Annotated in this window: 48 protein-coding genes and 1 pseudogene; 26 read left to right on the top strand and 23 right to left on the bottom strand. The window is 70.8% G+C overall.

Going from position 1 to position 43,135, the window contains the following annotated elements:
* Positions 1 to 241 precede the first annotated feature (241 nt).
* On the bottom strand, positions 242 to 475 hold the full coding sequence (locus tag F8271_RS07795) for a hypothetical protein (protein ID WP_151488970.1): 234 nt from the start codon (positions 473 to 475) through the stop codon (positions 242 to 244).
* Between the two features lie 145 nt (positions 476 to 620).
* On the opposite strand from F8271_RS07795, the gene F8271_RS07790 reads away from it, so the two are divergent.
* Positions 621 to 1,058, top strand: a complete 438-nt coding sequence (locus F8271_RS07790; protein ID WP_151488969.1) for a GNAT family N-acetyltransferase — start codon at positions 621 to 623, stop codon at positions 1,056 to 1,058.
* A gap of 5 nt (positions 1,059 to 1,063) precedes the next feature.
* Here the strand turns inward: F8271_RS07790 and F8271_RS07785 are convergent, their stop codons facing one another.
* A complete protein-coding gene (locus F8271_RS07785) occupies positions 1,064 to 1,975 on the bottom strand; it encodes an NAD(P)-dependent oxidoreductase (protein WP_151488968.1) in 912 nt (303 codons plus the stop codon).
* Positions 1,976 to 2,088: 113 nt separating this feature from the next.
* On the opposite strand from F8271_RS07785, the gene F8271_RS07780 reads away from it, so the two are divergent.
* The 3 genes from F8271_RS07780 to F8271_RS07770 all read left to right on the top strand — a co-directional run bounded on the left by F8271_RS07780 (position 2,089) and on the right by F8271_RS07770 (position 4,230).
* Positions 2,089 to 2,460 carry a hypothetical protein gene (locus F8271_RS07780; protein WP_225854233.1) on the top strand — a complete coding sequence of 124 codons (372 nt, stop codon included), beginning with the start codon at positions 2,089 to 2,091 and terminating at the stop codon, positions 2,458 to 2,460.
* A 190-nt stretch (positions 2,461 to 2,650) separates the two neighbouring features.
* Positions 2,651 to 3,235, top strand: coding sequence for a hypothetical protein (locus tag F8271_RS07775; RefSeq protein ID WP_225854231.1), 585 nt, complete (start codon positions 2,651 to 2,653; stop codon positions 3,233 to 3,235).
* 50 nt (positions 3,236 to 3,285) lie between these two features.
* Positions 3,286 to 4,230 (top strand): acyltransferase domain-containing protein, encoded by a 945-nt coding sequence (locus F8271_RS07770; RefSeq protein WP_151488966.1) that lies wholly within the window; start codon positions 3,286 to 3,288, stop codon positions 4,228 to 4,230.
* A 72-nt stretch (positions 4,231 to 4,302) separates the two neighbouring features.
* Here F8271_RS07770 and F8271_RS07765 read toward each other — a convergent pair whose 3' ends face one another.
* The 4 genes from F8271_RS07765 to F8271_RS07750 all read right to left on the bottom strand — a co-directional run bounded on the left by F8271_RS07765 (position 4,303) and on the right by F8271_RS07750 (position 9,828).
* On the bottom strand, positions 4,303 to 7,131 hold the full coding sequence (locus F8271_RS07765; protein ID WP_151488965.1) for a PQQ-dependent sugar dehydrogenase: 2,829 nt from the start codon (positions 7,129 to 7,131) through the stop codon (positions 4,303 to 4,305).
* 86 nt (positions 7,132 to 7,217) lie between these two features.
* Positions 7,218 to 8,402, bottom strand: coding sequence for a ThuA domain-containing protein (locus F8271_RS07760; RefSeq protein ID WP_151488964.1), 1,185 nt, complete (start codon positions 8,400 to 8,402; stop codon positions 7,218 to 7,220).
* A gap of 281 nt (positions 8,403 to 8,683) precedes the next feature.
* On the bottom strand, positions 8,684 to 9,007 hold the full coding sequence (locus F8271_RS33015; protein WP_225854229.1) for a hypothetical protein: 324 nt from the start codon (positions 9,005 to 9,007) through the stop codon (positions 8,684 to 8,686).
* A 77-nt stretch (positions 9,008 to 9,084) separates the two neighbouring features.
* Positions 9,085 to 9,828, bottom strand: a complete 744-nt coding sequence (locus tag F8271_RS07750) for a cyclopropane-fatty-acyl-phospholipid synthase family protein (RefSeq protein ID WP_151488963.1) — start codon at positions 9,826 to 9,828, stop codon at positions 9,085 to 9,087.
* 545 nt (positions 9,829 to 10,373) lie between these two features.
* On the opposite strand from F8271_RS07750, the gene F8271_RS07740 reads away from it, so the two are divergent.
* On the top strand, positions 10,374 to 10,577 hold the full coding sequence (locus tag F8271_RS07740) for a hypothetical protein (RefSeq protein WP_225854227.1): 204 nt from the start codon (positions 10,374 to 10,376) through the stop codon (positions 10,575 to 10,577).
* Between the two features lie 85 nt (positions 10,578 to 10,662).
* Positions 10,663 to 10,845 (top strand): hypothetical protein, encoded by a 183-nt coding sequence (locus tag F8271_RS07735; protein WP_151488961.1) that lies wholly within the window; start codon positions 10,663 to 10,665, stop codon positions 10,843 to 10,845.
* A 129-nt stretch (positions 10,846 to 10,974) separates the two neighbouring features.
* Here the strand turns inward: F8271_RS07735 and F8271_RS07730 are convergent, their stop codons facing one another.
* Positions 10,975 to 11,205, bottom strand: coding sequence for a hypothetical protein (locus F8271_RS07730; RefSeq protein WP_151488960.1), 231 nt, complete (start codon positions 11,203 to 11,205; stop codon positions 10,975 to 10,977).
* Positions 11,175 to 11,486, bottom strand: coding sequence for a flavin reductase (locus F8271_RS07725; protein ID WP_151488959.1), 312 nt, complete (start codon positions 11,484 to 11,486; stop codon positions 11,175 to 11,177). Before F8271_RS07725 ends, F8271_RS07730 begins: the two co-directional genes overlap by 31 nt.
* Positions 11,487 to 11,717: 231 nt before the next feature.
* Here F8271_RS07725 and cutA point away from each other — a divergent pair, with 231 nt between their 5' ends.
* Positions 11,718 to 12,041 carry a divalent-cation tolerance protein CutA gene (gene cutA, locus F8271_RS07720; RefSeq protein ID WP_192580186.1) on the top strand — a complete coding sequence of 108 codons (324 nt, stop codon included), beginning with the start codon at positions 11,718 to 11,720 and terminating at the stop codon, positions 12,039 to 12,041.
* On the opposite strand, the gene F8271_RS07715 is transcribed toward cutA, so the two are convergent.
* Positions 12,016 to 13,185: a helix-turn-helix transcriptional regulator gene (locus F8271_RS07715; protein WP_151488974.1), complete on the bottom strand. Its 1,170-nt coding sequence runs from the start codon at positions 13,183 to 13,185 to the stop codon at positions 12,016 to 12,018. The two genes, cutA and F8271_RS07715, sit on opposite strands and share 26 nt — an antisense overlap.
* A 147-nt stretch (positions 13,186 to 13,332) precedes the next feature.
* On the opposite strand from F8271_RS07715, the gene F8271_RS07710 reads away from it, so the two are divergent.
* Complete coding sequence (locus tag F8271_RS07710) at positions 13,333 to 13,692, top strand: hypothetical protein (RefSeq protein WP_151488958.1); 360 nt, start codon at positions 13,333 to 13,335, stop codon at positions 13,690 to 13,692.
* Positions 13,693 to 14,600: 908 nt separating this feature from the next.
* Here F8271_RS07710 and F8271_RS07700 read toward each other — a convergent pair.
* A complete protein-coding gene (locus F8271_RS07700; RefSeq protein ID WP_151488956.1) occupies positions 14,601 to 14,963 on the bottom strand; it encodes a hypothetical protein in 363 nt (120 codons plus the stop codon).
* 167 nt (positions 14,964 to 15,130) lie between these two features.
* On the opposite strand from F8271_RS07700, the gene F8271_RS07695 reads away from it, so the two are divergent.
* Complete coding sequence (locus tag F8271_RS07695) at positions 15,131 to 15,874, top strand: neutral zinc metallopeptidase (protein ID WP_151488955.1); 744 nt, start codon at positions 15,131 to 15,133, stop codon at positions 15,872 to 15,874.
* A gap of 122 nt (positions 15,875 to 15,996) precedes the next feature.
* Complete coding sequence (locus tag F8271_RS07690) at positions 15,997 to 16,647, top strand: HAD family phosphatase (RefSeq protein WP_151488972.1); 651 nt, start codon at positions 15,997 to 15,999, stop codon at positions 16,645 to 16,647.
* Between the two features lie 50 nt (positions 16,648 to 16,697).
* On the opposite strand, the gene F8271_RS07685 is transcribed toward F8271_RS07690, so the two are convergent.
* From F8271_RS07685 to F8271_RS07670, 4 genes are all read right to left on the bottom strand, one after another.
* Positions 16,698 to 19,253 (bottom strand): ABC transporter permease, encoded by a 2,556-nt coding sequence (locus F8271_RS07685; RefSeq protein WP_151488954.1) that lies wholly within the window; start codon positions 19,251 to 19,253, stop codon positions 16,698 to 16,700.
* Positions 19,253 to 20,020, bottom strand: a complete 768-nt coding sequence (locus F8271_RS07680; protein ID WP_151488953.1) for an ABC transporter ATP-binding protein — start codon at positions 20,018 to 20,020, stop codon at positions 19,253 to 19,255. The genes F8271_RS07685 and F8271_RS07680 overlap by 1 nt, the downstream gene beginning before the upstream one ends.
* A 333-nt stretch (positions 20,021 to 20,353) precedes the next feature.
* On the bottom strand, positions 20,354 to 21,040 hold the full coding sequence (locus F8271_RS07675) for a response regulator transcription factor (protein WP_151488952.1): 687 nt from the start codon (positions 21,038 to 21,040) through the stop codon (positions 20,354 to 20,356).
* 207 nt (positions 21,041 to 21,247) lie between these two features.
* On the bottom strand, positions 21,248 to 22,162 hold the full coding sequence (locus F8271_RS07670; protein WP_151488951.1) for a PD-(D/E)XK nuclease family protein: 915 nt from the start codon (positions 22,160 to 22,162) through the stop codon (positions 21,248 to 21,250).
* A gap of 77 nt (positions 22,163 to 22,239) precedes the next feature.
* Here F8271_RS07670 and F8271_RS07665 point away from each other — a divergent pair, with 77 nt between their 5' ends.
* The 4 genes from F8271_RS07665 to F8271_RS07655 are packed head-to-tail and all read left to right on the top strand — an operon-like array spanning position 22,240 to position 25,101.
* On the top strand, positions 22,240 to 23,394 hold the full coding sequence (locus F8271_RS07665; protein WP_151488950.1) for a M50 family metallopeptidase: 1,155 nt from the start codon (positions 22,240 to 22,242) through the stop codon (positions 23,392 to 23,394).
* On the top strand, positions 23,391 to 24,392 hold the full coding sequence (locus tag F8271_RS07660) for a tRNA (adenine-N1)-methyltransferase (RefSeq protein ID WP_370461882.1): 1,002 nt from the start codon (positions 23,391 to 23,393) through the stop codon (positions 24,390 to 24,392). The genes F8271_RS07665 and F8271_RS07660 overlap by 4 nt, the downstream gene beginning before the upstream one ends.
* Positions 24,389 to 24,532: a hypothetical protein gene (locus tag F8271_RS32235; protein WP_192580185.1), complete on the top strand. Its 144-nt coding sequence runs from the start codon at positions 24,389 to 24,391 to the stop codon at positions 24,530 to 24,532. The genes F8271_RS07660 and F8271_RS32235 overlap by 4 nt, the downstream gene beginning before the upstream one ends.
* On the top strand, positions 24,529 to 25,101 hold the full coding sequence (locus tag F8271_RS07655; protein ID WP_151488949.1) for a hypothetical protein: 573 nt from the start codon (positions 24,529 to 24,531) through the stop codon (positions 25,099 to 25,101). The genes F8271_RS32235 and F8271_RS07655 overlap by 4 nt, the downstream gene beginning before the upstream one ends.
* A gap of 51 nt (positions 25,102 to 25,152) precedes the next feature.
* Here F8271_RS07655 and F8271_RS07650 read toward each other — a convergent pair whose 3' ends face one another.
* Positions 25,153 to 25,443, bottom strand: a complete 291-nt coding sequence (locus F8271_RS07650; RefSeq protein WP_074309704.1) for a ferredoxin — start codon at positions 25,441 to 25,443, stop codon at positions 25,153 to 25,155.
* A 178-nt stretch (positions 25,444 to 25,621) separates the two neighbouring features.
* Here F8271_RS07650 and arc point away from each other — a divergent pair, with 178 nt between their 5' ends.
* The 7 genes from arc (at position 25,622) to prcA (ending at position 33,852) form a co-directional block, all read left to right on the top strand.
* A complete protein-coding gene (gene arc, locus F8271_RS07645) occupies positions 25,622 to 27,406 on the top strand; it encodes a proteasome ATPase (protein WP_151488948.1) in 1,785 nt (594 codons plus the stop codon).
* Positions 27,407 to 27,567: 161 nt separating this feature from the next.
* A complete protein-coding gene (locus tag F8271_RS07640; RefSeq protein WP_151488947.1) occupies positions 27,568 to 29,556 on the top strand; it encodes a hypothetical protein in 1,989 nt (662 codons plus the stop codon).
* Positions 29,557 to 29,666: 110 nt separating this feature from the next.
* Complete coding sequence (dop, locus tag F8271_RS07635; protein WP_151488946.1) at positions 29,667 to 31,184, top strand: depupylase/deamidase Dop; 1,518 nt, start codon at positions 29,667 to 29,669, stop codon at positions 31,182 to 31,184.
* Positions 31,185 to 31,288: 104 nt separating this feature from the next.
* The gene (locus F8271_RS07630) at positions 31,289 to 31,504 is read left to right on the top strand and encodes a ubiquitin-like protein Pup (protein WP_151488945.1); all 216 of its coding nucleotides are present in this window, start codon (positions 31,289 to 31,291) and stop codon (positions 31,502 to 31,504) included.
* A 20-nt stretch (positions 31,505 to 31,524) separates the two neighbouring features.
* Positions 31,525 to 32,211 (top strand): endonuclease VII domain-containing protein, encoded by a 687-nt coding sequence (locus F8271_RS07625; protein WP_151488944.1) that lies wholly within the window; start codon positions 31,525 to 31,527, stop codon positions 32,209 to 32,211.
* Positions 32,130 to 32,969: a proteasome subunit beta gene (gene prcB / locus F8271_RS07620; protein WP_192580184.1), complete on the top strand. Its 840-nt coding sequence runs from the start codon at positions 32,130 to 32,132 to the stop codon at positions 32,967 to 32,969. The genes F8271_RS07625 and prcB overlap by 82 nt, the downstream gene beginning before the upstream one ends.
* 61 nt (positions 32,970 to 33,030) lie before the next feature.
* Positions 33,031 to 33,852 (top strand): proteasome subunit alpha, encoded by an 822-nt coding sequence (gene prcA / locus F8271_RS07615; RefSeq protein ID WP_151488942.1) that lies wholly within the window; start codon positions 33,031 to 33,033, stop codon positions 33,850 to 33,852.
* A 70-nt stretch (positions 33,853 to 33,922) separates the two neighbouring features.
* Here the strand turns inward: prcA and F8271_RS07610 are convergent, their stop codons facing one another.
* From F8271_RS07610 to rfbB, 6 genes are read right to left on the bottom strand one after another with little or no spacing between them, the layout of a single operon-like run.
* The gene (locus F8271_RS07610; protein ID WP_151488941.1) at positions 33,923 to 34,951 is read right to left on the bottom strand and encodes a glycosyltransferase family 2 protein; all 1,029 of its coding nucleotides are present in this window, start codon (positions 34,949 to 34,951) and stop codon (positions 33,923 to 33,925) included.
* Positions 34,948 to 36,174, bottom strand: coding sequence for a lipopolysaccharide biosynthesis protein (locus F8271_RS07605; RefSeq protein WP_225854225.1), 1,227 nt, complete (start codon positions 36,172 to 36,174; stop codon positions 34,948 to 34,950). The genes F8271_RS07610 and F8271_RS07605 overlap by 4 nt, the downstream gene beginning before the upstream one ends.
* On the bottom strand, positions 36,171 to 36,872 hold the full coding sequence (locus F8271_RS07600; RefSeq protein ID WP_151488940.1) for a glycosyltransferase family 2 protein: 702 nt from the start codon (positions 36,870 to 36,872) through the stop codon (positions 36,171 to 36,173). Before F8271_RS07600 ends, F8271_RS07605 begins: the two co-directional genes overlap by 4 nt.
* Positions 36,865 to 37,236, bottom strand: a complete 372-nt coding sequence (locus tag F8271_RS07595) for a DUF2304 domain-containing protein (protein ID WP_139584287.1) — start codon at positions 37,234 to 37,236, stop codon at positions 36,865 to 36,867. Before F8271_RS07595 ends, F8271_RS07600 begins: the two co-directional genes overlap by 8 nt.
* Complete coding sequence (rfbD, locus tag F8271_RS07590) at positions 37,233 to 38,120, bottom strand: dTDP-4-dehydrorhamnose reductase (protein WP_151488939.1); 888 nt, start codon at positions 38,118 to 38,120, stop codon at positions 37,233 to 37,235. The genes F8271_RS07595 and rfbD overlap by 4 nt, the downstream gene beginning before the upstream one ends.
* Positions 38,117 to 39,118, bottom strand: a complete 1,002-nt coding sequence (rfbB, locus tag F8271_RS07585) for a dTDP-glucose 4,6-dehydratase (protein ID WP_151488938.1) — start codon at positions 39,116 to 39,118, stop codon at positions 38,117 to 38,119. The genes rfbD and rfbB overlap by 4 nt, the downstream gene beginning before the upstream one ends.
* An 87-nt stretch (positions 39,119 to 39,205) precedes the next feature.
* Here rfbB and rfbA point away from each other — a divergent pair, with 87 nt between their 5' ends.
* The 4 genes from rfbA to F8271_RS07565 all read left to right on the top strand — a co-directional run bounded on the left by rfbA (position 39,206) and on the right by F8271_RS07565 (position 42,405).
* The gene (gene rfbA / locus F8271_RS07580) at positions 39,206 to 40,096 is read left to right on the top strand and encodes a glucose-1-phosphate thymidylyltransferase RfbA (protein ID WP_151488937.1); all 891 of its coding nucleotides are present in this window, start codon (positions 39,206 to 39,208) and stop codon (positions 40,094 to 40,096) included.
* Entirely contained in the window at positions 40,093 to 40,716 is a 624-nt protein-coding gene (gene rfbC, locus F8271_RS07575) for a dTDP-4-dehydrorhamnose 3,5-epimerase (RefSeq protein WP_151488936.1), read from the top strand. The genes rfbA and rfbC overlap by 4 nt, the downstream gene beginning before the upstream one ends.
* A gap of 68 nt (positions 40,717 to 40,784) precedes the next feature.
* Positions 40,785 to 42,143 carry a Pup--protein ligase gene (pafA, locus tag F8271_RS07570; RefSeq protein WP_151488935.1) on the top strand — a complete coding sequence of 453 codons (1,359 nt, stop codon included), beginning with the start codon at positions 40,785 to 40,787 and terminating at the stop codon, positions 42,141 to 42,143.
* A gap of 67 nt (positions 42,144 to 42,210) precedes the next feature.
* Positions 42,211 to 42,405 (top strand): hypothetical protein, encoded by a 195-nt coding sequence (locus F8271_RS07565; protein ID WP_151488934.1) that lies wholly within the window; start codon positions 42,211 to 42,213, stop codon positions 42,403 to 42,405.
* A 101-nt stretch (positions 42,406 to 42,506) separates the two neighbouring features.
* On the opposite strand, the gene F8271_RS07560 is transcribed toward F8271_RS07565, so the two are convergent.
* Both F8271_RS07560 and F8271_RS33010 read right to left on the bottom strand, forming a co-directional pair.
* Complete coding sequence (locus F8271_RS07560; protein WP_151488933.1) at positions 42,507 to 42,692, bottom strand: hypothetical protein; 186 nt, start codon at positions 42,690 to 42,692, stop codon at positions 42,507 to 42,509.
* A gap of 116 nt (positions 42,693 to 42,808) precedes the next feature.
* Positions 42,809 to 43,054: pseudogene (locus tag F8271_RS33010) on the bottom strand (DUF3866 family protein); the annotation flags it as partial.
* Here F8271_RS33010 and F8271_RS07550 point away from each other — a divergent pair.
* On the top strand, positions 43,049 to 43,135 hold an 87-nt coding region (locus F8271_RS07550), incomplete at its 3' end, for a hypothetical protein (RefSeq protein ID WP_225854236.1). The pseudogene F8271_RS33010 and the gene F8271_RS07550 sit on opposite strands and share 6 nt — an antisense overlap.

The following is a 43,135-nucleotide window of genomic DNA, read 5'->3' as shown; positions in this document are numbered from 1 at the left end:
CGCGACCAGCGGCAACCCACACACCATCCCTCAACCCACACCCCTACAACTCCATCTCCTCGAACTCCTCGACATCGACCCACTCGAGTGGTGTTGACAATCAGCCACGTGCGGAATGCAGGGCTAGCCGGGCCACCCCGGCGCGTGCGGCGGCCTCAATGAGGCCCGGCAACTGCGTGTGCGTGTCGACCATGCCCACCCTCCACAGAGTAGGCATTAGGATACGCAACGTCCGCCAGCCTCATCGGGCAGAAGACAGGGCTGCTGCCGTTCGTAAGTCGACTTCTCGGCCGGCCGTCAAGCCGACGACCAGTAAACCCAAACCGAAGTCGACAACGGCAGCGCCGAAACCGAAGCCGGCCACCACCAAAACCAATCCGCCAACAGTCTCGACAGTGCATCCCGGATCGTTCTGCTCGAAGCAGGGCGCTCGCGGCGTGACGAAGACGGGCAAGCCGATGGTGTGTACGACCACCGCAAAGGATCCCAAGAAGCGGTGGCGGGCCGCCTGATGTCACAAACGACTGAGTCCGGCCATTCGAAATGGTTGTCGGGACGCCAGCCGCCCAGCCCACGCGCAAGGGTCCGCCGGCGTGCCGCGCCGTGGTTAGGCTCCTGACATGTTTCGTACGGCTCGGCCCGACGACTTCGCGCAGATCGTCCACCTCTACCGGCAGTTGAATCCCGACGATCCGGTTCTCGACGACGGATCTGACGCGGCGGCCTACCAGCAGATCTTGGATTCGCCGGCGCTGCACCTGTTCGTCCTCGACGTCGATGGGGTCGTCGTCGCCACGACGTACCTCAACGTGATCCCGAACCTCACCCGGTCGGCGTCGCCGTACGCGGTCATCGAGAACGTCGTCGTCGACGAGTCGCGGCGCGGCACCGGCCTGGGCCGGCAGATCATGGCCGGCACACTTCAGGCCGCGTGGGATGCGGGCTGCTACAAGGCGATGCTGATGACGGGCTCGCGGACGCCGGGAACCCACGCCTTCTACCGGGCCTGCGGGTTCTCCCCGGACGCCAAGACGGCGTACCTGGCCCGGCCGTCGTGACGGGGCTAGGTGGCGGGGAACGTCTCGCGCAGCGCGGAGTCCAGCGACCGCCCGGTCGTCGGCTCGACGAACAGGTCGGCGAGCAGGAGGTCGGGCAGGTGGCTCGGGTTGACGCCGGACTCCTTGCGGCCGAGGGCCTGTAGCGCGCCGCCCAGTCGCAGGGCGGCCCGCGCCGCGCCGGACGGCATCCGCGCCACCCGGCGGCGTCGGCCGACCGCCTCGGCGATGCGGCCGATCATGTCCGTCCAGGTGAGGTTCTCGTCGGCGACCGGGATGTCGTCACCGCGGGCCTGCTCCAGGGCGTCCACCGCGATCTCGGCCACGCTGCGCGCCGAGGTCGCGGCGGTCCCGCCGGTCGGGGCTACCAGGGGTGTACGGGAGCGGGCCCACCGGTCCAGCGGCCCGGCCCAGTTGGGGAGCCGGTCGCCGGCCCGACCGAAGACGAAGGGCAGTTCGAGTACGGCGATCGGCAGGTCCGGGCCCGCCGCCGCCCGCCCCTCCACGGCCTGCTCGACCCGGCAGCGGATGTACGTGTGGCGCTCCGCGAGCCGCCACTGCGGGTGCAGCCGGTCGAAATAGGTGTAGTACGAGCCCATGACGACGCCGCGGGTGAGACCTTCCTGGCGGGCGGCGGTGAACAGGCGTACCACCGGCTCGACGTTGTCCCGGCGGAACCGCGGATAGATCGGCTTGGGCAGCGGTCGCTGCTCGTCGGTGCGGGTGGCGTACACGACGCCGTCGTGGCCGGCGAGCAGCGCCCGCAGCTCGTCGATCGAGGCGGCGTCGACATCCACGAGATGGTCGACGCCCGGCTGGGCGGTACGCGCCACTGTGGTCGCGGCGTGGCCCCGCTCGCGCAGCACGTCCACGACATGCGCGCCGATCAGACCGCTGCCACCCACCACGAGAATTCGCACGCTGCATCGTCCACTCTGGACCCGGTCGTTTGTCAAGTCACGATCGGCACCGGGCGGGGCGGCTCTCGAATGTCGGTAGTGTCGAGACCGTTTGGGGTCTACCGTGGCCCGCCGTGCTCTCAAACGAACAGATAATCGGACAGGCCCTGGATCGGATCGAGGCAGGGTACGTCTTTGCTGACAAGGTCGAGGACATCGGCGCCGCGATTCGGCGCCGTCTCGCGGCGGGCGAGTACGACGACCTGGACGGGCCGGTGCTATCGCGTACGCCGATGAAGGCGCCGCCGCGATCGGCGCGGCCATGCAGTTGGTCGCCCTCAGCTCCGCGCTCATCCTGGACCTGCGCGGCCGCGCCGGTGGCGCGCCGGAGGGAGCCGCGATGTGGCACCAACTGGGAGGGCGTCGGGGTGGTCCCCGATGTGCCCGTGCCGGCGGACCAGGCACTCGACACGGCACGCACGGCCATCATGGCCTCCGGCGCGTAGACGCGGCCTCGTACGCGGGGCTCGGGTCGACCCGAGCCTGTGCACGAGACACCCGAACGGAACACCGCCGTCGCTCGGCATGAGTTGTTGATCCATAGTGGTGGAGTCGTATACGTTCAGTGACGGTTGCCCGACTGTGGGACGCACCGGCCGCATGAGAAGTCCTCACGCCGTGATGAACGGGGGAAGAATGCCGGAGACGCGCGCCTTCTGGCTGGACGAGCAGTTCGACCGCGAACACGGCACCGACGGGCGGGGTCGCTACGAGGTTGAGGTGCACGCCCGGATCGACGAGTTCGCCGACACGTGGGGTGACTTCGCGCCCGTCGCGTTCGCGGCGACGGCCTGGCGGGTGGCCAGCGAGCTGTCGCCCGGTTTCGTCCGCTGGCACCGGCGGATCATCTCGGCGGACTGCGCGCGCAGCCCGTGGGACGGCAGCATGGTCTGCGCGGTGACCGTGGCGTCCCGCTGGCCGGCGGAGCTCACCTGGACCAAGCAGTGGCAGCGCGACCGTGGTTGGCAGGACTGGCCGCGGCTGTTCGGCCAGTTCACGGACCCCACGGAGCAGGACCAGACGCGCCACCCCCATCTGCGCGCGCTGCTCCAGGTGCAGGCGCCGGTCCCGCTCGACGATCTGCCGCCGGCCCCCGGCGGCCCGGACGACGACGTCGCGTCCGCGGCGCGTCGGGCCGTCGTGGTGCTGGCTCGGGAACTCAACGACCTCCTCGCGCCGATGATCGGCCAGCTCGACGCCGGGGTACCCGCCGACTCCTGAGCCCTCGGGGCGGGCCACCGGGAGCCCTCCTCGCCGGTAGGGTCGCCCTCGTGGATCTGGACGACACCGCCGCGCGGCTCGGCGTACCCGTCGAGGACGTCGACCGCGTGCACCGGCTCGCCGGCGGCCGACCGTCGGCTCCGCTGCCCGCCCGGGCCGATGCGCCCGCGATCCTCGACCGGCTCGGCGTGCCACCGGACGACGCGGTCGAGATCATGGACGGCTGGCCCGACCCGGATTCCCCACTGTGGACCCCGGAGCTGCGCTGGCTGCTCGACCGCTCGATCGCCCTGGTCCGCGCCGATCTCGGTGGCCACGAGTGGCTGCCGCCCGGTCCGGAGCTGCCGCGTGAGCGTGGCCTCGCCTCGCGGCACCTCTACGTGTACGCGTACCTCGCCCTGGTCGACGTGGCGCGGGCGTACCACCGCGATCACGGCATCGCCGACGCGGTGTCGTGGCTGAGCCTCGCCGATCTGGGCCGCAACCTCGCGATCGACCGGCGGATGCGCGGTGAGGGTTGGCCGGTCATGCAGAGCTGGCTGACGCTGCACGTACGCGGCAGCGTCTACGAGCTGGGCCGGTTGCAGCACCACCGGGGCGGCGAGACCCTCGCCCTGCACGTCCCCGATGCGGGTCCGTTGACCCCCGACGCGGTCGACGCGTCGCTCGACGAGGCCCGCGCGTTCTTCCCGCGCCACTTTCCCGACGAGCACTACGAGGCGTTCTCCTGCGGCTCGTGGCTGCTCGACCCGCAGTTGCGGGAGTACCTGCCGGCGGAGTCGAACATCGTCCGATTCCAGCGGCGGTTCGAGCTGACCCCCTACGAGGAGCAGGAGGGGCCGGACGCCGACGTCGAGGTGCTGCGTTTCGTGTTCCGTACCCTGAGCACGCCGCTCGACGAGCTGCCCCGCCGCACCGCGCTGCAGCGCGCGGTCGTCGACCACCTGAGGGCCGGCCGCCACTGGCAGTGGCGGCACGGCCGCTTCCCGGTCTGAGGGCTCTGCGCAGCCGGTGGTTCGGTGGGTCCGGCCCGGCCGCCGACCAGGGCGGGCCGGACCCACCACCGGTCAACCGGTCAGCGTGAACCTCTCCCAGGCGCCGACCGTCGTGCGGTTGGCGATCAGGGATCCCGCACCGGCGTTCTCGGCGGCCACGATCTGGTTGTTGACCGTGGCGCGCAGGCTGACCGTCCCGTCGGAGTTCGTGATGACCTGGAACGTCTCCCACGCTCCGATCGTCGTGCGGTTCGCGATCAGCGGCTCGGCGCCCGCGTTCTCGGCGCAGACGTACAGGCCGTTGGCGCGCGACCGCAGGGCGATGGTGCCGTTGCCGGCGTCCACGCGGTCGAACTGCTCGGTCGTTCCGACGCTGGCCTTGTTGGCGATCAAGGCGGCGGTGCCGACCGCCGACACGTACTGGTTGTTGACCTGCGCCCGCAGACTGATCACCCCGCTGCCGCCGGTCGTGCCGGTGGTGAAGGTGAACGCGTCCACGTCGAACAGGTAGCCGGACCCGCCCTTGAACACCAGGTACAGCGTGGTCGTCGAGGCGGGCGGGTTGGTGATGGTCGCGGACACCTCGGTGAAGGTCTCCCAGTTGCCGGTCACCGGCACCGTGACAGTGCCCAGCAGGGTCCCGGTGGCCGAACCGGCCCGTACCTCGATGGTGCCGCCGGCGCCGGCCGACGACGCCCGCACGGTGATGCGATTCGCGTTGGACAGGTTGTACGGCTGGTACGAGATCCAGTCGTTGTTCTCGATGAACCCGGCGGTGTGACCACCCTCGGCGCTGGTGTGGTCGGTGGCCTGGACGCCCGACTGGGCGCCGAAGTGCTCACCCTGGCGGTGCTTCGGTTGCAGGGTCCGGATGCTGTGCGTGGTGAGCCCACCGTTGTCGGTGTACGCGGCGTCGAAGACGCCGTAGATGTTGGCCGCCGCGTCGTGCTCCCCGTCGGTCGGGACGGTGATCGAGCCACTGCACCCGGTCTTCGAGGTGATCTGGTGGGCGTGGCTGTCGTGGCCCAGCGCGTAGGTCAGGCTCACCTTGGAGCAGTCGATCGTGCCGTCCTGCGGGTCGCTCACCGAGATCGTGTACGGCACCGTGTCACCGAAGGTGAACAGCTGCCCGTCCGCCGGCGAGGTCAGCGTCACCGTCGGAGCGGTGTTGCCCACGGTCACGACCAGGCTCGCCGTGCCGGACAGGCCGGTCGGGTCGGTGACCTTCAACGTGGGGGAGTACGTGCCGTTCGTGGTGTACGTCTTGGTGGGGTTCGCCGCCGTCGAGGTGGTGCCGTCGCCGAACGTCCACAGGTAGCTCAGCGCCCCGCCCTCGGGGTCGGAGCTGCCGGCCGACGAGAAGGTGACCGTCAACGGGTTGGCCCCCGACGTGGGGTTCGCCGAGGCGACCGCGATGGGGCTGCGGTTGCCGCCGCCGATGTACTCGATCCGGAACAGCGCCTGGTTGTTCGAGCCGGTGCCGTAGTCCAGCACGTACAGGGCGCCGTCCGGGCCGAAGGCCATGTCCATGACCTGGGTGCCGCTCCACGGGAAGTTGGAGATCTCGCCGCGGCTGCCGTCGGCGTTGACCGCGATGGCCTTGATCCAGCGGCGGCCGTACTCGCCGGCGAAGAACTGGCCGTTCAGCGACGCCGGGAACTTGATGCTGGAGTTGAGCGAGGCGTCGTACCGGTACACCGGGCCGCCCATCGGCGACTCGGAGCCGCTGCCGAACTCCGACGGTGACCCGGAGTCGCCGGCGTACTTGATCCAGGCCGGCTTCGCCGCGGGCAGCGTGGTGAGCCCGGTGTTGCGGAACGAGTTGTTCGTCGGCCCGCCCGTGCAGTTGTACTTGGACTGCGACGGCCCGGACGGGAACGTGTATTCATTGTATGTTTCGGTGCTGGTGTTGCTGCCGGTGCAGTACGGCCAGCCGTAGTTGCCGGGTGCCGTGATGCGGTTGAACTCGACCTGACCGGAGGGGCCACGGCTGGAGTTCGTGGACCCGGCGTCGGGGCCGTAGTCGCCGAGGTAGACGACGCCGGTCGCCTTGTCGACGCTCATCCGGAACGGGTTGCGCATACCCATCGCGTAGATCTCCGGCCGGGTGATGGCCGTGCCGGGCGCGAACAGGTTGCCCGACGGGATCGTGTACGTGCCGTCCGCCTGCGGTTTGATCCGCAGCACCTTGCCCCGCAGGTCGTTGGTGTTGGCCGCCGAGCGCTGGGCGTCGAACTGCGGGTTGCGGTCGGTCCGTTCGTCGATGGGCGCGTAGCCGGACGACTCGAACGGGTTGGTGTCGTCGCCGGTGGTCAGGTACAGGTTGCCGGCGGCGTCGAAGTCGAGGTCACCGCCGACGTGGCAGCACTGTCCACGGTCGTTGGCGACCTGGAGCACGATCTTCTCGCTGCCCAGGTTGAGCGTGTCGTCGGAGTTGAGGGTGAACCGGGACAGCCGCAGGTGCCCCTTCCACCGGTCCCAGTCGGACTGCGTGCCGGTCGTCGGGGCGTCCCCGGACGGGGTGCTCAACGTGGGGGAGTAGTAGAGGTAGATCCACCGGTTGGTGGCGAAGTTGGGGTCGACGGCGACGCCCTGCAACCCCTCCTCGTCGTGGGTGTAGACCGACAGGGTGCCGGAGATCTTGGTGTTGCCGGCCACGTCGGTGACCCGCAGGACGCCGTTGCGGGCGGTGTGCAGCACCGACCGGTTCGGCAGGACGGCCAGGGACATCGCCTCACCCAGCTCGGCCGAGCCGGTGGCGAGTTTGACCTGCTGATAGTCGGAGGCGGGAATCACCGCCGCCTGGGCGGTGGATGGTGCGGCAACGGCCAGGGTCACGCTCGCGGCGGCGGTGAGCGCCGCGACGAGGACCCGGGACCAGCGCCGGGGGTACGAGAACATGATCGTCCTTCCTCGACGACCGGGGCCGGGCGTGCGGGGGCGCACCACGGCCAGATGGGGGTGGTGAGAGGTGTGCCAGCCCGAGGTCAGTTGGTGACGAGGTCGAACTTCTCCCACTGGCCGATCGAGGTCCGGTTGGCGATCAGCGCGGACGCGCCCGCGTTCTCGGCGGCGACGTAGCGGCTGTTCACGGTGGCCCGCAGGCTCACCGTGCCGTCGGAGTTGCGGATCAGCTGGAACGTCTCCCACGCGCCGGCGGTGGCCCGGTTGGCGATCAGCGCGGCGGCACCGGCGTTCTCGGCCGCGACGTACTGCCCGTTGCCCTTCGAGCGCAGCGCCACGTTGCCGTTGCCGAGGTCGACCAGGTCGAACCGCTCGGTGGTGCCGGCGGAGGTCTTGTTGGCGATCAGCGCGGTGGTGGCGTTGGGCGCGCTCACGTACTGGTTGTTGGCCCGGGCCCGCAGGGTGGAGCCGCTGGTGGTGGGCGGCGGGGTGGTGGTGCGGGGCGAGCAGTCGGCCGTCACGGCGCCCGCCGCGACGCGCAGGCCGCCGAGCAGCATCTGGGTGAACTTCGGGTCGGTGTACGACGCCTCGGTGTGCCCGAGACCCGTGTACCAGGCCCGCCCGCCGCCGTACGCCTTGCACCAGGTGATCGGGTGGTCCCCGCTCATGTTGCCGCCGCTGTACGACGACTCGTCGAGGCTGGCGAGCACCCGCGCGCCCGAGCGGGGGTTGGTGCGGTAGTTGTACCACTCGTCGGAGCGGACCCAGGTGGTGCCGAGGTGGGCGGTCGACGGGTTCGTCTGGTCCTCGATCCGCACGGTCGCGGTCTGGATCGCCGGGTGCGAGTCGAACCAGGCGCCGACCAGCCCGCCGTACCACGGCCAGCTGTACTCGGTGTCGGCGGCGGCGTGCACGCCGACGTACCCGCCGCCGGCGGCGATGTACGACTCGAAGGCCGTCTGCTGGGAGGCGTTGAGCACGTCGCCGGTCGTCGACAGGAAGACCACCGCCTGGTACTGCGCCAGGTTGGAGGTGGTGAACTGGGCGGCGTCCTCGGTGGCGGTCACGGTGAAGCCGTTGGCCGAGCCGAGTTGCTGGATCGCGGCGATGCCGTTGGGGATGGACGAGTGGCGGAAGCCCGCGGTCTTGCTGAAGACCAGAACCTTGGTCAGCGGGGCCGCCGAGGCGGGAGTCGGCAGGGCGACCAGGCCGGCCAGTAACACGGCCAGGCCGGTGACGAATGCCAGCACACGGGGACGGGAACGCATGGTGGTGCTCCTCTGCTGAGCGTCGGCCCGGGGCGGTGCACGAGGGCACGCCGGGGGCCAGGGTGGCGGTGGTGCGGAAGCCGGGCCGCCGATGCTCGGCTGAGGTGGTGCGAGGTGGTGGTGTCGTGGTGCGGTGGACCAGCCGGCGACTCCGACCACCCAGTGTGGACGGTCGGGAACATCGACTGACATCGTTGAGGCAGTAAACCTCCGATGTCTGGGCCCCGTCAAGCCCACGATCGGCCGCGTCCACAGGCTGGAACCGTGCCGCCGACGAATCCTCAGGAGGCGGGCTCCGGTTCGAGGGCCTGCCAGTTCAGGTGATGCCGGTGTCGTCGCTCGATGACGGTCCAGCCGAGGGCGAAGGGCAGGCCGCCCAGCGCCACGAGCCCCAGAACGTCGGACCCGGTCACGTCGAAGACCCCGCCGACATCTCCGAACAGTTGGGCGACGCTCTGGAAGGCGACGTGGAAGCCGATGCCCGCCCAGATGTCCCCGGTGGCCGCCCGGAAGCCGCCGAGCAGCAGCGCGAAGACGACGAACAGCGCGAGCCGGCCGGGGGATCGGGCTGCCCCGACGAGGAACCCGAACAGGGTGAACAGCACCGCCTGCCCGATGACCGCCTGCCAGGCCGGCAGTCGTTCACCACCCGCGGCGTATGCAGCGGCGTCAACGACGGTCGTCAGCGACCGAGGACGAGGTAGGCCAGGCCAAGGAGCCCTCGGTAGGTGCCGACGTACTGGCGCAGCCGGTCGTCGAGCTCCGCGCGGACCTCTGCGGCGCGGGGGTCTTCGGGGTACGTGAACAGCCACTCCTGCCGGCCCGCGAGCCAGGTGGACTCGAAGTCGTCCCATTCCCGCTGGTCGGCGGTGCTCAGGTGCAGCACCCGCCAGCCACGCTCCCGAGCTGCCTCGACGAGGCCCGCCAGTGCCGTGACCTCGGTGCCGAAGATCTGCTCGGCCGCCGGGGTTGGGGGTCGTTCCCAGTAGGCGTCGCCGAACAACAGCCGGCCTCCGGGCCGGACCACGGTGGCGAGCGCGTCCAGCGCGGCACCGGTGGCACCGAAGGCGTGTGCCGAACCGATGCACAGGACCCGGTCGGCGGGCTCCTGCCAGGCCGCCGCCTCGCCCATCACGAACGCGACATGCCGGTTCAGCGACCGACCTGCGGCGAGCCGCCGCCCTCGGGCGAGCGCGTCGTCGTCGGTGTCGACACCGACGCCCCGGGTGGCGAGCGGGCCGGACACGCCACCGGCCGCGACGGCCCGCAGCAGCAGCTCACCCCAGCCACAGCCGAGGTCGAGCACCCGCGCGCCGGGGCGTACGTCGAGCCGTTGCAGCAGCAGCGCGGCGTGCTCCTCGGACAGGGGCGTGTTCCAGCGCATCCGCGCGTAGCGGCTGGCGGCGAGGTGGTCGGTTGCCTGCATCCGTTGAGGGTGCCAAGTCGCGATTGACGGCGCACGCCGCGACAGGGTGTCGGCATCACCAGCCTGAGCAACCGGGCCACCGCCCGCGCCGCCGAGCTGACGGCGGCGGAGCTGGTGGCGGGCGTCACCGGCCTGGCGGTCAAGGCGGAGCGGTACCGGCCGCGCTGGGTGGCGATCCTCGGGGTGACCGCGTATCGGATCGCCCTTGTTGAAGGGACTGTGCGTGGTGACGAGAGCAGAACGCGTCAAACGGTCGAGCCTGGACTTCGGCTGCATCATGACTGGTCTGGGCGTGATCATCCATCAGACGGTGGTGGTGCCGCCGGGGCAGGCGTCCGAGGCGCTGCTGGTGGCGGCCGTGTCGGTGTTGGGGATCCCGGCTGGCGTGGGGCTGCTGTCGCTGGGAGCAGTGGCGCTACCGGTACAACGTTGCCGCCGTTGCCCTCTCCGGGTTCGGGCTCACCGCCGCCACCATCATCACCGTCGCCCGCGCCGTCAGGGGCGGGTGATTCGTCGTGACGTTCCGAGCCTGGCAAACCTTGGTGGTGGCGCTGCTGTTCGCGGTGCTGACCGGGGCGGCATCGATGGCGTACTCGAATCGTGCAGCGGCTGCGTTGGAGCGCAAGTGGTGCGATCTGCTGTCCACGTTCGATGACGCCTATCGGGAGACGCCGCCGCAGACTCCGACGGGCAAGAAGATCGCCGACCGGTTGCGCGAGCTGCGGGGGCAGCGGTTCAACTGCCCGTAGCGGACGAATCCTGTTGCCATCTGACCCACCTATCGTGCCCGCCCGGACCTGCCGGAGCGGGCTTCTTCATGCCCGGGAGGCATCCGTGAAGATCGGCAGTTACGCCAAGACCATCGTCGCCGCCGTCGTCGCTGGTGGGGTTGCCCTCACCGTGGCCATGGGTGACGACACCTTGACCGCCACCGAGGGCATCTCGGTGGCCCTGGCCGTGCTGGGGGCGCTCGGCGTGTACGTCGTGCCCAACTCCACCGACAGCCCCAAGCGGTAAGGCCGGTTTGGCCCAACCCGGAGCCCCCGTTTGGGGGTACCCCCGAGAATTACCGTTCCCGTCGGGAACGCCCATGAGCTGGTCTGCTACTCCCCAGCGGCAGGTCCAACGAGACGCCCCGCCGACCCTTCACCGGGTCGGCGGGGCGTTGTCGTCGTTTCGGGGCCGGCGCACATCCAAGCCCCGCTGGTGATCCTCCATGTGCGCCTTGAGCGCCGCCTGCCACGCGGCCTGCCCCGCTTCGTCGGCCGGGCCACCGGACCAGCGGTGCGACCAGTCCGAGTGGTGCAACCCTTCGTCGCCGCGGTGGATGCTCCCCACGCCGAGGGTCAGCGCACCCAGCTCACGAACCGTGCCCACGTCTCACCGTTGGTCGTGACCGGCAGGTCGTTGACGGCGGCGGCGTAGAGCGCGCCGCAGTACATGGCTAGGCCGATGCGGTCCCTGCCGTATGCCTCGCCGAGGCGGACCTGCGCCGGGGCGCACGGCCAGTCGGCACCGCAGCCGGCGCAGTCCCATTGCGGCCGGCGCGGCGTGTGCTGGCCGTCGAGCCGCCGGTCGAGGGCGTCGACGGCCTTGCGCCCGCGTTCGCGGTCGGCTCGCCGGGCGTCGTGGATGGTGGTTGGTGCCTCCGAGATCAACGCTGCCCCCTCCGTCAGTGGCTGGAGAGGCGCCCGGTCATCTCCGGCGCGGACGCCCCCCGCCTCTCGGCGGGACGGCCGTGGTCGCCGCACACATCGCATAGGTTCGGAATTCACCACGGCCGTCCCGTCAATCGGACGCTACGGACAACCAAGGGCGGTGAGGTGGGGTCGGCTGTCCGCCGACTGTCCGCAACCGTCCGCGGACACCCTCCCCGCTAGCCTGTACAGGTGAGCGACTACGTGCAGGTGTCGACGGCCGCACCCACCCGGGATGCGGCGGTGAAGCTGGCCGAAGGAGCAGCAGCGGCACGATTGGCGGCCGGCGCTCAAGTCGTCGGCCCGGTGACATCAGTCTTCTGGCACCTCGGCGAGCAAGGCACAGGCGAGGAGTGGCAGGTGCTGCTGTACACGACCGACGACCGGTATCCGCAGCTAGAGGCTTACCTGCTAGACGCTCATCCTTGGGACAACCCGCAGGTCACCGCCGTCCCGGTTGTTCGCGGCTCGGCCGCCTACCTGCAATGGATCACACGGACAGTCGAGGGCGTGTAGACGCCTCGGCGGCCAGGGATCGCAGTTCAACGACGCACGGCATTTCGGCGTGGGGCTCCAGCCGGTTGAGGAACGTGTTGAGGCGCTGGGCGGGCCGCACCGACCCGACCCCACCGGCGAGGCCGATCGCGGTCCCGGCAGTGGCGCACGCCTGCTCGACCTCGTTGGCGTCGAGGTAGGCGTCTGCCAGCCACGACAGGTAGAGGGCTTTGTCGCGGGAGTGAGTGTCGTCGAATCGGGCGAGGGCGCGTTCCAGCACGGGGATGGCGCGCATCGGCCTGCGCAGGACCGTCCAGCACCGCCCGGTCATGATTTCGCCTTCCACATGGTCGACCCAGTACACCCAGTCAGGCTCGGGCCGATCGTCGTGCTCGGTCAGGCACGTGGTGCCGTGCGCAAGCTGCTGGTCGGCCGCTGCGGCGTTGCCCTCGACGGCGTACGCCCAGGCGGCCCTCAGGTGCAGCAGCGCGCGAACGGTTGGCGTTGCGGTCGAGGCGGTCTCGCATCCGGCTGCGGCGGTGTCGGCGGCGGGCTGGCCGAGTGCAAGTTGCTGGTAGGCGAGGAACGCGAATGCGTTGCCGGTGAGGGCGTGGTCGTCGGCGTCGCGGGCAGCGGAAAGGCTGGTCCGGTACAGCCGTTCTGCGTCGGCGTGCCGTCCGGAGTCGAATGCCGCCCATCCCGCGAGTTGGGTTTGCTCGGCGAGGACGGCAAGGAGTTGCCGGCCGACGGTTTCGCTGTAGGAGCCTTCTTGGATGAGTCGGGTGGTGGAGTCCGCTTCGGCTTGGTACAGGCGGTGGGTGTCGGCGCCGCCGAGGAAGTTGTCGAGGCGGCGAAGTCGGGCGGTGCGTTCGGCGAGCCGTCCGGCGGTTCCGGGTCCGACGTGTCGGCCGTGGCCGAGCAGGGTGTGGGGTAGGGCGGCGGCGAGTCCGGCGGCGGCCACGAATTCGCGGCGCCGAATGGTGGGCTGGGTGGCGAGGGCGACGAGTTCACCGGCGGCGTTGAGTGCGTCGTCGATGCGCTGGGCGACCTGGCTGGTGGGCTTTTTCATGCCGGTCTCCAGCTCATGCAGGTACGTCTTACCGTGATAGGTGATCTTGGCGAGGTTGCGCAGGGAGATGCGCTGCGCGTCGCGGAGTTGTCGCATCCGTCCGGCGAACGACGGGTCAGTCACGGCGTGCCTGCCTTCGGGGTAGAGGGCCCGATGGCGGCACCGCCGGCCTCTACCCCGGCGGGCCGCCACCTGGCACGCTACTCCGGGCAGCTATCACCGTCACGTATTGCGAGGGCTATCATGGACGACTTCTTGTACCGGACCATTGACTTCCGGCCCGCGCAGGTCCATGGATGGCGCGCATGCTTCATTGACGACGACGGCAGCCTTCGAGTGGATCCGGTTGTCGGGTGGCTTGTGCAGGAGAGGTACGGGGTCTACCGCGACGGCCGCGAGCATGTTCACGAGGAACCCGTCGAGGGTTACGAGCGGAGGGTCATCGCCGCAACTCATTCGAGTGAATGGGAGGGGCGTGTCTTCGAAGTTGACTTCGGGGACGGCTTCTGGAAGATCCTGCCGCCCGGCGCCGCCGATCCGACGACTGAGGAAGTGGCGGCCGAGCGCAAGTATCAGGAGCAGCGGAAGAACGCCAGACGGTGACGCGGGAGGGACGCCCGACACAGGCGTCCCTCCGCCGCAACCTCTGCGTACGTGCTATTTGATCTTGCTGTCACTCTGAGATCATCTCTGTTGCCGAAGCTACGACGTGCCCCGATACAGGATCGACGACCCTCGGCTTCAGCAGTACATGGAGGAGCAGGCCAAGCAGACTGCCGCCGACTGGCCGGAGCTGGACGACGCTCAACGAGCGACGCTCGCCCGCCTTCTGGCTTCCGCCCCGCCGCCTCACGTACCCAGTCACATCATCGAAGCAACCGTGCGGGAAGCGCCACCGCTCAACTCGGAACAGATCGACCGTCTCCGCCTGGTCCTTCAGCGTTGGAGGGATTCGACGTAGCGCCGCATCATGGCCGTGTGCTCGTCGAGAGCGCGGGCCAAATTGAAGTTGGGCGTGTGGCTGTCGCTCAGCGCGTTCGTCAGACTGGCCATCGTCCTGTCGACGCCGCTCGCAGAGGTGACCGCCGCGTGGTGACGGAGTTCCTAGTACATAGCGAGCACAGCATGCACAGTGGCTGCTGCGGGGTTGAGTTCCGAACCGCCGGGGTGTTCCTCCTCGTAGTGATCCAGGATCGCTTTCGCTCGACTCGCGGCAAGCTCACCACGTGTCCGATGGCTCGGCTAGCCGGCCGGTCGGAAGCCCGCCCCGACAGCACGTCGTAGTCCTGCTGCGACCCGTAGAGCAGAATCATGTACTTCACGATGGTTCCTCCTGTCCCTGGTGCCGGCTGGCACCGTCCACCAGAAACGTCGAACCCGCCCCCCCCGTCCCCGGACACCCTCACCCAGCAACCTCGGTGATCAAGAAGTTCGCGTCACGACACGCCGGTCGGGCTGACGCCAACCTCGTGATCACCCAGGCGGAGGGAGCCGGAGCCCCGCGGGTGGGGTTACTGGCCGTAGGAACGGCGCAGCCGGTGGTTGATCAGGTAGTTGAGGCGGTGTCGCAGGTAGCCGAGGGTGCTCTCGCTCGGCAGGTCGCCGTCGGTGGTGAGCGTCCAGCGGAGCGCGCAGTCCCCGCCGGGTGGCCCGGACGTCAGGTCGAAGCGGATGCGGTCCAGCGGCCGGTGCGGCCACAGCGATGACCACACCAGCAGCACCGGCGCGTAGCCCGCCACCACCCGGGGCGGCACCTCGTCGTCGCGCAACTCCAGCCACGGCCTGCTGCCAGCCTCGTACGGATCGCGCAGCGAACGCCACACGATGGGCGCCGGCGCCGGCTGACGCCGCAGACGGCTGCCCAACTCGTGCATCGCGACCCTCCTCGGCGGACGGCCACACCCCGCCCCAGGCCATTGTGGCGGCCCGGCCCCGGCCAGGTGAACCGTCCGGCCGCACCCCGCGTGAATCCGGTGACGGGCGTGGCGGTCGTATCGTCGGGGTACTGCGCACCGTGAGTACCGATGTCTGGGGAGGCACAGTGGGGGCACGGTCAGGACACGACGCCCGAGGTCCGCTGGCGGGCCTGCTGATCGCCGCGCTGGTGTCGGTCGCCTGCGCCGGTGGCGGCCTGGCCGACCCCGAGGGCGACCGCCCAGGGGCGAACCCGCCCGCCGCCTCAGCGGAGCCGAGCACCACCCGGGCCGACAGCACCACCAGCGTCGCCGAGTTCGAGCAGGACGTCGCCGACGCGCAGGCGGTCGCCGAACGGTACTGGGCCGCCCAGTTCAAGGAATCCGGGCAGCGCTTCGAGCCCATCCGGCGGATCACCCCGTACCAGCGGGCCGGGGAGGTGTCCTGCGGCGGGCAGCCGCTGCCCCGCAACAACGCCGTCTACTGCTCCAAGGGCGACTTCATCGCGTACGACGTCGCCTGGTCGGTGGGCGCGTTCCGGCAGGTCGGCGACGCGTTCGTGTTCTACCTGCTCGGCCACGAGTACGCCCACGGCATCCAGGTGCGCCTCGGCATCAACTACAGCTTCACCATCCAGCAGGAACTGCAGGCCGACTGCATGGCCGGGGCGTACCTCGGCGACTCGGTGCGCTCCGGCGTGCTGACCCTGGCCGAGGGCGACCTGGACGAGTTCCGGGAGGGGGTGGCGGCGGTCGGCGACGACCCGGACCAGCCGTGGTTCGCCGAAGGCGCGCACGGCACCGCCGAGCAGCGCACCGACTCGTTCTTCCGCGGCTACGAGCGTTCGCTGGGGGCGTGCGACCTGGGCTGAGCGGGGTTGCCCGGATCACCCTGGCGCCGGTTGCCGCCACCGGTGGCGGGCGGTGCTGGCAGGATCGCCGATGTCGGCCCGTGACCCTGGAGGATCCGCTGAACAGCCACCACCCCGCCGCCGTGCTCTTCGACATGGACGGCACGCTGGTCGACAGCGAGAAGCTGTGGGACGTCGCGTTGCAGGAACTCGCGAAGGAGTACGGCGGGGAGCTCTCCGCCGACGCCCGCCAGTCGATCATCGGTACCGCCATGGCCGAGTCGATGCGCATCCTGCACGACGACCTGGGGCAACCCGAACGGGATCCGGACATCAGCGCCGCGTGGATCAACGCACGGATCCTGGAGTTGTTCCGCACCGGCCTGCGCTGGCGTCCCGGCGCGTTCGCCCTGCTGCGCGCGGTCCGCGCGGCGGAGATCCCCACCGCCCTGGTGACCTCCAGCCCTCGGGCGCTGGTCGAGATCGCCCTGGACACCCTGGGCCGGGACAACTTCGACACGGTGGTCGCCGGTGACGAGGTGATCGCGGCCAAACCACACCCCGAGCCGTACCTGACCGCGGCGCGGCTGCTCGGCGTGCCGATCGAGCGGTGCGTGGCGATCGAGGACTCGCCGACCGGGGTGGCCAGCGCGCTCGCCTCCGGCGCGGCGGTGCTGGCCGTACCGGCGGAGGTGGCGTTGCCGGACATCGCCGGCGTACACCAGGTGGAGAGCCTCACCGGCGTGGACCTGGAGTTGCTCGCGGCCCTGCTGGCCGACCGGGCCGCGGCCTAGCGGCAGGAAGGGGGCCCCGCGGATCGCGGGGCCCCCTTCCTGCCGGGCACTCAGTCGTGGGCGATGGCGCCCAGGACGTTGATCCGGGCGGCCCGCACGGCCGGGAGCACCGCGGCCACCACACCGATGACGGCGGCGAGACCGAGGAACACACCCATCTGCCCCCACGGCAGGATCAGATCGGTGATGCCCTCGTCCTTGAGCGCCTCGACCACCGCGGCGCCGAGTCCGGTGCCGACCGCCACGCCGAGCAGCGCGCCGAACACCGAGATCACCACCGCCTCCACGGTGATCATGCCCATCGTCTGACCACGGCGCAGGCCGATCGCCCGCAGCAGACCCAACTCGCGGGTCCGCTCCAGCACCGACAGCGCGAGGGTGTTGATGATGCCGAGCACGGCGATCACGATGGCCAACGCCAACAGGATCTGGATCATCGTGAGCAGCCCGTCGAGCTGACTGGTCTGCTGCTTGATGAACGCGTCCCGGTCGGCCACCGACACCTCGGGGCTGTCCGCGAGCAGCGTCTCCACCTGCGGCTGCACGTCGGCCACCCGGGCGCCGGGGGCCAGCTGGATGAAGGCCTGGATGGGCTGCGGGATGGCGAAGTCCTTCGCCGCCGTCGCCGGCAGCGTCACCGGGTTCGTCAACTGCGTCGACTCGTAGATGCCGCTGACCGTGTACGTGCGCGCCTCACCCCGGGTCAGCTGCACGTTCACCGTCGAGCCCACCGACCAGCCCCGCGACGTGGCCGTGTCCGAACTGGCCAGCATCTGGGTCGGCCCGAGCCGGTCGATGTCACCGGCGGTGGCCTTCGCGCCGAAGATCTGCCGCAGGGACGCGATGTCGCTGCTCGCCGTGACCCAGGTGCTCTCGCCGTCGATCCTCGCCATGTCGCCGTACTCGCCGTCGACCAGCTGCACACCGGGCAGGGCCTTGGTCCGGTCCAGTACGCCCGGGTCGAAGCTCGGCGGACGCGGACCGCCCTGCTGCCCGGAGATCACCAGCTCGGCCTTGATGGTGTCCTGGGCGAGCGCGCTGATGCTGCCCTTGGCCGAGTCGAGGATCACCGTGACGCCGGTGACCAGCGCGATGCCGACCATCAGCGCCGCCGCGGTGATCGCCGTACGGCGCGGGTTGCGCCCGGAGTTGAGCCGGCCCAACTTGCCCGGCACCGACCAGGAGAAGATCGCGCCGAGCAGACTCACCACCGGCCGGCTGATCAGCGGGGTCAGCAGCGCCACGCCGATGAAGGCGAACAGCACCCCACCCAGGATGGTCGCCAGGGTCTGCCCGCCCGCGTTGCCGCTGAGACCCAGGAAGAGCAGCACCGCGCCGATGCCAGTGACCAGCGACCCGGCCACCGTGACCTTGGTCAACGGCCGGTCCGGGGTGGCCACGTCCTGCATCGCTGCGATCGGCGGGATCCGCGACGCCCGCAGCGCCGGCAGCAACGCCGCCACCACCGTGATCACCAGACCGACGGCGAACGAGCCGATCACCGCCGCCGCCGGCACACCGATCCCGGCGAGGGTGAGCCCACCGGCCAGCTTGCCGAACAGGAACGCCAGCAGCGCGCCCACACCGATGCCGGCGGCCAGGCCGAGCACCGACGCGATCAACCCGACCGCGATGGCCTCCAGCACCACCGAGCCGATGATCTGCCGACCGCTGGCGCCGATGGCACGCATCAACGCCAACTCCCGGGTGCGCTGCGCCACGATGATGGAGAAGGTGTTGAGGATCAGGAAGGTGCCGACCAGCAGCGCCACCGCGGCGAAGCCGAGCAGGATCTTGTTGAAGAACGACAGACCCTCCTTCAGGCTGGCCGAGGCGTCCGCGGCCACCTGTTCGCCGGTCTTCACCTCGAAGTCGGCACCCAGGGTGCGGGCCACGTCGTCGCGCAGCGCCTCGTCCGACACGCCGTCCGCGGCGCGCACCGTGACGCTGCTGAACGTGTCCGGCTCGCCCAGCATCAGCCGCTGCGCCACCGGCGTGGTGAAGAAGACCTCGTTGACCCCGCCGATCGAGTCCCGGTCACCGCTGTAACCGGCGACGCCGACCAGGGTGAACTCGCGCTTCTTCGACTCGAACGCGGTCAGCACGCCGACCTTCTGGCCAACCTGCACCTTCGCCGTGGTGGCCAACGCCCGGTTGATGACGATCTCGTCCTCGGCCTGCGGAGCGCGTCCCTCCCGCAGTTGCAGCAGGTCGCTCTCGCCGGTCCAGTTCTCACCCAACTGGGGCGGACCGAACGAGGTCACCACCTTGCCGTTGCTGCCGATCACCCGGGCACCGTCGGCGTTGACGATGCCCGTCGCCGAGGCGACCCCCGGCACCTGCGTGACCCGGTCCACCACGGCGGCCGGCAGCGGGGAGGCGGTCTGCTCGCCCTCCAACTCGCTGATCTCGACCTTCGGCTTCGCCGCGACGTTCACGTCGATCTCGGAGAAGCCGTCGGCGAAGACCGAGTCGAAGGAGCGGCCCAGCGTGTCGGTGAGCACGAAGGCACCCGACACGAACATGACCCCGAGCACCACCGCCAACCCGGACAGGATCAGCCGGACCTTGCGGGCCAGCAAACTCTTCAGTGTCGCCCGGAACATCAGTTGCCCACCTCGGCCGGAGTGTCCAGCTTCTTCATGGTGTCCAGCACCGTGTCGGCCGTCGGCTCGATCAGCTCCGACACGATCTGCCCGTCGGCGAGGAAGACCACCCGGTCGGCGTACGCGGCGGCCGTCGGGTCGTGGGTGACCATGACGATGGTCTGGCCGTGCTCGCGTACCGAGTTGCGCAGGAAACCCAGCACCTCCGCGCCGGAACGCGAGTCCAGGTTGCCGGTCGGCTCGTCGGCGAAGATCACCTCGGGGCGGGAGACCAGCGCCCGCGCGCACGCCACCCGCTGCTGCTGCCCGCCGGAGAGCTGTGCCGGCCGGTGGTCCAACCGGTCCCGCAGACCCACCGTGTCGATCACCGTGTCGTACCAGGCCGGGTCCGGCTTGCGCCCGGCGATCGACAACGGCAGCAGGATGTTCTCCTTCGCGGTGAGCGTGGGCAGCAGGTTGAACTGCTGGAAGATGAACCCGACCTTGTCGCGGCGCAACTTCGTCAACCCGCCGTCGCCCAGCCCGGTGACCGTCGTCTCACCGATCGACACCGTCCCCCGGGTCACCGAGTCCAGGCCGGCCAGGCAGTGCATCAGCGTCGACTTGCCGGAACCCGACGGGCCCATGATCGCGGTGAAGCGGCCACGTTCGAACTCGGCGCTGACCCCCCGCAGCGCGATGACCTGAGCCTCGCCGCTGCCGTACACCTTCCACACGTCGTTCGCCCGGGCCGCGGCCTGCGCCTGCTGGCCTACCGTCGCGGTCACGTCATCTACCTCTTCCGTCTGTCCGAAAATGCACGCCGCCCCCGATGGTCCGGCGCGACTGTTCAATCATCGGTGCCGCACACGCCCGTCCCGTCCGCCCCTGGGGGGACTCGGCGCGGATTTCCCGCTGCGGGTGCACCCCCATGCCGGATCAGGGTTGCCCCTGACCCGATGGTCGGTCGAGCGTGTTTCGCGAGCCTGCCCCCTCACGTCACAGGAGGGTCAACCCCGCCAGACCGTCTCCGGTCACGGTAGGTGACGGCGGCAACGGCGGCCGTCACCCCACGGAGGGATCTTCGGGTACGCCGGGTGAGGTATTCCGGCCCGGCGCGGCTACGCCCGCGGGCGGACCAGCCCCGACTCGTACGCCAGCACCACCGCCTGCACCCGGTCCCGCAGCCGCAGCTTGGTCAACAGGTGCCCGACGTGGGTCTTGATGGTGGTCTCGCTGACCGACAGCACCGCGGCGATCTCGGCGTTGGACAACCCGCGCGCCATCTGCACCAGCACCTCGCGTTCCCGGTCGGTGAGCGCGTCGAGGGCCGCCGACGGTGTCCGCGCCGGATCGGGCAGCAGCTCGGCGAAACGGTCCAGCAGCCGCCGCAGGATCCGCGGTGTCACCACCGCGTCCCCACCGGCGACCGTCCGGATCGCCGCGATCAACTCCTCGGCCGGCACGTCCTTGGCCAGGAACCCGCTGGCACCGGCCCGCAACGCGCCCACCACGTACTCGTCCAGGTCGAACGTGGTCAGCACCAGCACCCGCACCGGCAGCCGGGCGTCGACGATCGCCCGGGTCGCGGCCACCCCGTCCATCCGCGGCATCCGGATGTCCATCAGCACGACGTCGGGCAGCAGCCGACGGGCCAGCTCCACCGCCTCCACGCCGTCGCCGGCCTCGGCCACCACGTCCAGGTCGCCCTCGGTGCCGAGCACCATCCGGAAGCCGGTCCGCAGCAGCGGTTGGTCGTCGGCGAGCAGGATCCGCACCGGCCGCGCCGAGGTCACCCGATCGGTCATCTCGTCTCCCGTCCCGCTCACGCCGTGCCGCCGCACCGGTCATCCTCCCGTACGCGGGCCGGTGCGTCGTGGACCGCGGTAGAGACGGACCCGGCGCCCTGTCCCGATCGGCGTGGCACCGATCCGGTCGGGTCCGGTCGCGAGGCCGGCTCCGGTGGGCGCCGGACGCCACCCGGTCGACGGCGCGCGGACCCGGCTACCGGTGGGTCACTCGTCGGTGCCGGGCGTCACCGGAGCGGACCGGGCGTCGCGCAGCGGGTCGGCGCCCGCCGCCGCGACCGGGAACGGTGGCGGAGTGCCGCCGAAGCTCGGGCACAGCGCCTGGTGGCTGCACCAGTCGCAGAGCCGGCTGGGCCGGGGCCGGAAGTCCTGCCGGGCGGTGGCCTGCTCGATCGCCCGCCACAACGCCACGACCGTGCGCTCGAAGCGCACCAACTCGTCGGCGTCCGGCGTGTAGTCCAACACCTCGGCGTCGCGCAGGTAGAGCAGCCGCAGCACCCGGGGCACCACGCCGCGGGTGCGCCACAGCACCAGCGCGTAGAACTTCAACTGGAACAGCGCCCGCGCCTCGAACGCCTCCCGCGGAGCGCCACCGGTCTTGTAGTCGACCACCCGCAACGCGCCGTCCGGGGCCACGTCGAGCCGGTCGAGGTAACCGCGGATCAGCAGTTCCTCGTCGACCACCGCGGAGATCAGACTCTCCCGTTCGGCCGGCTCCAGCCGGGTCGGATCCTCCACCGCGAAGTAACCCTCCAGCAGCCCCGCCGCCGAGCGCAGGAACTCCACCGGCCCGGCCGGCTCCGACCCGTCGAACAGCTCGGCCAGGTCGGGCTGTTCGGTGACCAGCCGGTCCCACTGGGGGGCCACCAGGTCGCCGGCCGCCGCCGGCGTACGCCCGACGGCCGGCAGGTCGAACAGGCGCTCCAACACCGCGTGCACCAACGTGCCCCGGGCCTGCTCGACGGTGGTGCGCTCGGGCAGCCGGTCGATGCTGCGGAACCGGTAGAGCAGGGGGCAGGTCTTGAAATCGGCCGCCCGCGACGGGGACAGCGACGCCCGCACCGTCGGCGGGACCTGCGCCGGTAGGGGGGACTGGGTGGTGGTGACCGGTTCCGCCGTCATGTCGGCAAAGGTTAGGGCACCGGTGTGACACCCACCGCCACCCGCCCCGGGCGGCACCGGTCCGTAGCATCGTTGCGATGGAGCAGACATCCCGCCCGTCGCGCCGGCCCGACCGGCGTCCCGGCCTGAGCGTGGGACGCGTGTTCGGTGTGCCGCTGCACCTCAACGGCTCGATGGTCCTGCTCGCGGTGCTCGTCGCCGTGCTGTACGCCGAATTCGCCCGCCGCCAGCTGGACCTGCCGCAGCTCGCCGGCTACCTGATCGGTTTCGGGTTCGTGGTGTCGCTGCTCGGCTCGGTGCTGCTGCACGAGCTGGGCCACGCGCTCACCGCCCGGCACTACGGCATCGGTGTGCGCGGCATCACCCTGGAACTGCTCGGCGGCTACACCGAGATGGACCGCGACGCCCCGTCACCCCGCGTCGACCTGCTGGTGTCGCTGGCCGGCCCGGCGGTCTCCGCGGTGCTCGGCGTCCTCGCCGTCGCCGCCACCGTCGCGCTGCCCGAACGGACCGTCGCCCACCAGCTCGCCCTGCAGCTCGCCGTGAGCAACGTCATCGTCGCGGTGTTCAACAGCCTGCCCGGGCTGCCGCTCGACGGCGGACGGGCACTGCGCGCCCTGGTCTGGGGGCTGACCCGCGACCGGCACCGTGGCACCGAAGTCGCCGGCTGGGCGGGACGGGCGGTCGCCGTCGGCACCGCCGCCGTGGTTCTGCTGCTCACCCTCGCCGACTACCTCGCGCCGTTGGCGCTGCCCCTGATGCTGCTGGTCGCCTTCACCCTGTGGCGCGGCGCCGGGCAGGCCATCCGCGCCGCCCGGGTCAGCCGCCGGTTCCCGCTGATCGACCTGTCCCGGCTGGCCCGACCGGTCTGGCCGGTGCCCACCGGCACGCCGCTGGCCGAGGCGCAACGCCGCCGCGCCGAGGCGGGACAGCCCGGCGCCGCGCTGCTGGTCACCGACTCCACCGGCCGGCCGGTCGCGCTGGTCGACCCGGCCGCCGCCGAGGCGGTGCCCGCCGAGCGACGCCCCTGGCTGGCGGTCGACGCCGTCGCCCGGTCGCTGGGCGCGCTGCCCACCCTCGCGGCCGGGCTCGACGGGGAGCGGGTGATGGATGCCGTACAGACCCACCCGGGCGCGCAGTACGTGGTGACGTCAGGCGAAGATGTCGTCGGCATTCTGCACATCGGGGACCTGGCACAGCTCCTCGAACCCAACCGGAAGATGACATCGTGACCGCAACGTCCTCCACCGTCCCGGCCGACGCCGCCACCCCGGCGCTGACACCCGTGCACCGTGGGCCCTTCCGGCCCGGCGACCGGGTGCAGCTGACCGACCCGAAGGGGCGGATGCACACCGTGACGCTGGAGCCCGGCAAGGAGTTCCACACCCACCGGGGCATCCTGGCGCACGACACGCTGATCGGGCTGCCCGACGGCAGCGTGGTGACCACCGCCGGCGGCGGCACGGCGTTCCTGGCGCTGCGGCCGCTGCTGTCGGACTACGTGCTCTCCATGCCGCGTGGCGCGCAGGTGATCTACCCGAAGGACTCGGCGCAGATCGTCGCCATGGGCGACATCTTTCCCGGCGCGAAGGTTCTCGAAGCCGGTGCCGGCTCCGGCGCGCTGAGCTGTTCACTGCTGCGGGCCGTCGGCACCGAGGGTGAGCTGCACTCGTTCGAGGTGCGCGACGACTTCGCGCAGATCGCCAAGCGCAACGTGGAGGCGTTCTTCAACGGCCCGCACCCGTCCTGGAACCTGCATGTCGGCGACGTGGCACACTGCCAGGAGACCGGTTTCGACCGGATCATCCTGGACATGCTGACCCCGTGGGAGACCCTCGACATGGTCGAGCGGGCGCTGGTGCCCGGCGGTGTGTTCATCGGTTACGTGGCCACCACACCGCAGCTCTCCGAGCTGGTCGAGGCGCTGCGCGAGCGCGGTGGCTGGACCGAGCCGCGCGCCTGGGAGTCGCTGGTGCGCGACTGGCACGCCGAGGGCCTCGCCGTCCGCCCGGACCACCGGATGATCGCGCACACCGCGTTCCTGGTCTCCGCGCGCAAGCTCGCCCCCGGCGTCACCGCCCCGCCCCGGCGGCGCAAGCCCAGCAAGGGCACCGAGGCGTACGCGCAGCGCCGGCAGGACCTGCGCGCGGCGGAGGCGGCCCGGCAGGCGGCCGCCTCGCAGGCGGCCGGCGCGCAGCCCGACGCGACGGGGGAGATGGACAGGCCGTGACGATGGAGCTGGGCGCCGGCGTGACCCGGCGGATCGAGCTGGGCGCCGGCGTGACCCGGCGGATCGAGCTGGGCGCCGGCGTGACCCGGCGGATCGAGCTGGGCGCCGGCCCCGCCGGGCGGGGGGAGGCGGCGGCATGAGCCGACCGGGCTACGGCGGCGGCGACCTACCCGCGGTGTTTCCGGACTGGTCGCCCTACCAGGACCTGGAATCGGCGGCGCGGGCCTACCTGCGCGACCCGGACGTGGCCCTGGAGGCGCTCGGCGGGGTGCTGCGGGGCGCGTCGGTGCTCGGCTTCACTCTGGAGCGTTTCGTCAACGAGGTCAACGGCGTGTGGCAGGAGGTCGTGGTCTGCGACGGCAGCCGGCTGATCCTCTGGCACGGCGAGGACGTGCCGCCGGGGGAGGGGCCGCCGGGGTCGATGACCTCGTCGCTACGGGTGGTGCCGGCGTCCACCGTCACCGAGGTCGGCTGCCGGCGTCGGCTCAACCGCCTGGAGAACGGGGAGATCCGGGTCGACAGCATCGACGTCTACCTGCTGCTCACCTCGCTGGACGAGGTGCCGCCGAGCGAGGAGATGGCCGGCACGCCGCGGCATGACGCGCTGCGCTTCGGCAAGACCCTCGACGACGGTGGCGCCGGGCAGATCGCCCGCCTGGAGGAGTTCGCCCGGCTCGTCGCCTCGGTGGTCGGCCGCCCGATGCTCTGAGGCGTACCCCTCACCACCGGCCGGGCCGCGCGGCCCGGCCGGTGGTGGGCTTCAGTCCTCGGCGTCCGGGCCGGCGACCTCGACGCCGTCGCCGCGCACCACGTGGATGCAGTCGCCCGGGCACTCCTTCGCGGAGTCGATCACTTCGAGTCGCAGGTGTTCGGGCACGTCGACGCGACTGCCCGGCGCCATCCGCAGCTCACCGTCGGCGCCCTTGACGTACGCCAGGCCGTCGATGTCGAACTCGAAAACCTCCGGCGCGTACTGCACGCAGAGCCCATCGCCCGTGCAGAGATCCTGGTCCACCCAGACCTGCAACTGGTCGGTCGCGACCTCGGCCACCGGTGCACCCCCCATGTTCTCCCGTACCAGCCTCCGACGGTACCCGAACGCCAGTACCGGCCCGCCGGGCCACCCTTGGCGATCAAGGTTCGGTGACGAGGGTGTTGCATGGGACCGAATCGGCCTCATAGCGGCTAGTGTTAGGGCAGAACGTTCAAGCCCCCCGGGGAGGTGGGACGTGGCAGCACGCAGCGACGACGCGGACTCGCGCGCCGCACGGTGGGAGAAGGAAGCCCACGATCTCTCCACGCAGGTCGCGTTTCTTCAAGAGGAACTCGCCCTGGTGCGGCGTAAGTTGACCGAGAGCCCCCGACACGTCCGGCAGCTCGAAGAGCGGCTGGCGGCCACCCAGGCACAGTTGGCGCGGCTGACCGAAAACAACGACCGGCTGGTGAGCACCCTCAAAGAGGCTCGCACGCAGATCGTGACGCTCAAGGAGGAGATCGACCGCCTCGCGCAACCGCCGAGTGGCTACGGCGTCTTCCTGGCCAAGCACGACGACGGCACCGTGGACGTCTTCACCGGCGGCCGCAAGCTACGCGTCGCCGTCTCGCCCTCGCTGGACGTGGCCGAGCTGCGCCGCGGGCAGGAGGTTCTGCTCAACGACGCGCTCAACATCGTCGACGCGTTCGGCTACGAGCGGGTCGGCGAGGTGGTGATGCTCAAGGAGATCCTGGAGGGTCCGGGCGGCGGGCCGGGTGACCGGGCGCTGGTGGTCTCCCACTCCGACGAGGAGCGGATCGTGCACCTCGCCGAGACGCTCATCGGCTCGACGATCCGGGCCGGCGACTCGCTCATGATCGAGCCCCGCTCGGCGTACGCGTACGAGCGGATCCCGAAGAGCGAGGTCGAGGAGCTGGTCCTGGAGGAGGTGCCCGACGTCGACTACTCCGACATCGGTGGCCTCCAGTCACAGATCGAGCAGATCCGCGACGCGGTGGAGCTGCCCTTCCTGCACGCGGAACTGTTCCGTGAGCACCAACTCCGCCCGCCCAAGGGCATCCTGCTCTACGGCCCGCCCGGCTGCGGCAAGACGCTGATCGCCAAGGCGGTGGCCAACTCGCTGGCCAAGAAGATCGCCGAACGGCAGGGCAAGGAAAAGCACACCAGCTTCTTCCTCAACATCAAGGGCCCCGAGCTGCTCAACAAGTACGTCGGCGAGACCGAGCGGCACATCCGGTTGATCTTCCAGCGTGCTCGGGAGAAGGCCGGCGAGGGCACCCCGGTGATCGTGTTCTTCGACGAGATGGACTCGATCTTCCGCACCCGTGGCTCCGGTGTCTCCTCCGACGTGGAGAACACCATCGTTCCGCAGCTGCTCAGCGAGATCGACGGCGTGGAGGGGCTGGAGAACGTCATCGTCATCGGCGCCTCCAACCGGGAAGACATGATCGACCCGGCGATCCTGCGCCCCGGACGACTCGACGTGAAGATCAAGATCGAGCGACCGGACGCCGAGGCGGCCAAGGACATCTTCTCCAAGTACATCCTCTCCGGGCTGCCCCTGCACCCGGACGACCTGGCCGAACACGGAGCCGACCCGCAGGCCACCGTCGCCGCCATGATCGACGCCGTGGTGCTGCGGATGTACTCGGAAACCGAGGAGAACCGCTTCCTCGAGGTCACCTACGCCAACGGTGACAAGGAAGTCCTCTACTTCAAGGACTTCAACTCCGGCGCGATGATCCAGAACATCGTCGACCGGGCCAAGAAGATGGCCATCAAGGAGTTCCTCACCTCCGGCCGTAAGGGGCTACGCCTGCAGCACCTGCTCGACTCCTGCGTCGACGAGTTCCGCGAGAACGAGGACCTGCCCAACACCACCAACCCCGACGACTGGGCCCGGATCTCCGGCAAGAAGGGCGAGCGGATCGTCTACATCCGCACGCTCGTCTCCGGCGGCAAGGGCACCGAGGCCGGCCGGTCCATCGAGACCGCCAACAACACCGGCCAGTACCTCTGAACCGCCCAGCGGCGGCACCGGACACGTCCGGTGCCGCCGCTGCACGTGTGCGACACCCACCCCACCGGCGGGCCAACGGCCGCGCCCGTTCCCGCTAGACTGCGGCGACTCCGCCGACCAACCGAACGAGGACTCCCGTGCGTGCCGACGCCACCATGGAAATGCCAGCAGTGCCAGGTGGCACCGACAACCGGAGGCCGGCCGAACAGCCGCCCGCGCCACCAGCCGCCCGACGCCTCGGAATCGGCCCGCTGCTCGCCATCCTGCTCGCCTGCTGGCTCGTCCCGTTCGCCGCGAACGCCGTACACGCCGCGTGGCTGCTGCCCCCGGTGATCCTGCTCGGCACGGCCAGCCTGGTGCGCTCCGGCCGCACCCTGCTCGACCGGATGATGCTCGCCCTCGCCCTGCTCGCCGGCCTCACCTGCGCCACCGGGCTGCTCTTCACCGTGTGGCCCTGGGGCCTGCACCCGGTCCCCGTCACCGGCCTGGCGCTGACCGTCCTGACCCTGGCCGCCGTGCTGTCCCGGCGCGCACCCCGGCTGCCCCGCCCCAGCTGGTCCGACCTCGCCACGCTCGCCGCGGCGGCCCTCGCCGCCGGCTACCTCGCCACCCCCTACCTGCGGGCCGACACCTTCGGTCAGCGACTCAACCTCGCCATGGTCGGCGAGGACAACGGACGCCACCCCGCCCTCTTCGACGTGATCGGCCGCCTCGGCGGCTACCTCTTCCTCGACGCCGACACCGCCCGCGAGAACATCTTCTCCGGCCTCGTGCACTACCCGCAGGGCTGGCACTTCACCACCGCCCTGCTCGACGGCTTCCTGCGCAGCGCTGGCGACCCACCCACCGGCGCGCGACTCATGGACCACTACGTGCTCTGGTGCCTCCTCACCTTCGCCGGGCTGCTGCTCGCGCTCAGCTGGGCCGCCCAGCACGTCGCCGGCCCCCTGCACCCGCTGCGCCGCCTGGTCCTCATCGTCGCCGTCACCGCCCTGGCCCTCGGCACCGAACTGCCCCGCCTGCTCGTCGCCGGCTACCCCAGCGAGACCTTCGGGCTCAGCCTGTCCGCGATCCTCGTCGCCCTCGTCGTCCGCCCCCTCAACCGGCTGCGCGAACAACTCCTGCTCGTCGGGGCGCTGCTCATCGGCATCGGCTTCAGCTACTACCTCTTCCTCTTCCCGACCGGCGCCATGGTTCTCTGCTGGCTCATCGCCGACCGGCGCCGACTTCGCGCCCGCCCCGGCACCGTCGCCGCCATCGCCGTGCCCACCGCGGCGCTGGCCCCGCTGATCCCCCTGCTCGGCCTGCTCGTCGCCGGCCAGAGCGAGGCCCTTGCCGCCCCCGGCGGCACACCTCCGGTCGAGACCTACAACACCATGCTCGGCCTCGGCGCGGTCGTCGCCGCCATCCTCGTCCGCACCAACCTCGCCGAGTCCACCTGGCGGCGCTACCTCGTCACCCTCGGCGTCGGCCTGCTCTTCTCCGCCAGCATGGCCGCCGTGAACCTGGCCAACGGCACCCAACCGGCCTACTACTTCGGCAAGACCGCCCACCTGGTCATCGCCGTCCTCATCATCGGCGCCGCCGCACCCGCCCGACTGCTGCCCGTGCCCGCTCAGAGCACCGACTCCGAGCCACGGCGACGCCCCATCACCGGCACCCTCCCCGCCGTCGCCACCGCCGCCCTCGTGACGCTCGCGGTGCTCGCCGGCACCGGCGTGCTCGGCTGGACCGGCGGCTACTTCCACCGCACCGGCAGCAACGGCACGTGGGCGAAGGACTGGGCCAGCCGGGACGTCCGGAACATCACCCGCTCCGCGTCGGTCACCTCCATCGCCTACCGCAACTACCCGGCGATCCCCGGCACCGTCACCCTCGTCGTGGACAAGCAGGGCCTCCAGGGCTACCGGGAGTCGATCTTCCTCTCCGCCATGCAGGGCACCAGCGGCCAGACCGAACCCGGCATCTACTTCCGGATCTACGACGAACCCGCCCGGACCGCGGAGATCCTGCGCCGCGTTCCCCGCCCGCTGCGCCTCATCGTCGCCGACCCGGCTGCCCAGCGGGCCATCGACGGCGCGCTCACGGCAGACCCGACCCTGCGCGACGGCCTGACCCTGGTGCCACTCAAGCCCGCCACGGCGCGGTAACGCGCCGCGCCGACCGGCGGGGCCGCGCGGTCGGCCACCACGCAGACTAGTCTCGATGGTGTGAGCGGCGGGCACGCCGGCTCCGTGGGGCGAGCGAAGCGAGTGGTCGCATGACGGTACGTCGGATCATGGGCACCGAGGTCGAGTACGGCATCTCCGTTCCCGGCCAGGCCGGAGCCAACCCGATGGTCACCTCATCGCAGGTGGTCAACGCCTACGGGGCCCGCCCCGAACTCAACCGAGGCGGGCGGGCCCGCTGGGACTACGAGGAAGAGTCGCCGCTGCGCGACGCCCGCGGCTTCACCTACTCCGGCGCGCTCTACGACCCGGCCGAGGCCCTCGCGGACGAGGACCTCGGCCTGGCCAACGTGATCCTCACCAACGGCGCACGCCTCTACGTCGACCACGCCCACCCCGAATACTCCACCCCCGAGGTCACCACCCCTCGCGACATCGTGCGCTGGGACAAGGCCGGGGAGCGGGTGATGGCCGAGGCGTCCCGCCGTGCCGCCACCATCCCCGGCAGCCACCCGATCCGTCTGTACAAGAACAACACCGACAACAAGGGCGCCAGCTACGGCGCCCACGAGAACTACCTGATGCGCCGGCAGACGCCGTTCGCCGACATCGTGGCGTACCTGACGCCGTTCTTCGTCACCCGGCAGATCGTCTGCGGCGCCGGCCGCGTCGGCATCGGCCAGGACGGCGGGCAGAGCGGCTTCCAGATCTCCCAACGCGCCGACTTCTTCGAAGTCGAGGTGGGCCTGGAAACCACCCTCAAGCGGCCGATCATCAACACCCGCGACGAGCCGCACGCCGACGCCGACAAGTACCGCCGACTGCACGTCATCATCGGCGACGCCAACCTCTCCGAGATCTCCACCTACCTCAAGGTCGGCACCACCGCGTTGATCCTCACCATGATCGAGGAGAAGGCGCTCGGCGCCGACCTGGGCATCGCCGACCCGGTCAGCGAGCTGCGCGCGGTCAGCCACGACCCCGCCCTGTCGCACCTGATGCGGCTGCGCGACGGCCGCCGGCTCACCGCCCTCGACCTGCAGTGGGCGTACCTGGAGCGGGCCCGGTCCTTTGTCGACGACCGGTACGGCACCGACGCCGACGAGCAGACCGTGGACGTGCTCGACCGCTGGGAGAGCGTCCTCGACCGGCTCGGCCGCGACCCGATGCTCTGCGCCGACGAACTAGACTGGGTGGCCAAGCTGCGGCTGCTGGAGGGCTACCGGGAACGCGAGAAGCTCGGCTGGGGCTCGCACAAGCTCCAGCTGGTCGACCTGCAGTATTCCGACGTCCGGCCGGAGAAGGGCCTCTACAATCGGCTGGTCACCCGGGGGGCGATGAAGACGCTGCTCACCGACGACGAGACGCGCTCGGCGATGACCGAGCCCCCGGAGGACACCCGGGCCTACTTCCGGGGCCGCTGTCTGGCCCAGTACGCCTCCGAGGTGGTCGCCGCCAGCTGGGATTCGGTGATCTTCGACGTGGGTCGGGAGTCGCTCGTCCGGGTGCCGATGATGGAGCCGGAGCGGGGCACCCGCGCGCACGTCGGGGCGCTGTTCGACCGCTGCGCCAGCGCCAAGGACCTCCTGGAGACGCTGACCGGCGGCTGAGCACGGGCCCGAAAGCCCGTCATGTGCCGCGAGCCGGCGCGTGGCGGGCTTTTCGTCGTCCGTGCGAGGTAAGTTCATCGCAGACGATCGTGGAGGAGACAGCTATGGCCACTCATGACAGCGGCGGTCAGTCGCAGTCCGGCAAGTCCCGCCAGGGCGAGGAGATCGAGGACGTCGTCACCGAGGCCAACCCCGAGGTGGCCGAGCGGCACTCCAAGACCACCGAAAGCACCAAGGACCTCCTCGACGTGATCGACGAGATCCTCGAAGAAAACGCAGAAGAGTTTGTGAGGGGCTACGTTCAAAAAGGAGGTCAGTGAACATATAGGGTAATTCGGACATGGCTAAAGCGAGCGATGATCGTGACGGGCTCCGTCGCTGCCGAGATTGCGGCGAATGGAAGGCGTTCGATCAGTTCTGTGTGAGCTCCAAGAGGCCGGGCGGGCGGGGTAGCTACTGCAAGCTCTGCTTCAACGAGCGATCCAAGGCGAGCTACGCGCGGCGGGTGAGAGCCGAGTTTGGCCGCGAGGTGCGCGGAGGTCGCGTCGTGCCGGAGGGGCACAAGCACTGTCCGGCCTGCGACGCGGTCGAGCCGTTCGATGCCTTCCCCCGCAACCGGGCGGACACGTCCGGCTGCGCCACCTACTGCAAGCCCTGCCACAACACCAAGACCAAAGAGACGAAAGAGCGCCTGTACGGGGGTAACCGCGAGTATCACCTGCGGCGGCGGTACGGCGTCGGGGAGAAGGAGTTTCAGGAGCTCCTGGCCGAGCAGGGCGGGGTCTGCGCGATCTGCGGCGGCGCGGACCCGCAACATCTGGACCACGATCATCGCACCGGATGGGTGCGCGGGATACTCTGCTTCAACTGCAACGGTGGTCTTGGCCAGTTCCGTGACAGTCCCACGAGGCTGGCCAGGGCGATCACGTACCTGAGAGGAACCACGTGGCAGCGGGCTTTGATCCATCCGGGCGTCTACCAGATGTGTTCACCAACGCGGGGACGTCCTCCTTCACGACGTTTCTGAGCCGGGTGGCACCCGAGATGCTGCCCGGTCGGCGACCGCTGCCGCCGGGCATGGCCGCCGACCTGGCGCCGCACGCGACCACCATCGTGGCCATCGCGGCCGTCGACGGTGTGGTGATGGCGGGCGACCGGCGGGCCACCATGGGCAACCTGATCGCCCAGCGTGACATCGAGAAGGTGCACCCGGCCGACGCGTACTCGCTGGTCGGTATCGCGGGCACCGCGGGCATCGGTATCGAGCTGATGCGACTGTTCCAGGTGGAGCTGGAGCACTACGAGAAGATCGAGGGCGCGATGCTCTCGCTGGACGGCAAGGCCAACCGGTTGGCCTCGATGATCCGGGGCAATCTGGGCGCGGCCATGCAGGGGCTGGCCGTGGTGCCGCTCTTCGCCGGCTTTGACCTGGCCGCCGCCGATCCGGCGAAGGCCGGTCGGATCTTCAGCTTCGACGTGACGGGTGGCCCGTACGAGGAGACCGGTTACGACGCGATCGGTTCCGGGTCGCTGTTCGCCAAGTCCGCGCTGAAGAAGCGGTTCCGGGCCGGGTTGTCCGTCGCGGACGCGACCCGGCTCGCGGTCGAGGCGCTCTACGACGCGGCCGACGACGACACCGCGACCGGTGGCCCGGACCTGACCCGGCGGATCTACCCGGTGGTGATGACCGCGACCGCCGAGGGCACCCACCGGCTCATCGACGCCGAGACGGCGACGATCGCCGAGGGCGTGGTCGCCGGTCGGATGGAGAATCCGGGCGGTTGAGCCGCGCCCACCCCCACCAGCCAGCAGTCGTCAGCACAGCGCCGTTAGGAGAACCGCCGCCGTGGCCATGCAGTTCTACGCCTCGCCCGAACAGATCATGCGCGACCGTTCCGAGCTGGCCCGTAAGGGCATCGCCCGGGGCCGCAGCGCGGTGGTCCTGAGCTACGCCGGCGGGGTGCTCTTCGTCGCGGAGAACCTCTCCAGTGCCCTGCACAAGGTCAGTGAGATCTACGACCGGATCGGGTTCGCCGCGGTGGGCCGGTACAACGAGTTCGAGAATCTGCGTCGCGCCGGTGTGCGGATGGCGGATCTGAACGGGCTCAGTTACGACCGTCGGGACGTGACCGGCCGGGCCCTGGCCAACGCGTTCGCGCAGACCCTGGGTGCGATCTTCACGGAGCAGTCGAAGCCGTTCGAGGTGGAGATCTGCGTGGCGGAGGTCGGGCCGACACCCGCCGACGACGAGTTGTACCGGCTCACCTACGACGGTTCGGTCAACGACGAGCCGGGGCGGATGGCGATGGGTGGGCAGGCCGAGGCGATCACCGGCGTGTTGAAGTCCAACCACCGGCCGGACATGTCGCTCGCCGAGGCGGCGAAGGTGGCGGTGCAGGCGTTGAGCACCGTCGGTGGGGAGGGCGGTGCCGCCCGGACGATCGCCGCGAACCAGCTTGAGGTGGCGGTGCTGGACCGTCAGCGGGTCGGTCGGACGTTCCGGCGGATCACCGGGGCCGCGCTGACCGCCCTGTTGGACGGGGAGTCGACGCCGCCGACCAGCGACCGACCGGACACGCCGAGCGTGCCGACCGGGGAGGCCGGTAAGCCGACCAGTTCGGCGGGTTCCGCGGATCTGGAGGACCGGCCGGGTCAGCCCGACAACTGACGGTGTGACGACGAAGCGCCGGTGCCCACGTGAGGTGGGCGCCGGCGCTTCGGTCTGTCTGTCGGGTGGGTCAGCGGCGTTGCAGCAGCGATCGGGCGAGGGCCCAGTAGCCGGCGGCGACGGCGTTGAACACGCCCATGCCGGGCGGCGAGTCGACGTTCGACGGGGCGACGCGGGCGGTCATCAGGTCGGCGATGACCCCGTCGGGCACGGTGCGTTCGCGTTGGAGTTGACGGCGGCGGGAACCCACCCAGGCGCGGTTGCTCCACAGCCAGCCCCAGCCGCGGGTCTTCTGCCTGGTCCAACCGCCAGCGAGCGCGGCGGCGAGCATGGCTGCCTCGGTGAGCAGCAGCATCGGGGCGAGCACCACCAGCGTCCGGGTCTGGTAGGCGGTCAGCAGGGTGACCAGTCGGTTGCGTTCCACCAGGTAGAGCTTGAGGTCGTTGCGGGAGAACTCGTAGTGGTGGCGGACAACGGCGTCGGGGACGTACTCCAGGCGCAGGCCGCGTTGCCACAGCCGCAGGCTGAGTTCGGTGTCCTCGTGGTAGGCGAAGTATTCGGCGGCGAAGCCGTCGAGGTCCTGCCAGCGTTCGCGGCTGATCACGAAGCAGCAGCCGCTGAGGGAGGGCACGGTGGTGCGTACGGCGTGTGCGGTGGCGGGTTCGCCGTTGCCGCCGGCCCAGGACAGCCCGGTGAAGTGCAGCGGGTTGCCGGACGTGTTGATCAGCTCGGGGTTGTCGGCGAGCCGGATGGAGGCCATGGCCGCGCCGACGCCCGGTTCGGCGGCCACCGCGACGGTCTTGGCGAGGGCGTCGGGGGCGACGATGGCGTCGGAGTTGACGAAGGCCAGCCAGTCTCCGGTGGCTTCGGCGGCGCCGACGCGGCAGCCGCCGGAGTAGCCCGTGTTCTGTTCGGGTCGGACGACCCGGACCTGGGGGAAGCCCTTGACGATGTCGATGCCGTCGCCGGTGCAGCCGTTGTCGACGACCACCAGGTCGATGTCGACGTCGGTGCTGGCCAGCACGGCACGGGCGGCGTCGACCAGGTACGGCTCGGTGCCGTAGGCGAGCATCACCGCGGTCACCTGTGGGCGGGTCATCGGATGCCTCCGGTTACGGCAGGGACGACGGAGCCGACGGTGTAGGCCAGTTCGACGCGCAGGGTGACCGGGGCCGGGATCAGTGTCACGGCGACCAGGGCGGCGACGCCGACGGTCCAGGCGAGGGCCTGTGCGCGGTGCCGGTCGAGGGCGAGCAGGGCCTGGCCGAGCACCATGGCCCAGAGGTAGGCGAGGGTGGCGACGGCCAGCCACGCGAAGTCGCCGTGGCCGAGCACGTCGGGGGCGTCGAAGAGGGTGCGGACCAGCCATGGGCCGATCAGTACGGCGCCGAGCGCCCCGGTGAGGCCGAGTGCGGTGACGATGCCGAGTGCGCGGCGCAGCAGGCTGTGGAAGCCGGCCTGGTCGCCGGTGGTGGCGGTGGTGGCGAGGCCGGGCAGGAGGGACGCCTGGAGTGAGCCGAAGACGAACAGGGGGATGCGGACCAGCACGAGGGCGGAGAGCAGGGCGCCGGCGGCGGCCGTCTCGGTGGGGGCGAGCAACTGCACGTTGATCACGCCGATGTTGACCACGACCTGGGAGAGCAGGCTGGACGCGGTGAGCAGGCCGAGGCCGCGCAGCAGGGTGGCCCAGGCCACGGGTGCGCCGCCGCCGATGGCGCGCAGTACCGGGGGCAGGGTGAGCAGGACGCTGACCAGTGGGGCGGCGACCAGGACGAGGCCGTACCAGACGGGGGAGGTCACTCCGGCGAGCCCGAGCAGGGCGACCAGGATGATCCGCAGGCCGCCGTCGGCGCCGAGCTGGGTGCCGTACCAGGGGAAGAGTTGCAGGCCGGAGAGGACGCCGCGGGTGGCGTAGGCGACGGCCATCGCGGCGAGCGCGCCGACCAGCACGGTGACCATGGTGCCGTCGCCGTGGAAGAGCTTGTCGGCGAGCAGCTGGCGGCCGGCGGTGACGGCCAGCACCAGCACGGCGAGCATCACGGCGGCCACGGTGACGCCGCGGGCCAGCACGGGCCCCGGGGGGAGCCCCTGGCTGTGCCGGGCGGCGACGACCCGGGCGACCTCCTGCTCGACGGGCATGAACACGCCGATGCCGAGGGTGAACACGATCGACCAGAGCACCGAGAGCGATGAGTAGTCGACTTCGGTGAGGTTGTGGCCGGCGACCGCGAGGTGGACGTATGAGGCGAGGCCGAGAAGACCCAGCCCGGCACCAACAGCGATGGTGCCGGGCGGGATCAGGCTCAGCAGGCGACGGATCACCGGCGGATGAGCGCCAGCGTGAGTACCGCGAACGCGCGACCGAGGTAGATCATCGCCTTGGCGGGGGAGTGGCTGGGCGTGCCGGCCATCCGCTTGCGCATGGCGACCGGCACCTGCCGGATGCGGAAGCCGCGGCGGGCGGTGTGCACCAGGGTCTCCACCGTGTCGCCGAGGTACTCGGCCGGGTACCACCCGGCGAACATCTCGATGACCCGCCGGTTGGCGGCCCGGAAGCCGGAGGTGGTGTCGGTGAGCTTGGTGCGGGCGACCCGGGACAGCACGGCGGAGAGCATGACCATGGCCCAGCGGCGGGGGCCGCGGACGTTGTAGTCGCCCTCGCCGGCGAAGCGGGCGCCGATGACCAGGTCGTTGTCGTCGAGCAGGTCGACGAGCTTTGGCACGTACCGGGGGTCGTGCTGGCCGTCGGCGTCGATCTGGATGGCGACGTCGTAGTTGTTGTCGCGGGCGTAGCGGTAGCCGAGGCGCATGGCCCCGCCGACACCGAGGTTGTACGGCAGCTTCGCGACCCGGGCGCCGGCGGCGGCGGCGACGTCGGCGGTGCGGTCGGTGGAGCCGTCGTCGACGACGAGCACGTCGACGCCGGGCAGCTCGCCGCGGACCTCCCCGACGACGTCGGCGATGGAGCCCGACTCGTTGAGGGCCGGGATGATGATCAAGGTGCGCTTGCCGTTAACCATCGGTGGACACCAGTTCGTCTCGGGCCGCCCGGTCCGCGTCGATCTGCGCGCGGAGCAGGGCGAAGTCTTCGGCCAGGGTGCGGGTCTCTTCTTCCAGGGCGCTGACCTCCCAGCTGAGGTGTACGCACACCAGCAGCAGGAAGACGATGCCCAGGAAGAGCACCAGGCTGACACCGGAGGCGACGCCGAGGAGTTCGGCGACGTTGTCGAGCAGCCGGGGGAACAGGGACAGCGGGATCACGATGATCAGTACGGCGAGCCAGAGCATGCCGTACTTCTCGCGCAGCTGACGACGGCGCAGCAGCTCGACGATGGTGCCGAGCAGCAGCAGGCCGGTCAGGCCGGTGACGAGGGTGAGCTTCATGCGACCTTCCACGGGGCGGGTGGAGCGGGGGAGTGGAACGCGTCAACCAGGGTGGAGTGCCAGTCCTGAAGTGGCGGCAGACCCGCGGCCGCCCAGCGGTTGTGCCCTAGCACACTGTACGCCGGACGGGGGGCGGGACGAGGATACCGGTCGCTGGTGGTGGGTCGGATCCGGTCCGGGTCCAGTCCGGCGAGCGTGAACGCGGCGCGGGCGAGCCCGTACCAGGTGGTCTGGCCGGCGCAGGTGCCGTGGTACACGCCGGGCGCCGCCCGACCGGCCAGGGCGGCGTCGGCGAGCGTGACCAGCCGCTCGGCGAGCCGGTAGGACCAGGTGGGTTGCCCGTGCTGGTCGTCGACCACGTCGAGGTGCTCGTGCTGCCCGGCGAGCCGCAGCATGGTGGCCACGAAGTTCGGCCCGTGCGCCCCGTACAGCCAGGCGGTCCGGACCACGTACCCGGTGTCCGGGAGCAGTCGGGCGACGGCCTGCTCGCCGACCAGCTTGCCCCGGCCGTACGCATTGACGGGCGCGGTGGGCGCGTCCTCCGGGTAGGGGGTGTCGGCGTCGCCGGAGAGGACGTAGTCGGTGGAGACCTGGATCAACCGGGTGTCGCCGGTGGCGCACGCCGCCGCGAGGTTCGCGACGCCGTGGCCGTTGACGGCGGTGGCCGCGGCCTCCTCGGCCTCGGCGCCGTCGACGTTGGTCCACGCCGCCGCGTTGATCACGACGTCGTGTCCGGCGACCGCGGCGCGCACGGCGGCGGGGTCGGTGACGTCCAGGTCGGCGCGGGCGGCGGTGGTGACCTTCAGGTCGGGCCGGGCCCCCAGCACGGTGACCAGGTCCCGACCGAGCATCCCGCCGGCGCCGGTGACGAGTAGTCGGGTCATGCGGTGGGCGCCGACTTCAGCGGCTCCCACCAGGCCCGGTTCTCCTGGTACCAGCGCACGGTGTCGGCGAGGCCCTCGTCGAGGGTGATGCTGGGCTGGTAGCCCAGCTCCGCGCTGATCTTGCTGATGTCGAGGGAGTAGCGGCGGTCGTGGCCCTTGCGGTCGGTGACGGGCACGACGCGGTCCCAGCCGGCGCCGCAGGCGTCGAGGAGCCGGCCGGTGAGCTCCTTGTTGGTCAGCTCGGTGCCGCCGCCGATGTTGTAGACCTCGCCGGCGCGGCCCTTCTGCTGGACCAGGGCGATGCCGCGGCAGTGGTCGTGCACGTGCAGCCAGTCGCGGATGTTGCCGCCGTCGCCGTAGAGCGGAACGGTCCCGCCGTCGACCAGGTTGGTCACGAACAGCGGGATGACCTTCTCGGGGAACTGGTACGGGCCGTAGTTGTTGGAGCAGCGGGTGACGACCACGTCCATGCCGTGGGTGCGGTGGTAGGCCAGGGCGAGCAGGTCGGAGCCGGCCTTGGACGCCGAGTACGGCGAGTTGGGGGCCAGCGGCCAGGTCTCGGTCCAGGAGCCCTCGTCGATGGAGCCGTACACCTCGTCGGTGGAGACGTGCACGAACCGGCCGGTGCGGTGGCGCAGCGCGGCGTCGAGCAGGGTCTGGGTGCCCAGCACGTTGGTGGTGACGAACGGCGCGGCGCCCTCGATCGACCGGTCGACGTGCGACTCGGCGGCGAAGTGCACGATCACGTCGTGGTCGGCGACGACCTGGTCGACGACGACCGGGTCGCAGATGTCGCCCTGCACGAACCGTAGTCGCGGGTCGTCGCGTACGGGGTCGAGGTTGGCCAGGTTGCCCGAGTAGGTCAGCTTGTCGAGCACGGTCACGACCGCCGGCTCGAGCGGCGGCACGCCCTCGGCGCTGCCCAGGGGCTTGCCCAAGAGCAGACGAACGTACTCCGACCCGATGAATCCGGCTCCGCCGGTGACGAGGATCCTCACGGGTCCGGAAGTGTACGCGAAGTTGCGCCCGGGGCGTGGGACGCGACCCCCACGCACGTTCCGTAGCCGTGCCGGTAGGCTTCCCCGGTGCGTGGAATCCTACTTGCCGGCGGCACCGGATCCCGGCTCTGGCCGATCACCCGGGCGGTCTCGAAGCAGCTGATGCCGGTCTTCGACAAGCCGATGGTCTACTACCCGCTCTCCACCCTGGTGATGTCCGGGGTCCAGGAGATCCTGGTGATCACCACCCCGGAGGATCAGGACCAGTTCCGTCGGCTGCTCGGCGACGGCAGCCAGTTCGGGCTGCGGCTGGACTACGTCACCCAGGAGCGCCCGGAGGGCATCGCGCAGGCGTTCATCCTCGGCGCGGACTTCATCGGCGACGAGTCGGTGGCGTTGATCCTCGGCGACAACATCTTCCACGGCGTGGGTCTGGGCCGGCAGCTCGCCGACCACGGTGACCCCGTCGGCGGGCGGGTCTTCGCCTACCAGGTGGCCAACCCGCAGGAGTACGGCGTGGTCGACTTCGACGCCGACGGCCGGGTGCTCTCGATCGAGGAGAAGCCGGCCCGGCCGAAGTCCCGCTACGCGGTGCCCGGTCTGTACTTCTACGACAACCGGGTGGTCGACATCGCCCGCAAGCTCACCCCGAGCGCCCGGGGCGAGCTGGAGATCACCGCGGTCAACGAGGTGTACCGGGAGACCGGCGAGCTGTCGGTGACCGTGCTGGACCGGGGCACCGCCTGGCTGGACACCGGCACGTTCACCTCGATGATGCAGGCCGCCGAGTTCGTCCGGGTGGTCGAGGAGCGGCAGGGCCTCAAGATCGGCTGCGTCGAGGAGGTGGCCTGGCGGGCCGGCCTGATCGACGACGACCAGCTGCGCGCGCTGGCCGCGCCGCTGACCAAGAGCGGGTACGGCGACTACCTGCTTCGCCTCCTGGACGAGCGCGACGGCAGCCACGGGGTGTCCTGGTGAAGCTGCGGGAGCTGAGCATCGAGGGCGCCTGGGAGATCACCGCGCAGCAGCACGGTGACGCGCGCGGCATGTTCATGGAGTGGTACCGCTTCGACCGGCTCGCCGAGGCGGTGGGGCACCCACTGCGCCTGGCGCAGGCCAACCTGTCGGTCTCCGCGCGTGGCGTGGTGCGTGGCGTGCACTTCGCCGACGTGCCGCCCGGCCAGGCCAAGTACGTCACGTGTGTGCGTGGCGCGGTCCTCGACGTGATCGTGGACCTGCGGGTGGGCTCGCCGACGTTCGGCCGGTGGGAGGGTGTCCGGCTCGACGACACCGACCGCCGGGCCGTCTACCTCAGCGAGGGCCTGGGGCACGGCTTCTGCGCGCTGACCGACGACGCGACGTTGAGCTACCTCTGCTCGGCGACGTACAACCCGACGGGTGAGCACGCGGTGCACCCGCTGGACGAGGAGTTGGGCATCGAGTGGCCCGCCGACGTCCCGCTGCTGTCGGCGCGCGACGACGCGGCGCCGACCCTCGCCCAGGCCCGCGAGCGGGGCCTGCTGCCGGAGTACGACGCGTGCCGGCGGTTCGTTTCGAGCCTCGGGGCGGACGGAATGTCGCACTCAGCCGGTATGTGACCGCCCCCGAGGCACGACCTGCGGTGTGACAGTGACGAACCGGGCCTCCGGGCGGCTAATGTCACACCATGGAGCGGCGAATCTTCGGCCTCGAGACCGAGTACGGCGTCACCTGCACCTATCGCGGGCAGCGGCGGCTGTCCCCGGACGAGGTCGCGCGGTATCTGTTCCGTCGCGTGGTCTCCTGGGGTCGGTCGAGCAACGTGTTCCTGCGCAATGGGGCCCGGCTCTACCTGGACGTCGGGTCGCACCCGGAGTACGCGACACCGGAGTGCGACTCGGTGACCGACCTGGTCGCCCACGACCGGGCCGGCGAACGGATCCTGGAGGGTCTGCTCGTCGACGCGGAGAAGCGGCTGCACGACGAGGGCATCGCGGGTGAGATCTACCTGTTCAAGAACAACACCGACTCGGCCGGCAACTCGTACGGCTGTCACGAGAACTACCTGGTCTCCCGGCACGGCGAGTTCGGGCGGCTCGCCGACGTGCTCATCCCGTTCCTGGTCACCCGGCAGTTGATCTGCGGGGCCGGCAAGGTTCTGCAGACCCCGCGCGGCGCGGTCTACTGCCTGTCACAGCGGGCCGAGCACATCTGGGAGGGCGTCTCCTCGGCGACCACCCGCAGCCGTCCGATCATCAACACCCGCGACGAGCCGCACGCCGACGCCGAGCGTTACCGGCGGCTGCACGTGATCGTCGGGGACTCCAACATGAACGAGGTCACCACGCTGCTGAAGGTCGGCACCGCCGACATCGTGTTGCGGATGATCGAGGCCGGGGTGGTGATGCGCGACCTGTCCCTGGAGAACCCGATCCGGGCGATCCGGGAGGTGTCGCACGACATCACCGGGCGTCGCAAGGTCCGGTTGGCCTCCGGTAAGGAGGTCAGCGCCCTGGACATCCAGCAGGAGTATCTGTCCAAGGCCACCGAGTTCGTGGAGCGCCGGGGCGGCGACCAGGCCGCCAAGCGGGTCGTCGAGCTGTGGGGCCGGGTGCTCAACGCCGTGGAGAGCGGTGACCTGGAGCCGGTCTCCCGGGAGATCGACTGGGTCAGCAAGCTGCGGCTGATCGAGCGCTACCAGCGCAGGCACGACCTGCCGCTGTCGCACCCCCGGGTCGCGCAGATGGACCTGGCCTACCACGACGTGCGTCGCGGTCGCGGCCTCTACGGTCTGCTGGAGCGGCGCGGCGAGGTCGACCGGGTGGCCACCGACCCGGAGATCTTCGAGGCCAAGGAGACCCCGCCGCAGACCACCCGGGCGCGGCTGCGCGGCGAGTTCATCCGGCACGCCCAGGAGAAGCGGCGGGACTTCACCGTCGACTGGGTGCACCTGAAGCTCAACGACCAGGCGCAGCGCACCGTGCTCTGCAAGGACCCGTTCCGGGCGTACGACGAGCGGGTGGAGCGGTTGATCGCCAGCATGTGACGGGTGTGCCGGCCCCGGCGGTGGTATCCGTCGCCGGGGCCGGCCGGCCCGGTAGGCTGGGCGCGCCATGACGACTTCTGGATCTTCCGACCGCCCCGAGCGCGGCACCGAGCGGCAGAACTGGGTCGAACGCCGGCGGGAGAAGATCCGCGCCGAGATCGACCGTAACCGCCGCGGCGAGTACACCGTGCCGACCTGGGTGCTGGCCCTGGCGCTGGTGCTGATCGTCGGCGGCTGGCTCGCCCTGATCTTCCTGGCCTGACCCCGCGGCGGGTGCCGGTACGCGGTGCGGGCTGCTGCGCGGGACCATCCAGCCCGCACCGGCGTACGCGCCGTCCGTGTCGCGCCGAGCGCTGGCGGACGTCAGGAGTCGAGGCGGCCCCGGACCGTGGGCGTGCGGCGGTGGGTTCCGCCGCCACCCGGGCTGTGGGCGGCCCCGGCCAGCCAGTCCTCGCCGCTCGTGTCGGCGGTCGAAGTGTGCCAGTCTTCGCCGGTGCCGGCCGCGCGACCGGTCGTTGCGGTGCCTGCCCAGATGACGTGTCGTCTCATGGGCACGACGCTAACGTCGACTTGTCAGAAACCCGTGAGGGTCCGGTTGGGATCTGTTGGCGCTGTCACCGTGCCCGCCACGGTCGGCAGCGCCGCGCGGTGGCGACGGACACCGGTCAGGGCAGCAGGGTGACGGCGTGCCGACCGGCCGCGGCGGCGGCCAGGAAGTAGGCGTGGTCGGCGTCGAGGCCACGGCCCATCGTGGACAGCGGCACGGTGCTGGCCCGCAGCGCGGCGTCGAGGCCGCCGGTGGGCACCCGGACGACGCGGTGCCGGGCGGCCAGGGGGGCCAGCGCGGCGTCCACCTCGGCGGCGAGGTCCGGCTCCAGGTCGTCGGGCAGGCGTTCGGCGGCGACCTGGAGGCCACCACCCTGCACGGCGGCCTGCTCGCCGCCCGACACGTGCTGCACGCGGACGTGGCGGGCGGCGACCTGGAGGCCACC

The sequence above is a fragment of the Micromonospora sp. ALFpr18c genome (genome assembly GCF_008868155.1).
Classification (GTDB): domain Bacteria; phylum Actinomycetota; class Actinomycetes; order Mycobacteriales; family Micromonosporaceae; genus Micromonospora.
Note: the sequence above shows the minus strand (reverse complement) of the source record. Positions and strands in the feature narration are given on the sequence as shown.

What these genes read in the sequence shown, in the direction of transcription:
- F8271_RS07595 (WP_139584287.1), bottom strand. Translation starts at nt 37,236, where the DNA reads ATGAAGCTCACCCTCGTCACCGGCCTGACCGGCCTGCTGCTGCTCGGC.
- F8271_RS07670 (WP_151488951.1), bottom strand. Translation starts at nt 22,162, where the DNA reads ATGACGGCGGAACCGGTCACCACCACCCAGTCCCCCCTACCGGCGCAG.
- F8271_RS07760 (WP_151488964.1), bottom strand. Translation starts at nt 8,402, where the DNA reads ATGCGTTCCCGTCCCCGTGTGCTGGCATTCGTCACCGGCCTGGCCGTG.
- F8271_RS07600 (WP_151488940.1), bottom strand. Translation starts at nt 36,872, where the DNA reads ATGGTTAACGGCAAGCGCACCTTGATCATCATCCCGGCCCTCAACGAG.
- F8271_RS07775 (WP_225854231.1), top strand. Translation starts at nt 2,651, where the DNA reads ATGCCGGAGACGCGCGCCTTCTGGCTGGACGAGCAGTTCGACCGCGAA.
- F8271_RS07675 (WP_151488952.1), bottom strand. Translation starts at nt 21,040, where the DNA reads ATGACCGATCGGGTGACCTCGGCGCGGCCGGTGCGGATCCTGCTCGCC.
- F8271_RS07655 (WP_151488949.1), top strand. Translation starts at nt 24,529, where the DNA reads ATGAGCCGACCGGGCTACGGCGGCGGCGACCTACCCGCGGTGTTTCCG.
- pafA (WP_151488935.1), top strand. Translation starts at nt 40,785, where the DNA reads ATGGAGCGGCGAATCTTCGGCCTCGAGACCGAGTACGGCGTCACCTGC.
- F8271_RS07560 (WP_151488933.1), bottom strand. Translation starts at nt 42,692, where the DNA reads ATGAGACGACACGTCATCTGGGCAGGCACCGCAACGACCGGTCGCGCG.
- F8271_RS07565 (WP_151488934.1), top strand. Translation starts at nt 42,211, where the DNA reads ATGACGACTTCTGGATCTTCCGACCGCCCCGAGCGCGGCACCGAGCGG.
- F8271_RS07765 (WP_151488965.1), bottom strand. Translation starts at nt 7,131, where the DNA reads ATGTTCTCGTACCCCCGGCGCTGGTCCCGGGTCCTCGTCGCGGCGCTC.
- F8271_RS07710 (WP_151488958.1), top strand. Translation starts at nt 13,333, where the DNA reads ATGGACGACTTCTTGTACCGGACCATTGACTTCCGGCCCGCGCAGGTC.
- dop (WP_151488946.1), top strand. Translation starts at nt 29,667, where the DNA reads ATGACGGTACGTCGGATCATGGGCACCGAGGTCGAGTACGGCATCTCC.
- F8271_RS07685 (WP_151488954.1), bottom strand. Translation starts at nt 19,253, where the DNA reads ATGTTCCGGGCGACACTGAAGAGTTTGCTGGCCCGCAAGGTCCGGCTG.
- F8271_RS07700 (WP_151488956.1), bottom strand. Translation starts at nt 14,963, where the DNA reads ATGCACGAGTTGGGCAGCCGTCTGCGGCGTCAGCCGGCGCCGGCGCCC.
- F8271_RS07790 (WP_151488969.1), top strand. Translation starts at nt 621, where the DNA reads ATGTTTCGTACGGCTCGGCCCGACGACTTCGCGCAGATCGTCCACCTC.
- F8271_RS07630 (WP_151488945.1), top strand. Translation starts at nt 31,289, where the DNA reads ATGGCCACTCATGACAGCGGCGGTCAGTCGCAGTCCGGCAAGTCCCGC.
- F8271_RS07640 (WP_151488947.1), top strand. Translation starts at nt 27,568, where the DNA reads ATGCCAGCAGTGCCAGGTGGCACCGACAACCGGAGGCCGGCCGAACAG.
- F8271_RS07610 (WP_151488941.1), bottom strand. Translation starts at nt 34,951, where the DNA reads ATGACCCGCCCACAGGTGACCGCGGTGATGCTCGCCTACGGCACCGAG.
- rfbD (WP_151488939.1), bottom strand. Translation starts at nt 38,120, where the DNA reads ATGACCCGACTACTCGTCACCGGCGCCGGCGGGATGCTCGGTCGGGAC.
- F8271_RS07715 (WP_151488974.1), bottom strand. Translation starts at nt 13,185, where the DNA reads ATGCGACAACTCCGCGACGCGCAGCGCATCTCCCTGCGCAACCTCGCC.
- F8271_RS07665 (WP_151488950.1), top strand. Translation starts at nt 22,240, where the DNA reads ATGGAGCAGACATCCCGCCCGTCGCGCCGGCCCGACCGGCGTCCCGGC.
- F8271_RS07625 (WP_151488944.1), top strand. Translation starts at nt 31,525, where the DNA reads ATGGCTAAAGCGAGCGATGATCGTGACGGGCTCCGTCGCTGCCGAGAT.
- F8271_RS07750 (WP_151488963.1), bottom strand. Translation starts at nt 9,828, where the DNA reads ATGCAGGCAACCGACCACCTCGCCGCCAGCCGCTACGCGCGGATGCGC.